Annotated in this window: 46 protein-coding genes and 1 tRNA gene (2 of these 47 only partly in view); 11 read left to right on the top strand and 36 right to left on the bottom strand. The window is 71.5% G+C overall.

Annotated elements, in window-relative coordinates; genetic code table 11:
* The 15 genes from OCJ37_RS15210 to prpB form a co-directional block, all read right to left on the bottom strand.
* Nucleotides 1–407: the beginning of a sigma-54-dependent transcriptional regulator gene (locus tag OCJ37_RS15210; RefSeq protein WP_263110568.1), read on the bottom strand. It extends 988 nt beyond the left edge of the window; only the first 407 of its 1,395 coding nucleotides appear in the window; its start codon is at nt 405–407; the stop codon falls past the left edge of the window.
* Between the two features lie 82 nt (nt 408–489).
* The gene (locus OCJ37_RS15215; protein ID WP_263110569.1) at nt 490–2,931 is read right to left on the bottom strand and encodes an ADOP family duplicated permease; all 2,442 of its coding nucleotides are present in this window, start codon (nt 2,929–2,931) and stop codon (nt 490–492) included.
* Nucleotides 2,928–3,698 (bottom strand): ABC transporter ATP-binding protein, encoded by a 771-nt coding sequence (locus OCJ37_RS15220; protein ID WP_263110570.1) that lies wholly within the window; start codon nt 3,696–3,698, stop codon nt 2,928–2,930. Before OCJ37_RS15220 ends, OCJ37_RS15215 begins: the two co-directional genes overlap by 4 nt.
* Nucleotides 3,699–3,717: 19 nt before the next feature.
* Nucleotides 3,718–4,962, bottom strand: coding sequence for an efflux RND transporter periplasmic adaptor subunit (locus OCJ37_RS15225; RefSeq protein WP_263110571.1), 1,245 nt, complete (start codon nt 4,960–4,962; stop codon nt 3,718–3,720).
* Nucleotides 4,963–5,315: 353 nt separating this feature from the next.
* Nucleotides 5,316–6,110, bottom strand: a complete 795-nt coding sequence (locus OCJ37_RS15230) for a DeoR/GlpR family DNA-binding transcription regulator (protein ID WP_263110572.1) — start codon at nt 6,108–6,110, stop codon at nt 5,316–5,318.
* On the bottom strand, nt 6,107–6,754 hold the full coding sequence (locus tag OCJ37_RS15235) for an HAD family hydrolase (protein ID WP_263110573.1): 648 nt from the start codon (nt 6,752–6,754) through the stop codon (nt 6,107–6,109). Before OCJ37_RS15235 ends, OCJ37_RS15230 begins: the two co-directional genes overlap by 4 nt.
* A gap of 22 nt (nt 6,755–6,776) precedes the next feature.
* Nucleotides 6,777–7,934 carry an MFS transporter gene (locus OCJ37_RS15240; protein WP_263113703.1) on the bottom strand — a complete coding sequence of 386 codons (1,158 nt, stop codon included), beginning with the start codon at nt 7,932–7,934 and terminating at the stop codon, nt 6,777–6,779.
* A 533-nt stretch (nt 7,935–8,467) separates the two neighbouring features.
* Complete coding sequence (locus OCJ37_RS15245; RefSeq protein WP_263110574.1) at nt 8,468–13,420, bottom strand: alpha-2-macroglobulin family protein; 4,953 nt, start codon at nt 13,418–13,420, stop codon at nt 8,468–8,470.
* A 716-nt stretch (nt 13,421–14,136) separates the two neighbouring features.
* A complete protein-coding gene (locus tag OCJ37_RS15250) occupies nt 14,137–15,150 on the bottom strand; it encodes a nucleoside hydrolase (RefSeq protein ID WP_263110575.1) in 1,014 nt (337 codons plus the stop codon).
* A gap of 75 nt (nt 15,151–15,225) precedes the next feature.
* A complete protein-coding gene (locus OCJ37_RS15255) occupies nt 15,226–17,445 on the bottom strand; it encodes a TonB-dependent receptor (RefSeq protein ID WP_263110576.1) in 2,220 nt (739 codons plus the stop codon).
* A 440-nt stretch (nt 17,446–17,885) separates the two neighbouring features.
* Nucleotides 17,886–19,076: a 2-methylaconitate cis-trans isomerase PrpF gene (gene prpF / locus OCJ37_RS15260; RefSeq protein WP_263110577.1), complete on the bottom strand. Its 1,191-nt coding sequence runs from the start codon at nt 19,074–19,076 to the stop codon at nt 17,886–17,888.
* Nucleotides 19,077–19,106: 30 nt separating this feature from the next.
* Nucleotides 19,107–19,568, bottom strand: a complete 462-nt coding sequence (locus OCJ37_RS15265; protein WP_263110578.1) for an SRPBCC family protein — start codon at nt 19,566–19,568, stop codon at nt 19,107–19,109.
* A gap of 103 nt (nt 19,569–19,671) precedes the next feature.
* The gene (acnD, locus tag OCJ37_RS15270) at nt 19,672–22,284 is read right to left on the bottom strand and encodes a Fe/S-dependent 2-methylisocitrate dehydratase AcnD (protein WP_263110579.1); all 2,613 of its coding nucleotides are present in this window, start codon (nt 22,282–22,284) and stop codon (nt 19,672–19,674) included.
* A 166-nt stretch (nt 22,285–22,450) separates the two neighbouring features.
* Nucleotides 22,451–23,617, bottom strand: coding sequence for a bifunctional 2-methylcitrate synthase/citrate synthase (gene prpC, locus OCJ37_RS15275; protein ID WP_263110580.1), 1,167 nt, complete (start codon nt 23,615–23,617; stop codon nt 22,451–22,453).
* Between the two features lie 46 nt (nt 23,618–23,663).
* On the bottom strand, nt 23,664–24,551 hold the full coding sequence (gene prpB / locus OCJ37_RS15280; protein WP_263110582.1) for a methylisocitrate lyase: 888 nt from the start codon (nt 24,549–24,551) through the stop codon (nt 23,664–23,666).
* Between the two features lie 120 nt (nt 24,552–24,671).
* Between prpB and OCJ37_RS15285 the strand changes: the two genes are divergently transcribed.
* From OCJ37_RS15285 to OCJ37_RS15305, 5 genes are all read left to right on the top strand, one after another.
* Nucleotides 24,672–25,907 carry a citrate synthase family protein gene (locus OCJ37_RS15285; RefSeq protein ID WP_263110583.1) on the top strand — a complete coding sequence of 412 codons (1,236 nt, stop codon included), beginning with the start codon at nt 24,672–24,674 and terminating at the stop codon, nt 25,905–25,907.
* Between the two features lie 122 nt (nt 25,908–26,029).
* Nucleotides 26,030–26,638, top strand: a complete 609-nt coding sequence (gene lexA, locus OCJ37_RS15290; RefSeq protein ID WP_263110584.1) for a transcriptional repressor LexA — start codon at nt 26,030–26,032, stop codon at nt 26,636–26,638.
* Nucleotides 26,638–27,264 (top strand): translesion DNA synthesis-associated protein ImuA, encoded by a 627-nt coding sequence (imuA, locus tag OCJ37_RS15295; RefSeq protein WP_263110585.1) that lies wholly within the window; start codon nt 26,638–26,640, stop codon nt 27,262–27,264. Before lexA ends, imuA begins: the two co-directional genes overlap by 1 nt.
* A gap of 10 nt (nt 27,265–27,274) precedes the next feature.
* Nucleotides 27,275–28,720, top strand: a complete 1,446-nt coding sequence (locus OCJ37_RS15300; RefSeq protein ID WP_263110586.1) for a Y-family DNA polymerase — start codon at nt 27,275–27,277, stop codon at nt 28,718–28,720.
* Nucleotides 28,717–31,905, top strand: coding sequence for an error-prone DNA polymerase (locus tag OCJ37_RS15305; protein WP_263110587.1), 3,189 nt, complete (start codon nt 28,717–28,719; stop codon nt 31,903–31,905). Before OCJ37_RS15300 ends, OCJ37_RS15305 begins: the two co-directional genes overlap by 4 nt.
* 107 nt (nt 31,906–32,012) lie before the next feature.
* On the opposite strand, the gene OCJ37_RS15310 is transcribed toward OCJ37_RS15305, so the two are convergent.
* Together OCJ37_RS15310 and OCJ37_RS15315 are read right to left on the bottom strand one after the other, a co-directional pair.
* Entirely contained in the window at nt 32,013–32,777 is a 765-nt protein-coding gene (locus OCJ37_RS15310) for a DNA-formamidopyrimidine glycosylase family protein (RefSeq protein WP_263110588.1), read from the bottom strand.
* Between the two features lie 162 nt (nt 32,778–32,939).
* Complete coding sequence (locus tag OCJ37_RS15315) at nt 32,940–33,755, bottom strand: SDR family NAD(P)-dependent oxidoreductase (protein ID WP_263110589.1); 816 nt, start codon at nt 33,753–33,755, stop codon at nt 32,940–32,942.
* Between the two features lie 153 nt (nt 33,756–33,908).
* On the opposite strand from OCJ37_RS15315, the gene OCJ37_RS15320 reads away from it, so the two are divergent.
* Nucleotides 33,909–34,223 (top strand): winged helix-turn-helix transcriptional regulator, encoded by a 315-nt coding sequence (locus OCJ37_RS15320; protein ID WP_263110590.1) that lies wholly within the window; start codon nt 33,909–33,911, stop codon nt 34,221–34,223.
* 225 nt (nt 34,224–34,448) lie between these two features.
* Here the strand turns inward: OCJ37_RS15320 and OCJ37_RS15325 are convergent.
* The 14 genes from OCJ37_RS15325 to OCJ37_RS15390 all read right to left on the bottom strand — a co-directional run bounded on the left by OCJ37_RS15325 (nt 34,449) and on the right by OCJ37_RS15390 (nt 46,163).
* Nucleotides 34,449–34,523 (bottom strand) — tRNA-Val (locus OCJ37_RS15325).
* A gap of 76 nt (nt 34,524–34,599) precedes the next feature.
* A complete protein-coding gene (locus tag OCJ37_RS15330; protein WP_263110591.1) occupies nt 34,600–34,953 on the bottom strand; it encodes a PilZ domain-containing protein in 354 nt (117 codons plus the stop codon).
* Entirely contained in the window at nt 34,950–35,927 is a 978-nt protein-coding gene (locus OCJ37_RS15335) for a DNA polymerase III subunit delta' (RefSeq protein ID WP_263110592.1), read from the bottom strand. Before OCJ37_RS15335 ends, OCJ37_RS15330 begins: the two co-directional genes overlap by 4 nt.
* Entirely contained in the window at nt 35,924–36,592 is a 669-nt protein-coding gene (gene tmk, locus OCJ37_RS15340) for a dTMP kinase (protein WP_263110594.1), read from the bottom strand. Before tmk ends, OCJ37_RS15335 begins: the two co-directional genes overlap by 4 nt.
* Complete coding sequence (gene mltG, locus OCJ37_RS15345; protein WP_263110595.1) at nt 36,589–37,650, bottom strand: endolytic transglycosylase MltG; 1,062 nt, start codon at nt 37,648–37,650, stop codon at nt 36,589–36,591. Before mltG ends, tmk begins: the two co-directional genes overlap by 4 nt.
* Before the next feature lie 75 nt (nt 37,651–37,725).
* The gene (locus tag OCJ37_RS15350; protein WP_263110596.1) at nt 37,726–39,075 is read right to left on the bottom strand and encodes an aminodeoxychorismate synthase component I; all 1,350 of its coding nucleotides are present in this window, start codon (nt 39,073–39,075) and stop codon (nt 37,726–37,728) included.
* Between the two features lie 419 nt (nt 39,076–39,494).
* Nucleotides 39,495–40,730 (bottom strand): beta-ketoacyl-ACP synthase II, encoded by a 1,236-nt coding sequence (gene fabF, locus OCJ37_RS15355; RefSeq protein ID WP_263110597.1) that lies wholly within the window; start codon nt 40,728–40,730, stop codon nt 39,495–39,497.
* 129 nt (nt 40,731–40,859) lie between these two features.
* The gene (gene acpP, locus OCJ37_RS15360; protein WP_046981398.1) at nt 40,860–41,099 is read right to left on the bottom strand and encodes an acyl carrier protein; all 240 of its coding nucleotides are present in this window, start codon (nt 41,097–41,099) and stop codon (nt 40,860–40,862) included.
* A gap of 153 nt (nt 41,100–41,252) precedes the next feature.
* Nucleotides 41,253–41,996, bottom strand: a complete 744-nt coding sequence (fabG, locus tag OCJ37_RS15365; RefSeq protein WP_263110598.1) for a 3-oxoacyl-ACP reductase FabG — start codon at nt 41,994–41,996, stop codon at nt 41,253–41,255.
* A gap of 88 nt (nt 41,997–42,084) precedes the next feature.
* Complete coding sequence (gene fabD / locus OCJ37_RS15370) at nt 42,085–43,029, bottom strand: ACP S-malonyltransferase (protein WP_263110599.1); 945 nt, start codon at nt 43,027–43,029, stop codon at nt 42,085–42,087.
* A 228-nt stretch (nt 43,030–43,257) separates the two neighbouring features.
* Complete coding sequence (locus OCJ37_RS15375) at nt 43,258–43,917, bottom strand: glutathione S-transferase family protein (protein ID WP_263110601.1); 660 nt, start codon at nt 43,915–43,917, stop codon at nt 43,258–43,260.
* 359 nt (nt 43,918–44,276) lie between these two features.
* Nucleotides 44,277–45,260, bottom strand: coding sequence for a beta-ketoacyl-ACP synthase III (locus OCJ37_RS15380; RefSeq protein ID WP_263110602.1), 984 nt, complete (start codon nt 45,258–45,260; stop codon nt 44,277–44,279).
* A gap of 96 nt (nt 45,261–45,356) precedes the next feature.
* The gene (gene rpmF / locus OCJ37_RS15385; RefSeq protein WP_009608206.1) at nt 45,357–45,551 is read right to left on the bottom strand and encodes a 50S ribosomal protein L32; all 195 of its coding nucleotides are present in this window, start codon (nt 45,549–45,551) and stop codon (nt 45,357–45,359) included.
* 102 nt (nt 45,552–45,653) lie between these two features.
* Nucleotides 45,654–46,163 carry a YceD family protein gene (locus OCJ37_RS15390; RefSeq protein WP_263113704.1) on the bottom strand — a complete coding sequence of 170 codons (510 nt, stop codon included), beginning with the start codon at nt 46,161–46,163 and terminating at the stop codon, nt 45,654–45,656.
* Nucleotides 46,164–46,320: 157 nt separating this feature from the next.
* Here OCJ37_RS15390 and OCJ37_RS15395 point away from each other — a divergent pair, with 157 nt between their 5' ends.
* On the top strand, nt 46,321–46,893 hold the full coding sequence (locus OCJ37_RS15395; RefSeq protein WP_263110604.1) for a Maf family nucleotide pyrophosphatase: 573 nt from the start codon (nt 46,321–46,323) through the stop codon (nt 46,891–46,893).
* Between the two features lie 16 nt (nt 46,894–46,909).
* On the opposite strand, the gene OCJ37_RS15400 is transcribed toward OCJ37_RS15395, so the two are convergent.
* From OCJ37_RS15400 to OCJ37_RS15410, 3 genes are read right to left on the bottom strand one after another with little or no spacing between them, the layout of a single operon-like run.
* Entirely contained in the window at nt 46,910–48,760 is a 1,851-nt protein-coding gene (locus OCJ37_RS15400; protein WP_263110605.1) for a glycosyltransferase 87 family protein, read from the bottom strand.
* On the bottom strand, nt 48,757–49,761 hold the full coding sequence (locus tag OCJ37_RS15405; protein ID WP_263110606.1) for a glycosyltransferase family 2 protein: 1,005 nt from the start codon (nt 49,759–49,761) through the stop codon (nt 48,757–48,759). The genes OCJ37_RS15400 and OCJ37_RS15405 overlap by 4 nt, the downstream gene beginning before the upstream one ends.
* 51 nt (nt 49,762–49,812) lie before the next feature.
* The gene (locus OCJ37_RS15410) at nt 49,813–51,660 is read right to left on the bottom strand and encodes a glycosyltransferase family 39 protein (RefSeq protein WP_263110607.1); all 1,848 of its coding nucleotides are present in this window, start codon (nt 51,658–51,660) and stop codon (nt 49,813–49,815) included.
* Nucleotides 51,661–51,697: 37 nt separating this feature from the next.
* Here OCJ37_RS15410 and OCJ37_RS15415 point away from each other — a divergent pair, with 37 nt between their 5' ends.
* From OCJ37_RS15415 to OCJ37_RS15430, 4 genes are read left to right on the top strand one after another with little or no spacing between them, the layout of a single operon-like run.
* Nucleotides 51,698–52,651, top strand: coding sequence for an AAA family ATPase (locus OCJ37_RS15415; RefSeq protein ID WP_263110608.1), 954 nt, complete (start codon nt 51,698–51,700; stop codon nt 52,649–52,651).
* 5 nt (nt 52,652–52,656) lie between these two features.
* The gene (locus OCJ37_RS15420) at nt 52,657–53,613 is read left to right on the top strand and encodes a DUF58 domain-containing protein (RefSeq protein ID WP_263110609.1); all 957 of its coding nucleotides are present in this window, start codon (nt 52,657–52,659) and stop codon (nt 53,611–53,613) included.
* Nucleotides 53,606–55,555: a transglutaminase TgpA family protein gene (locus tag OCJ37_RS15425; protein WP_263110610.1), complete on the top strand. Its 1,950-nt coding sequence runs from the start codon at nt 53,606–53,608 to the stop codon at nt 55,553–55,555. Before OCJ37_RS15420 ends, OCJ37_RS15425 begins: the two co-directional genes overlap by 8 nt.
* Complete coding sequence (locus OCJ37_RS15430) at nt 55,552–56,082, top strand: Slp family lipoprotein (RefSeq protein ID WP_263110611.1); 531 nt, start codon at nt 55,552–55,554, stop codon at nt 56,080–56,082. Before OCJ37_RS15425 ends, OCJ37_RS15430 begins: the two co-directional genes overlap by 4 nt.
* A gap of 120 nt (nt 56,083–56,202) precedes the next feature.
* Here the strand turns inward: OCJ37_RS15430 and OCJ37_RS15435 are convergent, their stop codons facing one another.
* Complete coding sequence (locus OCJ37_RS15435; RefSeq protein WP_263110612.1) at nt 56,203–56,550, bottom strand: histidine triad nucleotide-binding protein; 348 nt, start codon at nt 56,548–56,550, stop codon at nt 56,203–56,205.
* A 61-nt stretch (nt 56,551–56,611) separates the two neighbouring features.
* Nucleotides 56,612–56,911, bottom strand: partial view of a recombination mediator RecR gene (gene recR, locus OCJ37_RS15440; RefSeq protein WP_263110613.1) — the 3' portion only. 312 nt of this gene lie beyond the right edge of the window; only the last 300 of its 612 coding nucleotides appear in the window; its start codon lies off the right edge, out of view — the gene reads right to left on this strand; the stop codon is at nt 56,612–56,614.

Consider the following 56,911-nt stretch of genomic DNA (forward strand, 5'->3'; position numbering starts at 1 on the left):
CGGCTGCGGTCCAGCGCGATGCGGCTGTCCAGCACCGCCAGCACGCGCGCGTTCTGCCAGGGCTTTTCGATGAAATCCACCGCGCCGTCGCGCATCGCCGCCACCGCCAGCTCGATGCTGGCCCAGGCGGTCATCGCGATCACCGGCAGCCCCGGCCACTGCGCGGCGATCTGCGCGATCAGCGCCAGGCCCTCGGCGCCGGAGGTGGTGTCGCGGGCGTAGTTCATGTCCACCAGCACCGCGGCGAAGTCGTCGCCGCGCAGGCAGGCCAGCGCCAGCTCCGGCGACTCGGCGCCGACCATGCCGTAGCCGGCGCTCTTGAGCAGCATGCGCAAGGCCTCGCGCACGTCGGCCTGGTCGTCGACCACCAGGATGCGCGGCAAGGGCGGCGTGCGAGCGTCGTTCATGGCGCAGAGTCTAGCGGCTGGCCGTCGCCTGCATGCGCGACGCACGCCGCGGCCGCGCAGGCGCGCCGGTTCGCGGTCCCGGTCATTCGGCGCGCAACGCCTGCATCGGCGGCACCCGCGCCGCCCGCCGCGCCGGCGCCAGCGCCGCGAGCAGGCCGGCCGCGGCCAGTACCAGCAGCACCGCGCCGATCGCCAGCGGATCGGCCACCCGCACCTCGAACAGGAAGCGTTGCAGCACCCGCGACAGCGCCATCGCCACGCCCAGGCCCAGCAGCAGCCCTATCCCGATCTGCATGCCGGCCTCGCGCAATACCTGTTGCCGCAGCCGCGCCGGCGGCGCGCCGAGCGCGGCGCGCACGCCGAACTCGTGCTGGCGCGCGGCCACCGCCACCGCCATCACCGCGTACAGGCCGACCGCGGCCAGCAACAGCGCCAGCGCGGCGAACAGGCCGACCAGCAGCAAGTTGAGCTTCTGCTCGCCGGTGGTGGTGGCGACCACGGCGTTCATCGACTGCAGATCGGCGATCGGCTGCTGCGGCGCCACTTCGCCGATCGCCGCGCGCAGCGCGCGCTCGTCCACGCCCTTCGCGCCCGCATGCAGCCGCAGCGCATAGGTCAACGCGCCGAAGCTGCGCATGATCCGCCACATCGGCTCGCTCATCTGCGCCAGCGGCTGGTACACCGTCGGCTCCGGCGGCTCGGCCGGGCTGGTGTGGCGCACGTCGCCGACCACGCCGACCACCCGCATCGACAAACGGTGGTTGTCGCCGTCGTCGGGGACGGTCACGATCTTGCCGAGCGCCTGCCCGTGCAGATAGCGCTCCGCGAACGAGGCACTGACCAGGCACACATTCTCGGCGCCGGCCACGTCGCCGTCGGCGATGCCGCGGCCGGCCAGCAACGGAATACGGAACACCTCCAGGAACTGCGGCGTGACCACGCGGTACTGGCTATCGAGGGAGGGACCGCCGTCCACCTCCACGCTCCAGCTCAGCTGCGTCGCCGTCGGCGGATTGCTGGAGACGCCGACGCGTTCGATGCCCGGCACCTGTTGCAGCCGCGCGACGATGCGCCGGGCCTGCTCCACCGCGTCCTGCGCCGTGGCATAGCGCTCCTTCACCGGCGACAGGGTGAACACCATCGCGGAGCGGCTCTCGAAGCCCATCGGCACCTCCGCCAGTTTTTGCAGGGTGCGCGTGAACAGCGCCGCGCCGATCAGCAGCACCACGGCGATGGCCACCTGCGCGATCACCAGGGTGCGGCCGAGGCGGCCGGCCTGCAGGCTCCAGCCGCCACGGCCGCCGCCGGCCAGCTCCGTCACCAGGTTGCGGCGGCGGCCGCGGACGATGCCCAGCGCCGCGGCCAGCAGCGCCGTGGCGCCGCCGGCGAGCAGCGCGAACAGCGCGCTGGCGCCGCTCAGGTGCGCGGCCTCGCCGCGCATCCACAGCAGCGGCACCCAGCCGCCGAGCAGGCGCAGGCCGAGCCAGGCCAGGGCCAGCCCGGCCAGGCTGCCGAGCGCGCCGATCAGCACGCCTTCGGCCAGTGCCGGCAGGCTCAGCCGCGTCCACGGTGCGCCGAGCGCGGCGCGCACCGCGCTGTCGTGGCTGCGGCCCAGCGCGCGCAGCAGCATCAGGCTGGTCAGGTTGATCGCGGCGATCAGCAGCACGCAGGCCGCCGCGGCGAAGAACAGCCACAGCGTGTTGCCGCTGTAGGAACTGTACAGGCTGCCCTGCAGCGGCAACGCGTTCGGCGGGTCGCGCTGCAGCTGGTGCCACCAGTCGTCGGTCATGTACGGACTGCGGCGCAGCACGCCCTTGAGCACCTCCGCGGTCTGCGCGGAGGCGGCCGCCACACTGACGCCCGGACGCAAGCGCGCCACGATGATCTCGTTGGTGGACAGATTGGTCGCGGTCAGGTCCGGCTGCATGTTGCGGACCACGTCGAACGGCTCGGCCCAGGGAAAGTCCGCCGGCAACACGCCGACGATCTGCACCGGCTTGCCCTCCACCTGCAGCGTGCGGCCTACCGCCGCCGGATCGCCGCCGAAATAGCGCTGCCAGAAACGATGCGCGAGGATCACCGCCTGCGGTCCGCCGGGCCGATCCTCCTCGGCGTTGAAATTGCGCCCCGCCGCCATCGGCAGCCCCAACGTGCGCAGGAACCCCTCGTCGGCGCTGATCGCCGCGACCACTTCGCTGGTGTCGCCGCGGGCGATGTTGGCCGGCACCGGAAACCCGCGCAGGATGCCGATGGACTGCAGGGCGGACAGGCGCCGCAGCGGCGGGTAATAGCCGGGCGCGGCGATGTTGTGGCCGCCATCGACGGCCTTGCCCAGCGTGACCAGCTGCTGCGGCTGCGGGAACGGCAGCGGCTTCAGCAAGGCCTGGTCGAGCAGCGCGAACACCGCCGTGGTGGTGGCCACGCCCAGCGCCAGGGTCAGCACCGCCAGCAGCAGGTAGCCGGGCTTGCGCGCCAGCGCGCGCCAGGATTGCCGCGTCTCGGCCCAATAGATGGCGGCGCTCATCGCGCCTGCTCCGCGGCGCGCGCCGGCAGCGCCACGTCCTGCTCGTGGCGCAGCCGCTCGAAGGTGTCTTCGTCGACGATGCGCCCGTCGAGCATGTGCACGATGCGCTGCGCGCGCCGCGCGAACGCCGGATCGTGGGTGACCATGCACAAGGTGGTGCCGTTGTCGTGCAGCTGCTCGAGCAGCTGCATCACCGCCTCGCCGTTGCGCGTGTCGAGGTTGCCGGTGGGCTCGTCGGCGAGCAGGATCGAAGGATTGCCGGCCAGCGCGCGCGCCACCGCCACGCGCTGCTGCTGGCCGCCGGACAGCTGCCCCGGATAGTGCCGGTGGCGATGGTGCATGCCGACCAGTTCCAGCACCTCGCGCACGCGCTGGCGGATGCGGCCGCGCTCGGCGCCGTCGCGGTAGGTCAGCGGCAGCGCCACGTTCTCCTCCACGGTGAGGTCGGCGATCAGGTTGAAGGCCTGGAAGATGAAGCCGATCTCGGCGTTGCGGATGCGCGCGCGACCGACCGCGTCCAGTTCGGCGACGCTGCGGCCGTTGAGCCGGTACGTGCCGCCGCTGGGCGCGTCGAGCAGGCCGAGGATCGACAGCAGGGTCGACTTGCCGCAGCCGGACGGCCCGGTGATGGCGACGAAATCGCCATGCGCCACGTCCAGCGCGATCTCGGCCAGGGCATGGGTTTCCACCTCGTCGGTATGGAACACCTTGCCCAGCCCTTGCAGGCGGATCAGCGGCTCGGCGGGATGTGCGGGAACTGCGGTCATGTCGGTTTCTCCTGAGGCGCTAGCGTAAGCGCAGGGTGGCGTAGGCATTCCACTGGCTGGTGTCGGACAGCACGACCTGGTCGCCGGCGCGCAGGCCGGCGCGGACTTCGATGCGGTCGCTGGAGGCGGCGCCGAAGCGCACGCGGATGCGCTGCGCGCGCGCGCCGCCCTCGCGCAGCACGAACAGGTCGCCGGCGGTGTTGGGCGCGGCCAGCGCCGGGCGCGGGATGCTGACCACGTCGCGCAGCGTGCCGAGCACGATGCGGCCGTCCACCGACAGGTCCGGGCGCACGCCCAGCGGCAGCGGCGGCGCCAGCCGCACGTCGACCACCACGCTGCCGCTGCGCACCGCCGGATCGATCCGCGCCACCTGTCCGCCGACCACGCCGTTGTGCGTGTCCACCGCGACCGGCAGGCCGTCGATCACGTCCTTGGCCAGCACTTCGGGCACCTGCAGCCGCGCCAGCAGTTCGTCCGGGCGCGCGACCCGCGCCAGCTTGGCGCCGACCTCGACGCGCTGGCCCGGTTCCACGTCCACCTGCTGCAGGATGCCGGCGCTGCCGGCGCGCACCTGCAGCGAGGCCGCCTGTTGCGCGGCGACGGCCAGCGCGCTGGCGGCCTGCGCACGCCGCGCCTGCGCGGCGCGCAGCTGCGCGGCCATGTTCTGGCGGAAGGCGGCCACGCGCTTGGCCTCGATGGTGGCGCGGCCATGCTGCTGGGCCTCGGTGATCTGGCTCTGGGTCAGGTCGATCGCCGAGATCGCGCCGCCGTCGTGGCCGCGCTGGTAGGCCTGCGCCCTGACCTGCGCGATGCGCCAGTCCGAGTCGGCCTGCGCCTGCAGCGCCTGCTGGTCCAGCAGTTGCGAGGCCAGCGCGGCGCGCAGCGCGGCCACGTCGGCATCGGCGCCGGCCAGCGCGGCGCGGGCGCGGTCCAGGCCGGCGTCCAGTTCGGGATTGGCCAGTTGCAGGATCAGCGTGTCGGCCTGCACCCGCGCGCCGGCATCGACCAACTGCTGCTGCACGGTGGCGGTGGCGCCGGCGGTGATCCAGCGGATCTGCCGCGGCACCAGCACGCCGTTGGCGCGGATCTCGCGGCGCATCTCGCCGCGCGTGGCCGCATCGATCCACAGCTCGCTGCGCGCCACGCGCGGGGCGGCCCTGCCCAGGCCGAGCGTGGCCAGCAGCGCCAACAGCGCCACGGCGATGGCGAGCGCGACGACGAGACGGCGGCGATGGCGGGCGGCGGGCTGCTTGGCGATATCCATGCCATGACCGCAGCAGGCTGCGTGCCAATCGCGCTGCAGGAGAAATCCCATTGCATTCAACGCATTGCGGAAGTCACCGCGCGCGCGTGCCGTCCGTTTCCGGACAGCGCGGACCGGTTGTGGACGTCGCGCTGCTTTCAGCGGCGCGTACTCACCCGTACATCGCGGGCGCAGGCCGTTCCGTAACCTGCGGGTCTGCGCAGGCATCGGCACCGCGCGGCGCGCCTGGTGCAGGATCAGTCGACATAGGCACCGCCCCGTCCACGCTCAGCAGTTGAATCTCCGCGCGGCCAGCCGCGCGCGGCGACCGGCGATTGCGGCGCCGGCGCCGGCCCGAGTGGCCGCGCGACGCGCTAGCCGGCGGCCTCGGCAGGACCGGCGCGATGCACCTGCACCGCCTGCGCGGCGAAGGCCGCGAGCAGGCCGGCGGGCGCATCGTGCTCGACCACCAGGCGATCGATCGCCTCCACGCCCACCACCTGGTGCGCGGCCAGCGCGCCCAGCTTGTCGCTGGTCACCACGGCGATGGTCTCGGCGCTGGCCTCGACCATGGCGCGCTTGAACAGGCTTTCCTCGCCGTCCACGCCCCACAGGCCGCGCTCCGGGTCGATCGCGCAGGCGCCGGGGAAGCACAGGTCGGCGCGCAGCTGGCGCAGTTGCTGCAGCGCCTGCGCGCCCACCGCCGCGCCGATGCGCGGATCGACGCGGCCGCCGATCAGCAGGATCTCGAAACCTTCGCGCGGCATCAGCAGCTGGGCGATGTCCGGCGCGTTGGTGACCACGGTCAGGCCCTGCCGCGGCGGCAGGGCGGCGGCGATGGCGCTGTTGGTGGAACCGGCGTCGATCAGCAGCACCTGCCCGGGCCGCACCAGTTCCACAGCAGCTTGGGCCAGGGCACGCTTGCGCTCGGCGTGTTCCTCGCGCCGCTGCGGCAGCGGCGCGACGCTGGGCGTGGGCGGCAGCGCGCCGCCGTAGACGCGGCGGCACAGGCCCTGCGCGGCGAGCTCGCGCAGGTCGCGGCGGATCGAGTCCTCGGACACCGCGAACGCGGCGGCCAGTTCGGTGGCCACGACCCGGCCGTGTTCGCGCAGGCGTTGCAGGATCGCCTGCTGGCGTTCCTGCGGCAGCGCGTCGGCGGCCGCGGTCATGCGTCCTGCCCGGCGCCGCGCAGTGGCAGGCCCAGCGCGCGCAGCTCGGCGCGCAGCGTGGCCGCGTCGCGGAACTGCAGCGCGTGCAGGCCCTGCGCGGCGGCGGCGCGCACGTTGCGCGGCGCATCGTCGACGAACACCGCGCGCGCCGGATCGATCGCGTAGCGCGACAGCAGCAGCGCGAAGATCGCCGGGTCCGGCTTCACCAGCCGCTCCTGCCCGGACACCAGGATGCCGGCGAAGCGCTGCAGGAACGCGTAGCGCCGCAGCGCGACCGGGAAGGTCTCCTGCGACCAGTTGGTCAGCGCGTACAGGCGCACGCCCTGCGCGTGCAGCTCCTCCAGGATGTCCACGCTGGCCTGCAGCGGGCCGCCGAGCGTCTCCTCCCAGCGCAGGTGGTAGGCGGCGATCAGCTCGGCCTGCGCCGGATGCGCCGCGCTCAGTTCGGCGACCGCCTCGCGCCACGGGCGCCCGGCGTCCTGGCGCTCGTTCCATTGCGGCGAGCACACCTCGGCGAGGAAGCGCTCCATCGCGGCGTGGTCGTCGAACAGGTGCCGGTACAGATGGCGCGGGTTCCAGTCGATCAGCACGCCGCCGAGATCGAAAATCACCGTGTCCGGTGCGTGCGCGGGAGGGGATGGCATGGTCTGGCGCTCCTTGGTCGGGTCAGTGTCGCAGCAGCCGCGAACCCGTCGCCACCAGCAGCAGCAGCCCGGCCACCGCCAGCAAGGCGGTCGGCAGGCTGCTGGCGTGGGCCAGGAAGCCGATCAGCGCCGGGCCGGCGAGCAGGCCGGTGTAGCCGAGCGTGGTCAGCGCCGCGATCGCCACCGCCGGCGAGGTGCCGGGCAGGCGCCCGGCCGCGCCGAACAGGATCGGCACCAGGTTCGACACGCCCAGGCCGACCAGCGCATAGCCGAGCAGGCCGCTGGCGAGGCCGGGCAGCTGCGTGGCCAGCAGCAGGCCGCCGGCGGCCAGCGAGGCGCCGGCCGCCAGCATCGCCGGCTGGCCGATGCGCGCGACCACGCGGTCGCCGCCGAAGCGGCCGGCCGCCATCGCCACCGAGAACAGCGCGTAGCCGACGCCGGCGTAGCGCGTGTTCACGCCGTGGAAATCGCGCAGCAGCACCGCGCTCCAGTCGAGCATCGCGCCCTCGGCGAGCAGGCAGATGAAGCACAGCGCGGCCAGCGCCAGCACCACCCCGCGCGGCAGGCGCAGCGGGGTGCGCTGCGCCGGATCGTGGGCGACGACCACCAGCAGGCCGGAGCGTTGCCACAGCAGCAGCGCCAGCAGCAGCACCGACACTGCCAGCGTGGCCGCCAGCAGCGGCGCGCCGAGGGCGAGCAGCGCGCTCATCGCCGCCGCGCCGGTCAGCCCGCCGACGCTGAACACGCCGTGGAAGCTGGACATCACCGGCCGCCCGGCGCGCTTCTCGGTCTCCACGCCGTGCGCGTTCATCGCCACGTCCAGCGCGCCGAGCGCGGCACCGAAGTACAGCAGCGCGGCGACCACGCTCGGCAGGTTCGGCGCCAGCGCCACCAGCGGCAGACCCAGGCACAGCGCCAGCCCGGAGACGACCATCACCGCGCGGCTGCCGAAGCGGTGGCTGAGCACGCCCGACAGCGGCATCGCCAGGATCGAGCCGCCGCCGAAGGCCAGCAGCACCAGGCCCAACGCGGCGTCGTCCAGCGCGAAGCGCGCTTTCACGTACGGCACCATCGGCGCCCACGCGGCCATCGCGATGCCCGACAGCAGGAACACCCAGCGGGTGGCGTGGATCGCCGGGCGGGCGGATGCATCGGGAAAGGAACGCGGATCGCCGTCCATTGAGGTGCGCAGGTGGCCTGACATGCGTCAACCTTAAAACAATGCGCTTAAACGTGCAATAACATGCACAAACATGCAGATCGGCGCATCGGTATGCCGCACGCCGCCTGTGCCGCTGGATGAACCTGCGCCAGCCGGCGGACATGCCTGGGCGTCCTCAGCCTTCGTCGGTTCGGCGCCTGGCGCCTGCCCCCGGCGCGGCGGCAGCAGCAGCATTGCAGCAAGATGGCGCCCGCCGCAGCGCTCGGCCTGCCGGCGGCCGCGGCGATATCGCGGACCTGCGACGCGAGTGACCGCACACAGCCACGCAATGCCGCGCCGCGGATGCGCAGAACGCGAGAAATTCCAGAGGAGCCGATGCGGCCGCGCGCCGGCAGAAGCCGCGGCGCGACCTGGCGCCGATCGCGATCGCGAACGCGGCGCGGACGCCCGTCACCGTGCCGGACCAGACGGCGACCTTGAAGGCTGCAGCGCCTACCCCGCAGAACCAGGAGCGCGCCCGCACCGATGCGGGCGCATTCCAGCAGCCGGTGTTACGGCTGCACCACGTTGATCGTGCCCGGATTGCTGCGCCCCACCCCGCGCAGGTCGGGACGGTACATGTCCTCGACCAGCGGCGGCGGCACGGTGTAGGTGCCCGGGGTCACCGCGCGCACCAGGTAGAACACCTGCGCCTTGTCGCCCGAGGACAGGCTCAGCGCGGCCACGTAGCGGTCGTCGCGGAACTCCTCGTGCTTGACCTCGGCGGCCTCGGAGCGGTCGCTGATCTCGATGCCGTCCACCACCACCTCGGACCACTGCTTGGCGTCGCCCAGGTTGAAGTTCTCGATCTCCAGGCCGGCCGGCAGCAGGTCGGTCAGCAAGGCGTCGGGCATGTTCACGTTGGAGGTGATGGTGACGCGCACGATCAGCGCCTCGCCTTCCTTCAGCGGCCGCGGCGTCCACGGCTTGCCGTCGGTGCCGTACCACTCGCGTTCCACCTTCAGCGTGCTTTCGTCCACCGCCGGCGCGGTGCGCGGGACGCCGGCGATTTCCAGGCTGGCGTACAGCGGCGCCTCGCCCTGCGGCACGAAGCTGACCCCGCGCGCCAGCTCGGCCTCGCCGAACTGGCGGCCGAACGCCTTGGCCGCGCCGATCGCCTCGCTGCCGTCGCCGATCGTCAGCTGCCCGGACACCAGCTTGCTCTGGTTGGCCAGCAGCGCCTTGCCCATCCGCGCCAGCGCCACCTGCTCCTGGGTGCTCAGCCACAGCCAGCCGCCGTGGCGGCGCGCGTCGATCTCGCGGCCCAGCGCCACCGCCCGTGCGTCGTACTCGGGCTTGGCCAGGCCGCGCTCGTGCAGCAGCGCGATCATCAGCGCGTCGTCGCGGATCACGCTGCCGTAGTCGCCGAAATAGCGCGGGCGGTCGGCGCTGTCCTTGGCGAAGCCGGCCGCGATCGCCGCTTCGCCGCGCTTCTTGTCGCCCTGCAGCGACAGCGCCACGCCCAGGTGCACCAGCGACAGGCCGGTCAGCGCCTTGCCGCGGTCGTTGTCGTACAGCGCGCGCAGCGTGCCCAGCGGGGCGCGGTTGACGCGGGCCAGCACGTAGCCGGACCAGGCCTGGTTGGCGAACTTCAGGTTCTCGCGGCGGTCCTGGCCGTAGAAGTTGTTGCCGCCGGACAGCAGGTCCTCGCTGAGCCGGTTGAGCGCCTTCTGCAGCACGGTGTCAGGCACCGCGAAACCGGCGTCCTTGGCGTCGAGCAGGAACTCGGCGATGTACGGGGTCAGGCCCGGATTGACGTAGACGTCGTCGCCCCACATCGAGAAATGGCCGCTGGAGATCTGCATCGACGCCAATCGGCCGAACGCGCCTTCCATGCGCTCGCGGCGGGTCGCCGCGTCCAGGCCCGTGGCGCCGAGCAGCCTGGCGGTGGCGTCGTCGAGCAGCAGCGCGGCGTAGCCCTTGCTGGTGGTCTGCTCGGCGCAACCGTACGGGTAGTTCAGCGCGCCCTGCAGCGCGCTGGCGAACGGGATCGGCGGCAATGCGCTGACCAGCATGCGCGCGTTGACCGAGCCGGCCATCAGCCCCTCGGCATCGGCCATGCCCAGCGTCACCGGCGCCAGCGGATCCAGCACGCGGGTCTGCGCGCGCAGCACCGACGGCCACGCCGCGCGCACCGGCAGGTCGTAGCGGCGGTCGACGCTGAAACCGTTGCCGTCCACCCGCACCCGCACCTTGGCCACGGTATAGCCTTCCTGCGCCACCAGCGGGAAGCTCAGCGTGGCCTTGCCGTCCTTGCCGAGCTTGGCGCTGCGCGCGTTCTCGGCGATCGCCAGCGGGCCCTCGCCGTCCACCCGCACCTTGAACTCGCCCGGCTGGCCGGTGAAGTTCTGCACGTCCAGGGTGACCGTGCTGCGGTCGCCCGGCGCCATCACCCGCGGCATGCTCGCCTCGGCCACGATCGGCGCGCGCACCAGCGTCTCCACGTCGCGGTTGCCGTAGCGCTCGTCCGAATACACCAGCGCCGACACGCGCAGCGTGCCGTTGAAGTCCGGCACCGGCAGCTGCACCCGCGCGTTGCCCTTGGCGTCGAGCTTCACCGAGCCGGAGAACAGATCCACGGTCTGCACCCGCGCGGTCGGCCGCTTGGCCTGCGGCAACGCCGCCAGCGCCATGTCGCCGCCGAAGCGCAGCTTGCCGCTGCCGCCCTCGAAGCTCTCGATCACGCGGCCGTAGATGTCGTACGCATCCACGCCCAGGCGCCGCTGCGCGAAGAACTGCGCGTTGGCGTCGGGCACCGGGAAGCGGGTGATGTTGAGGATGCCCACGTCGACCGCGGAGATGGTCACGTGCGCCTGCTTGCCGGCCAGTTCCGGCACGCTCACCGTCACCGGCAGCGGCTGCTCCGGGCGCATCTGCTTGGGCGCGACCAGGCCCACCGCCACGCGCCGGGTCTTGCGCTCCATCGGCACGAAGGCCACGCCGACCGCGCGCGCCGGGGTGATCTTGCTCGGCGCCGACCCGCCGCGGAACACCAGCGCGGTGACGTAGACGTCGTGGCGCTCCCAGTCCTTGGTCACCGGGATCTCGAACGTGCTGCCCGGCTTCACGTCGACGTCCTGCACATACAGCATCCTGTCGCTCTCGACCATCAGCACGCCGGGACCGGCATGCGGCGGGGTCAGGGTGACCTTGAGCGTGTCGCCGGCCTTGTAGCCGGTCTTGTCCAGCGCCAGCTTGACCTTGTCCGGGCGCGCGTCCAGGCCGCGGTTCTCGTCGTTCCAGCTCCAGCCGGCGCGGAACGGATAGCGCGTGGTCAGGCCGGTGGACGGATCGAACACGTCCACGCGGTACTCGCCCCACTCCACCGGGAAATCGAACTTGGCCGCGCCGCTGCCGGCATCGACGGCGATGGTCTGCTTGTTCTCGAAGCGGCGGGTGAAGTCGTAGTCCCAGCGGTTGTCGGTGAACGCCCAGTGGTAGTCGCGCAGCTCGCGCACCAGGGTTACCTTCAGCCCCTTGGCCGGCTGCGGCTTGCCCTGCGCGTCCACCCGCATCAGCTCGAAGCGCGCATTGGCGTTGGCGTCGGCGCCATCGGCGTCGTCGAACAGCGGGCGCACCCCGACCAGCGCCGGCGCCGGCCACAGCACGCGCTTGAGCGTGCGGGTGACGGTACGGCCGCCGGTCTCGTAGACGCTGGCGGAAACCAGCGCGGCGATGGTGCTGGTCGGCTTGGCTTCGTCCGGCAGCGCGATGTCCTCGGCGATCTTGCCGTCGGCGCCGAACTCGGTATCGATCACGTCCTTGGCTTCGCGCGGCAGCTGCAGCGTCGAGTCGCCGAAGAAATAGCCCGGCAGCGATTCCACCGGATGCTGCTCGACCGCTACCGCCAACTTGGCGGTGAAGCGGTTGCCGTCGGCCGGCGCGCCGTACAGGTAGGCGGCAGTGGCCTGCAGCTTGAACGGCTCGCCCGGCTTGAGCGTCTTCTGCGCGCTGTCCAGGTCCAGCTTCATGCGCTCGGGCAGGAACTCCTCGATGCGCAGGGTCATGCCCTGCACCGCCTCCTTGCTGGCCGGGTCGGTGCGGAACTCCACCTGCCAGCGCCCGGTCGGGGCATCGGCGGGGATGAGCTGCTCGAAGCTGAAATAGCCCTGCTCGCCCGGCAGCAGCCGGGTCTCGCGGAAGATCTTGCCGTCGGGCTGCTTCAGCCGCAGGAACACCGGTTGACCGCCGGCCGGCTGCGCGCCCTTGCCGGTGGCTGCCACCGGCTTGCCGTCGTTGTCGCGCAGCAGCGCCGACACGCGCACCGTCTCGCCGGGACGGTACAGGTCGCGGCCGGACCAGGCGAACACGTCGAACCAGGCGTTCTCGCGCCCGGCCACGGCGAACTCGCTCAGGTCCAGCGCCGGCTGGTTGAACGGCAGCATCGACAGGTCGGTGCCGCTGCGCGCCACCAGCACCTGGCCGGCGTCGAGCGTGTAGTTCAGCAGCGCGTTGCCGTTGGCGTCGGTCTCGCCCTTCAGGAACAGCTCGCCCTGGGCGTCGAGGATGCGCAGTTCCACCTTCTTCAGCGGCTCGCCGCTCTGCAGCGAGGCGGTGTGCACGAACAGCTTGTCCTTGTAGGCGCGCGTGTGCAGGCCGATGTCGCTGACGGTGAAGAAGGCGGTGTCGTATTCGTTCTCGAACCGGCCCGGGCGCTTCATCACCGCGAAGTACAGGCCCGGCTCCTGCAGCTCCTTGATTTCCTGGATCGGCAGGTAGGTCAGCGCGCGCTCGTTCTTGTCGCCGCCGAGCACGAAGCGGTTGACGTAGACCGACTCGGCCAGCTGCGAGATCGGGGTGTGCTCGCCGTACTCGCTGTCCATCTCCCAGCTGCCGCGGCGGCCGCCGCGCTGGTACTGGGCGAAGAACGTCGGCAGCGCGCCTTCCTTGACCCGCATGAACTCCACGTCCACTTCCGGCACGTTGAGCGAGACCACCGGCAGGCCGCGGCTCTCACGCGCCGGCAGCACGCTGCCCTGCGAGGCGAAGCCGACCGCCGGCTCCAGTTCGCCGGTGTAGACCTTCTGCTTGAGCGGCTTGCCCAGGCGGCTGCCGTCGGCGGCGAGCAGGTCGGCGGAGATCACCACGGTGTAGTCCTTGGCCGCCTCCACGTACGGATAGCGCAGGGTCTTGCCGTCGTCGGACAGCGACCAGGCGCTGTCGTCGGTGCCGACCTTCTCCTCGAAACGCAGCAGCTTGTCGAAGTCCTGGGTGCCGACCAGCGGCCGCGAGAACTCCAGCGCCAGCGACAGGCCGTCGCTCTTCTGGTCGGGATAGGCGCGGACCAGGCCAAAGCCCTTCATCGCTTCCTTCTGGCCCTTGACCGGTTCGCCGCTGGCGTCGGGCAACTGCCCGGATTCGTTGCGCTTGCAGCCGCCCAGCGCCAGCGCCAGGCCCAGCAGCAGGAAGGTGCCCAACAGCCCCGCGCGCAGGAAGTGCCGCTGCCGCTTCGAATCCGTCTGCATACGTTCGCTCCGTGAAAGTGGCGCGAGTATAGAACGCGGACGCGACGGCCGGAGGGTCGGCGTGGAGATTGCAGCGCGGCGTTTGCGCGTGCCCGGCCCGGGGAGAGGAAGCGAAGGGGAAAGCACCCGCCGGCACCTCCGAGAGCCCTCCCTGTGGGAGCGACTTCAGTCGCGACGCACGCCGCGGCGCATCGGCTGGACCAGGATGCAGTCGGGACTGAAGTCCCTCCCACAGTGCACCCGGCGAGCTGGCTGCAAGTGCGTGTAGGAGCGGCTTCAGCCGCGACGAGCGAAGCCTGGAATCGCGACGGTTTCGGCACTCGGTCGGGCTGAAGCCCCTCCTACGATGCACCCAGGCGGTTGGCCGCGAATCCTGTAGGAGCGGCTTCAGCCGCGACGAGCGAAACCTGGAATCGCGACGGTTTCGGCACTCGGTCGGGGCTGAAGCCCCTCCTACGATGCACCCAGGCGGTTGGCCGCGAGTCCTGAGGAGCCGGCCGCCGCGAGTCTCCTGTGGGAGCGACTTCAGTCGCGACGATCGGCGCCGGGAACCGCAACGCATCGGCTACCTGCCGGGGCCGAAGCCCTCCTGCAGTGCATCCAGGCGGTTGGCCGCGAATCCTGTAGGAGCGGCTTCAGCCGCGACGAGCGAAGCGGGAAATCTCGTTCGCTTCGGATCCGGTCGGGCCGAAGCCTTCCGCGGTTTACCGCCGGCCTCAGCGCAGCAGGCGCTGCATGTACAGCGCGATCAGCCGTGGCCGGTCCAGTGCCAGGCAGACCTGGGCGTTGGCGGCGCCGGTTGCGGCGCGGCGGCCGTCCGCCGCGCCGCCGGGCGGCAGTTCCCGCGTATAGCCCTGGTCGTCGACGGCGATGCGCAGCGGCACGGTCGGGCACAGGCTGGGGTCGAGCAGCTGCGCCACCGGCACCACATCGAACAGGGTCGGGGTGGCGCTGGCCCAGGGCTGGTCGGTGTCGCGCCACTGGTAGTACAGCTGCGCCAGCGCATCGGTCAGCGGGTCGCCGTGGGCGAACAGCGCTACCCGCTCCGGCTCTTCCAGGGTCACCTGGGTCGCGTCCAGCGGCAGCATCACGATCGGCACGCCGGCGCCGAACACGCGCTGCGCGGCGGCGATGTCGGAGACGATGTTGTACTCGGGCGCCGGCGCGCTCGGCGGGCGGTAGCGCGACTTGCCGTAGCCGGCGCGCACCGAGCCGCCCATCAGCACCACCTGCCTGAGCTGGGCGAAGCCCTGCGGGTCGCGCGCGAGCGCGCGCGCCGCGTCGGTCAGCGGGCCGAGCACCAGCAGCGTGACCTGGCCGGGATGGCGCCGCGCCTGCGCCAGGATCAAGTCGGCCGCATCCGGCGCCTTGCGCGGCGGCGTGCCCTTCGCCGCCCAGCGCGCCTGGCTGAAGGGAATGCCGCTGGCGGTCCTGTGGCCGATCGCCAGCGGGATGTCGCCGCGTCCGGCCTGCTGCAACAGCCGCTGCAGCAGCTGCGCGCGCAGCCCGGTGTCGCCCCAGGCCGAGCCGATGCCGAGCACCTGCAGTTCCGGGCTGCGCAGCAGCAGCGCCAGCGCGAACGCATCGTCGATGTCGTCGCCGATGTCGGTGGACACGACCACCTTCTGCGCCGCGACCGGCCCCATGGCCGCGTCCGCCGCATTGCCGGCTGCCGCGATCGGCGCCAGCGCCAGCAGCGCCAGCGCCGCCCACCCTTTCAGATTGCGCATGCGCGCCTCCGCAAAAAAGAAACCGCCGGCATGATAGCCGGCGGTCCGTGGTTCACCGCAGTGCCGACGCGCCGATCAGAAATTGGCGCGGAACTGCGCGCCGACGATGCGCGGATCGTTGATGAAGCCGGTGAGGTTGTTGAAGTCGATCGCACCGGTGGCGCGGATCTGGTTGGTGCAGTTGCGGCAGAACACCGACACCTCGTACGCGCCGGCGCCCCAGTTGTAGCCGATCTTGGCGCCGCCCTCGAACAGCGGCTGGCCGACGAACTCGCGCGAGTCGTACAGGAAGAAGTTGATCTCGCTGCGGTAGGACCAGTCGGTGTAGAAGAAGAACTCGGCGTCGTCGCCGACCGGGATGCCGTAGCGCAGCGTGGCGTTGCCCATCCACTTGGCCGCCTGCGGCAGCACGTTGCCGTCGATGATGGCATTGCCGGCGGCGTTGAGCGGATCGGTCACGGTGCAGGTGCGGCACACGCCGACCGACAGGGTCGGATCCTCGATGCGGGTCCAGTTGTAGGCGCCGCCCAGGGTGAAGCGCAGGTTCTGGGTCAGCAACGCTTCGAAGTCGAACTCGGCGCCGCGCGCCTTGGAGGTGTCGGCGTTGAGCAGGCGCACGTCGTTGGAGGTACCGCCGACCGCGGTCAGCTGCTGGTTCTTCACCCGGAAGTCGTAGACGTCGAAGCTGATGCGCGCGCGCTTGTCGAACAGGTCGGACTTGATGCCGATCTCGTAGGAATCCACGGTCTCCGGCGCGGCCACGGTCAGCGGCGCGGTCGCCGACGGCACGCCGAAGCTGGCGCCGCGGAAACCGCGCGCGGCACGGGCGTAGACGTTGACGTCGTCGTTGATGGCGAAGGTCGCGCTGAGGTCGCCGGTGACCTTGGAGTTGTCGGTGCTGCCGGTGGACGGCTCGAGCAGGGTGACGCGGTCCAGCGCCAGCACGTCGAAGGTCTTCTTGTCGTAGGTGTAGCGGATGCCGGCGCGCAGGTTCAGGCGATCGGTCGCGGCGTAGTTCAGCGAGCCGAACGCCGCCCACGAGGTGTTGCGCTGGCGGGTCAGCTGGTAGCTGCTCAGATCGCCGCCGCCGAAGGTGTCGTAGGTGTAGTTCTCGCCTTCCACCGAATCGTGGAAGTAGTACAGGCCGGCCTGCCAGTTGAGCGGGCCTTCGTACTGCGATTCGGCGCGCAGCTCCTGCGAGTACTGGTCCAGGTTCTTGATGCCGCCGGCGGTTTCCACCGGGAACGCGATCACGCCCGGGCCGGACGGCGGCGCGAACACCGCGCCGTAGCCGCCGTCGATGTCGCCGCGGCTGTAGTACTTGCCGATGCCCTCGTAGCCGGTGATCGAGTGCAGCACGATGTCGCCCAGGTCCCAGGTCAGGTTGACGCTGCCGCCGTAGGTCTGCAGTTCCTGGGTGTTGGCGCCGTCGATGGAGACCTTGTCCGGATCGAAGCCGGCGACCAGCTGGTTGCTGCCCGGCCGGAAGATGTTGGCGCGGAACAGCCGTGCGGTGCCGTCGAGGTGGCGCGCATGCGCGTTGAACAGCGCGCTGAAGTCCTCGCCGGGCTGGAACAGGAGCTGCACGCGCACCGCCGAGTCGGTGTAGCCCTCGAACGAACGGTCGTCGACGGTGTTGTCGACCCAGTCGTCGCGGCGCTGGCCCAGCGCCGACACGCGCGCGGCCCACTTGTCGCCCATCGCCACGCTCAGGCCGGTTTCCATGGTCATGGTGCCGTAGGTGCCGTAGGACAGGCTGGCGTAGCCGTCGTTGGCGCCGATGGTCGGCTTGACCGAGTTGAACTTGACCACGCCGGCCGGCGTGTTGCGCCCGAACAGCGTGCCCTGCGGGCCGCGCAGCACTTCCAGGCCCTCCAGGTCGAAGATCGGGAAGCCCTTCAGGAACGCGTTCTCGGCCACCACGTCGTCGTAGATCAGCGACACCGGCTGTGAGGCGTAGGTGTTGAAGTCAGTGTTGCCGTAGCCGCGGATGTAGAAGCGCGGGAACACGCGGCCGTTGGAGGACTCGACGTTGAGGCTGGGCGCCTTGCCGGCCAGCACGCGCACGTCCGAACCGCTGGTGGCGATCGCGTCCAGGTATTCCGGGCGCAGCACGCTGGCCGACACCGGCACGTCCTTGGAATCCTCCGAGCGCCGCTCGGCAGTGACCTTGACCGCATCCAGGCGGGCGATCCCGTCGGTGCCGTCGGCCTGTTGGGCGGCGGCGGAGAACGAGAGGGCGGAAACGACGGCTACGGCAAGTGCGCTGGCGCGCAGCGACCAACTGGCGGACATGGGAACTCCGGACGTGGAAGGGGCGAGAACGGGGTGCGCGCCGCCGGCAACCGATGTCGCGCCGCAGCATAATTAACACAAAATACACATGCTTTGCATGGGCCGGTCACTTGAACACGTTAAGGCGGCGACCGCGCAGTACGCCGACCGCGGCGGCGCCCAAGCCGCGACGCGGGCGCGGCACGCCGTCGACCACACCTGCTGCGTGCCTGTGCCCTGCCGATGCCCCGCTCCCGGCCCGCGCTTCGGCTCCCAGTCCTCCGGTGCCACTGCCCTTTCGGCCGGATGGCATCGCGCTGCTGCGCAACGCCCCCTGTAGGAGCGGCTTCAGCCGCGACCGCTCTACACGCGAAGCCCGGTCGCGGCTGAAGCCGCTCCTACAAGGTCCAGACTGGATCTTCGGCGCCACGGCGGTGCGGCCGGGCTGTCAGCGCTGCCGCTCAGCAGGTGTCGCCCGGCACCCGCACCCAGCCTTCCATCAATACCCGCGCACTGCGGCTCATGATCGCCCTGGTCACGGTCCACTGGCCGTCCACCTGCGTGGCTTCGGCGCCGACCCGCAAGGTGCCCGACGGGTGGCCGAAGCGCACCGCCTGGCGCGCGCCGCCGCCGGCCGCGCGGTTCACCAGCGTGCCCGGGATCGCCGCGGCGGTGCCGATCGCGACCGCGGCGGTGCCCATCATCGCGTGGTGCAGCTTGCCCATCGACATCGCCCGCACCAGCAGGTCGATGTCGGCGGCAGCCACCGGCTTGCCGCTGGAAGCGAGGTAGTCGGCCGGCGGCGCGACGAAGGCGACCTTGGGCGTGTGCTGGCGCGTGGCCGCCTCTTCCAGCGTCGCGATCAGGCCCATGCGCAGCGCGCCGTGCGCGCGGATGGTCTCGAACCTGGCCAGCGCCTGCGCATCGCCGTTGATCGCGTCCTGCAGTTCGGTGCCGCGGTAGCCCAGCGCCTGCGCGTCGAGGAAGATGGTCGGGATGCCGGCATTGATCAGGGTCGCCTCGAAGGTGCCGACGCCCGGCACCTCGAGCGCATCGACCAGGTTGCCGGTGGGGAACATCGCTCCGTCCGCGCCGTCCTCGTCGGCGGCCGGATCCAGGAACTCGAGCTGGATCTCGGCCGCGGGGAAGGTCACCCCGTCCAGTTCGAAATCGCCGCCTTCCTGCACCGCGCCGGCGGCCATCGGCACCTGCGCGAGGATGGTCTTGCCGATGTTGGCCTGCCAGATCCGCACCGTGGCCAGGCCGTCGTGCGGAATGCGCGCGGGGTCGATCATGCCGGCAGCGATCGCGAACGGCCCCACCGCCGCCGAGAGGTTGCCGCAGTTGCCGCTCCAGTCCACGAACGGGCGGTCGATCGCGACCTGGCCGAACAGGTAGTCCACGTCGTGGCCGGGACGCGTGCCCGGCGCCACGATCACCGCCTTGCTGGTGCTGGACGTGGCCCCGCCCATGCCATCGATCTGCTTGGCGTAGGGATCGGGGCTGCCGATCACCCGCAGCAGCAGCGCATCGCGCGCCGCGCCGGGCACCTGCGCGGCCGCGGGCAGGTCCTGCAGGCGGAAGAACACGCCTTTCGACGTGCCGCCGCGCATGTAGGTGGCGGGAATGCGGAGCTGGGGAAGCTGGGACATGGGCGTTCCGATCGGGGTGGATGAAGCGGCTCAGGGGGCGTCGGGAATCTCGGCCTCGACCAGCTGCGCCAGCAGGGTCAGCGACTCCTGCCAGCCGAGGTAGCAGAACTCGACCGGGATCTGTGCGGGGATGCCGTCCTGCACGATGTCCAGCTCGGTGCCGCAGGCCACCGCGCGCAGCTTGACCGTCACCTTCATCTCGCCCGGCAGGTCCGGGTTGTCGAACGTGTCGGTGTGGCGGATCAGCTCGCCCGGCACCAGTTCCAGGTAGGTGCCGCCGAAGGACTGGCTGGAACCGGTGCCCAGGTTGGTGAAGGACATCCGGTAGCTGCCGCCCACGCGCGCATCCAGCGCATGCACGGTGGCGACGAAGCCGTGCGGCGGCAGCCATTTGGCCAGCGCCGCCGGTTCCAGGAAGGCGCGGTAGATGCGCTCGGCCGGCGCGCGCAGGACGCGGTGCAGGCGGACGGTGCCGGGATTGCCATTGCTCATGGTGATGTCCTCAGCGGTGATGGCGCGCGCAGGATGGCACGCGCTCATGACACCGACGAATGGGGCGGGCCGATTTCGACACTGCCAAAAAATCCTGCCCGGATCAGGCGGCGGACGCCTCCAGGAAATCCTGCGCGAAGCGCTGCAGCACGCCGCCGGCTTCGTAGATCGCCAGTTCCTCGGCGGTGTCCAGGCGGCAGATGACCGGCACGTCCAGGCGCTCGCCGGTCTTGCGGGTGATGGACAGGGTCAGCGTCGCGCCCGGGGTGCGCGCGCCGAGCACGTCGAACAGCTCGCTGCCGTCGATGCCCAGGGTGGTGCGCGTGGTGCCGGGCTGGAACTCCAGCGGCAGCACGCCCATGCCGACCAGGTTGGTGCGGTGGATGCGCTCGAAGCCCTCGGCCACGATCGCCTCGACCCCGGCCAGGCGCACGCCCTTGGCCGCCCAGTCGCGCGAGGAGCCCTGCCCGTAGTCGGCGCCGGCGACGATCAGCAGCGGCTGCTTGCGCGCCATGTAGGTCTCGATCGCTTCCCACATCCGCATCACCTGCCCTTCCGGCTCCAGCCGGGTCAGCGAGCCGCGCTGGACCTGGCCATCGACCACGGCCATCTCGTTGAGCAGTTGCGGGTTGGCGAAGGTGGCGCGCTGCGCGGTGAGGTGGTCGCCGCGGTGGGTGGCGTAGGAATTGAAGTCCTCTTCCGGCACGCCCATCCGCGCCAGGTATTCGCCCGCGGCGCTGTCGGCCAGGATCGCGTTGGATGGGGACAGGTGGTCGGTGGTGATGTTGTCGCCGAGCACCGCCAGCGCGCGCATGCCGCGCAGCGTGCGCGCGCCGGCCAGCGCGCCTTCCCAGTACGGCGGGCGGCGGATGTAGGTGCTGCGCTCGCGCCACGCGTACAGCGGCGCCACCTGCGCACCGGCCTGCGCGCTGCGCGCGAACATCGGCGCGTAGACCTGGCGGAACTGCTCGGGCTTGACGCTGGCGGCGACGATCGCGTCGATCTCTTCGTCGCTGGGCCACAGGTCCTTCAGGGTCACCGGCTGGCCGTCGCGATCCACGCCGAGCACGTCCTTCTCGATGTCGAAGCGGATGGTGCCGGCGATCGCGTACGCCACCACCAGCGGCGGCGAGGCCAGGAACGCCTGCTTGGCGTAGGGATGGATGCGCCCGTCGAAATTGCGGTTGCCCGACAGTACCGCGGTGGCGTACAGGTCGCGCTCGATCACCTCGCGCTGGATCGCCGGGTCCAGCGCGCCGCTCATGCCGTTGCAGGTGGTGCAGGCGAAGCCGACGATGCCGAAGCCGAGCCGCTCCAGCTCCGGCAACAGCCCGGAATCTTCCAGGTACAGTTGCACCGCCTTGGAGCCCGGCGCCAGCGAGGTCTTGACCCACGGCTTGCGGGCAAGCCCGCGCGCGTTGGCGTTGCGTGCCAGCAGGCCGGCGGCGATCACGTTGCGCGGGTTGCTGGTGTTGGTGCAGCTGGTGATCGCGGCGATGATCACCGCGCCGTCGGGCATCAGCCCCTGCGCCTGTTCGGCCTGGCCGGCTTGCAGCTTAGATGCGTCGGCGATGCCGCGCGCGGCCAGGTCGGACGTGGCCACGCGCTTGTGCGGATTCGACGGCCCGGCCATGTTGCGCACCACGCCGGACAGGTCGAAACGCAGCACGCGTTCGTACTGCGCCCGGGCCAGGTCGTCGGCCCACAACCCGGCGGCCTTGGCGTAGGTTTCCACCAGCGCCACCTGCGCGTCGTCGCGGCCGGTCAGCTTCAGGTAGTCGATGGTCTGCCGGTCGATCGCGAACATCGCCGCGGTGGCGCCGAACTCGGGGGTCATGTTGGAGATCGTGGCGCGGTCGCCCAGGGTCAGCGCGGCGGCGCCTTCGCCGTGGAATTCCAGGTAGGCGCCGACCACTTTCTGCGCGCGCAGGAATTCGGTCAGCGCCAGCACCACGTCGGTGGCGGTGATGCCCGGCTGCGGCCGCCCGCCCAGTTCCACGCCGACGATGTCCGGCAGGCGCATCCACGATGCGCGCCCGAGCATCACGCTCTCCGCCTCCAGCCCGCCGACGCCGATCGCCAGCACGCCCAACGCGTCCACATGCGGGGTGTGGCTGTCGGTGCCCACACAGGTATCCGGGAACGCCACGCCGTCACGCACCTGCACCACCGGCGACATCTTCTCCAGGTTGATCTGGTGCATGATCCCGTTGCCCGGCGGGATCACGTCGACGTTCTCGAACGCGCGCTTGGTCCAGTCGATGAAGTGGAAGCGGTCTTCGTTGCGGCGGTCTTCCACCGCGCGGTTCTTGGCGAACGCGGCGCGGTCGAAGCCGCCGTATTCCACCGCCAGCGAATGGTCCACGATCAACTGGGTCGGCACCACCGGATTGACCTGCGCCGGATCCCCGCCCTGCTCGGCGATCGCATCGCGCAGCCCGGCCAGGTCCACCAGCGCGGTTTGGCCGAGGATGTCGTGGCACACCACCCGCGCCGGGAACCAGGGGAAATCCAGGTCGCGGCGGCGCTCGATCAGCTGCGTGAGCGAGGCGTCCAGCGTGGCCGGATCGCAGCGCCGCACCAGGTTCTCGGCGAACACCCGCGAGGTGTACGGCAGCGTGGCATAGGCGTCCGGACGGATCGCATCGACCGCGGCGCGCGCGTCGAAGAAATCCAGCGAGGTGCCCGGCAGGGGTTTGCGGTAGTGGCTGTTCATGGCTGGCTACGAAGTGGGAAGAAAGCGAAGGCGCCCCTTCTCCCATCGGGAGGGGGGCCCCGAAGGGGCGGATGAGGGTCCGGGCGAAGCCTGGTGCAACCAAACGCGACGAGGCTGCGCCCGCACCCTCACCCCCAACTCCTCCCCCCGCAGGGAGAGGGAGCGATCAGCTGCGGCGGTCGATCGGCACGAACGCCTGGTCTTCCGGCCCGGTGTAGTTCGCGCTGGGGCGGATGATCTTGCCGTCGATGCGCTGCTCGATGATGTGCGCGCTCCAGCCGGCGGTGCGCGCGATCACGAACAACGGGGTGAACATCGCCGTCGGCACGCCCATCATGTGGTAGCTGACCGCGCTGAACCAGTCCAGGTTCGGGAACATCTTCTTGATCTCCCACATCACCGTCTCCAGGCGCTCGGCGATGTCGTACATCTTGCGGCTGCCCTGCGCGTCGGACAGTTCGCGCGCCACGTCCTTGATCACCTGGTTGCGCGGATCGGACACCGTGTACACCGGGTGGCCGAAGCCGATGATCACTTCCTTGCGCTCGACCCGCGCGCGGATGTCCGCTTCCGCCTCGTCCGGCGTGTCGTAGCGCTTCTGCACCTCGAACGCGACCTCGTTGGCGCCGCCGTGCTTGGGCCCGCGCAGCGCGCCGATGCCGCCGGCGATGGCGCTGTACATGTCGCTGCCGGTGCCGGCGATGACCCGGCAGGCGAAGGTGGAGGCGTTGAACTCGTGCTCGGCGTACAGGATCAGGCTGGTGTGCATCGCCTGCACCCATTCCTCGTGCGGCTTGAAACCGTGCAGCAGGTGCAGGAAATGCCCGCCGATCGAATCGTCGTCGGTCTCCACCTCGATGCGCTTGCCGTTGTGGCTGTAGTGGTACCAGTACAGCAGCATCGACCCCAGCGACGCCATCAGCTTGTCGGCGATGTCGCGCGCGCCGGGATGGTTGTGGTCGTCCTTCTCCGGCTGCACGCAGCCCAGCACCGACACGCCGGTGCGCATCACGTCCATCGGATGCGCCGACGGCGGCAGCTGTTCCAGCGCCGCCTTGACCGCGGCCGGCACCCCGCGCAGCGAGCGCAGCTTGGCCTTGTAGCCGCGCAGCTCGCTGTTGCTGGGTAGCTTGCCGTGCACCAGCAGGTAGGCGATCTCCTCGAACTGGCTGCTGCGCGCCAGGTCCAGGATGTCGTAGCCGCGGTAGTGCAGGTCGTTGCCGCTGCGGCCGACCGTGCACAGCGCGGTGTTGCCGGCGGCGGTGCCGGACAGGGCCACCGATTTCTTCGGCTTGAAGGCCGGTGCGGACTGGCTGGCGGTGGTGTCGTTCATGCGTGGTCTCCCAGGTAGCGCGGTCGTGTCATCGGGGCGGCGCAGATCATGCGCCCTTACCGGCGAACAGCGCGTCCAGCCGCTGCTCGAAGGCGTGGTAGCCGATACGTTCGTACAGTTCCTCGCGGGTCTGCATCGTCGCCAGCACGCCCTGCTGGTGGCCGTCGCGGCGGATCGCGGTGTACACCGCCTCGGCGGCCTTGTTGGCGGCGCGGAACGCCGACAGCGGGAACAGCTGGATCGCCACCCCGGCCGAGGCCAGTTCGTCGCGGGTGAACAGCGGGGTCTTGCCGAATTCGGTGATGTTGGCCAGCACCGGCACCTTCACCGCGTCGACGAAGCGGCGGTAGGTGTCCAGGTCGTAGGCGGCCTCGGCGAAGATGCCGTCGGCGCCGGCCTCCACGCAGGCGATGGCGCGCTCGATCGCCGCGTCCACGCCGTCCACCTGGATCGCGTCGGTGCGCGCGATCAGGAAGAAGTCGGCATCGGTCTTGGCATCGGCCGCGGCCTTGACCCGGTCGGCCATCTCGCCCTGGCTCACGATCTCCTTGCCGGGGCGGTGGCCGCAGCGCTTGGCGCCGACCTGGTCCTCGATGTGGCAGGCGGCCGCCCCGGCCTTGATCAGCGACTTGATGGTGCGCTCGATGTTGAACGCGCTGGGGCCGAAGCCGGTGTCGATGTCCACCAGCAGCGGCAGAGCGCATACGTCGGTGATGCGGCGCACGTCGATCAGCACGTCGTCCAGGGTGTTGATGCCCAGGTCCGGCAGGCCCAGCGAGCCGGCGGCGACGCCGCCGCCGGACAGGTAGATGGCCTGGTAGCCGGCGCGCTGCGCCAGCAGCGCATGGTTGGCGTTGATCGCGCCGATCACCTGCAGCGGCGACTCGGCGGCCAGCGCGGCGCGGAAACGGGCGCCGGCGGAAACGTGCGACATGGCGAACTCCTGAGCGAGGGCGGCGGCCCGCACGGGCCGTTCCGCGATGGGCGCCAATCTGTCACCATCGCCCCAGCCGATCAATCTTGATTCAATGAATCAACCTATCAGCGGATCCACATGTCCCCTGCCGCCGACCGCAACCTGATCTCCGCCGCCGAGGCCTGCGCCCTGCTCGGCATCAGCAGCGCCACGCTGTACGCCTATGTGAGCCGCGGCCTGCTCAGTTCGCGCGCCGGCGCCGACCACCGCAGCCGCGCCTACCTGCGCGCGGAGGTGGAACGGCTGGCGCAGCGCAAGCGCGTCGGCCGCGGCGCGGCGCGCGGCGCGGCGCAGAGCCTGGACCGCGGCCTGCCGGTGCTGGAGACGCGCATCTCGCTGATCCGCCCCGACAGCCCCTACTACCGCGGGCGCTCGGCGGTGGCCGCGGTGCGCGAGGGCGCCGGCCTGGAGGACATCGCGCGGCTGCTGTGGGAGTGCATGGACGAAGACCCGTTCGCCAGCGCCCCCGCCGCGCCCTGGCCGGCGCGCGTGGCGCCGCTGGCCGGCGACGCCACGCTGCCGCCGCTGGAGCGCGCCATGGCCTGCATCCCGCTGCTGGCGCTGGAGCTGCGCCAGCCGCTCAACGCCGCGCCGGCGGTGCGCCGCGAGATCGCCGCCACCTTGCTGCGGCAGAACGCCGCGCTGCTGGTCGGCACCCAGCCGGACGTGCAGCCGGTGCATCGCCTGATCGCCGACCACTGGCGCCCGGGCGATGCCGACTTCGCCGAACTGGTGCGTGCCATCCTGGTGCTGTGCGCCGACCACGAACTCAACGTCTCGGCCTTCGCCGCGCGCGTGGTCGCCTCCACCGGCGCGCCGCTGCACGCCACCGTCAGCGCCGGCCTGGCCGCGCTGTCCGGCCCGCGCCACGGCGGCGCCACCGCCCGCGCCCATGCCCTGCTGCGCGACGCGCAGGAGGCCGCCGACCCGGCGGCCTTCATCGCCGAACGCTGGCAGCGCGGCGACGACCTGCCCGGCTTCCACCACGCCCTCTACCCGGACGGCGACCCGCGCGCGGCCGAAGTGCTGCGCCTGCTGCGCGAACGCTGCGGCCACCATCCCCAGATGCGGCACGTGGAAACGGTGCTGGCCGCAGCCCAGGACTGCAGCGGCCAGGCGCCCAACATCGACGGCATGCTCGCGGCGCTCTGCCTCATCCACGACCTGCCCGCCGCCCACGCCCTGGTGCTGTTCGCCGCCGCCCGCCTGTCCGGCTGGCTGGCCCACGCGCTGGAGCAGCAGGCGCTGGGCAAGCTGATCCGCCCGCGGGCGCGCTATGCCGGGGTGATGCCCGAGGGCGCGGCGCCGGGCTGAGCGCGACAGCTTGCGCGGCAGGCGCCGCATCGCAACCCGCGCCCCTGCACCGCAGAGAAGGGCTGACCGGATTCAGTGAGCCGCGTCGCCAAATTGTCTGCGACGGTGTACAAATGTACACCATGGATACCCTCTCCCCACAACGCGCCGCCATCCTCGCCTACGTCCACGACTGCGCCGAGCAGGCCGGGCGGCCGCCGTCCCTGGCCGAGATCGCCGAGCGCTTCGGCTTCGCCTCGCGCAATGCGGCGCGCAAGCACGTGCAGGCGCTGGTCGAGGCCGGGCTGCTCGAGCATGTGCCGCAGCAGGCGCGCAGCCTGCGACCGGCGCAGGCGCAACCGCGCGGCGGGCTGATGCGGCTGCCGGTGCTGGGCCGGGTCGCCGCCGGCGCGCCGATCGGCGCCGACATCGGCCTGGACCAGCAGCTGCGCCTGGACCGCGCGCTGTTCGCGCTGCGCCCGGACTACCTGCTGCGCGTGCAGGGCGATTCGATGATCGACGACGGCATCCTCGACGGCGACCTGGTCGGGGTGCGGCGCAGCGCCGAGGCGCGCAACGGCCAGATCGTGGTGGCGCGGCTGGACGGGGAGCTCACCATCAAGCGCTACCGCCACGATGGCGCGCGCATCCAGTTGCTGCCGCGCAATCCGGCCTATGCGCCGATCGTGGTGCAGCCGGGGCAGGACTTCGCCATCGAAGGGCAGTACTGCGGCCTGATCCGGCAAGGCTGATGGGCGCCGTCGTCGCCCTCGACCGCCTGCTCGCCGAACGCCGGGTCTGGCGCGGCCAGCCGGCCGCACTGCCGCCCAGCGCGCAGCCCACCGGCCATGCCGCGCTCGACGCGGCGCTGCCGGCGCGCGGCTGGCCGGAAATGGCGCTGACCGAACTGCTGCACGCCGCCGACGGCATCGGCGAACTGCAGCTGCTGTGGCCGACGCTGGCGCGGCTGTCGCAGGGCGGCGGCCGCATCGTGCTGGTCGATCCGCCCTACCTGCCCTACCCCGGCGCCTGGGAACAGGCCGGGGTGGCGCTGCCACAGTTGCAGATCGTGCGCGCCGGCCCCGATGCGGCCTGGGCCGCCGAGCAATGCCTGCGTTCGGGCAGCTGTGCGGCAGTGCTGTGCTGGCCGGCGCAGGCCGGCGACAAGACCCTGCGCCGGCTGCAGGTGGCGGCCGAGAGCGGGCGCGCGCTGGGCTTCGCCTACCGCCCGCTGAAAGCCTCGGCCAACCCGTCGCCGGCCGCGCTGCGCATCGCCATCGATGCCGCGCCGGCGCAGTTGCGCGTGCTCAAGTGCCGCGGCGGCCTGCCGCCGGCGCGGCCGATCGCGCTGGCCGCGCCCAGCCCGGCATCGGCTTGAGCGCGCACGCATGCGCTGGGCCTGCATCCTGCTGCCGCAACTGGCGCTCGACACGGTGCTGCGGCGCTGGCCGACGCCGGAGGAGCCGCTGGCGCTGCTCAGCGGTCCGCCGCAGCGGCGCACGCTGAAGGCGGTCAACGCCGCCGCGCGCGCGCGCGGCCTGCAGCCCGGGCAGTCGCTGGCCACCGCGCAGGCACTGTGCGACCGCTTCGCCACCGCGCTGCACGATCCCGAGGAAAGCCGCCGCTGCCAGCAGTTCCTGGCGGCGTGGGCGTACCGTTTCAGTTCGCTGGTCAGCACCGATTACCCGGGGGCGCTGCTGCTGGAGATCGAGGCCAGCCTGGGCCTGTTCGGGCCGTGGCCGCGCTTCGAGGCGCGCCTGCGCGAGGAGCTGACCGCGCTGGGGTTCCGCCACCGCATCGTGGTCGCGCCGCATCCGCTGGCCGCGCGCGTGCTGGCCAACGCGCACGACGGCATCGCCCTGCTCGACAACGCCGCGCTGCAGTGCGCGCTGGGCCAGTTGCCGATCGCCCGCGCCGGGCTGCAGCCGGGCCTGGCCGAGGCCTTCGCGCGGATGGGCCTGCGCAGGCTGCAGCAGCTGTTCGCGCTGCCGCGCACGGCGCTGGCGCGGCGCTATCCGCCGGCGCTGCTGCAGCACCTGGACGCCTTGCGCGGGCAGGCGCCGCTGCCGCTGCAGTACTACCTGCCGCCGGACCGCTTCGACGCGCGGCTGGAGCTGGGCTATGCAGTGGAATCCAGCCAGGCGCTGCTGTTCCCGCTGCGCCGCCTGACCGCTGATCTGGCCGCGTTCCTGGCCGGGCGCGACGGCGGCGTGCAGCGCTTCCAGCTGCACCTGGAGCACGAAGGCCTGGCCGACAGCGTGGTACCGGTCGGGCTGCTCGCCGCCGAGCGCGAGGCGGCGATGCTGTTCGAGCTGGCGCGCGGGCGCCTGCAGCACGCCAGCGTGCCGGCGCCGGTGCAGGCCATGCGCCTGTGCGCCGACGAACTGCCGCCGTTCGTGCCCGCCGCGCGCGAACTGTTCGACGACCGCACGCAACAGGCGCTGCCCTGGGAGCAGTTGCGCGAACGCCTGCGCGCGCGCCTGGGCGACGACGCGGTGCACGGCCTGCGCGCGCATGCCGACCATCGCCCCGAACAGGCGTGGCGCGCCGAATCGGGCAAGCCGGCGCCGGCCGGCAAACCGCCCAAGGCGAACACGGCGATCGCCGGCACCGCATTGCCGCGCCCCGGCTGGCTGCTGACCCGGCCGATCCCGCTGCGCGAGCGCGACCCCGAACGCCTGGCCGGCCCGGAACGCATCGAAAGCGGCTGGTGGGACGACGCCGACGTGCGCCGCGACTACTACGTCGTGCGCACCCGCCAGGGCCAGCGCGCCTGGGTGTTCGCGCCGGCCGACGCGCCGGACGCCCTGATGCTGCACGGCTGGTTCGCATGAGCCATACCCCGCCACGCCCACGGCTGCGCGCCGTGCCTGCGCCGGCCGCGCCATCTGCATCGGCGCACGAGGCCACGCCCACTTCCACGCGCACGGTATTGCCCGACTACGCCGAACTGCACTGCCTGTCCAACTTCAGCTTCCAGCGCGGCGCCTCGCATGCGTGGGAACTGTTCCAGCGCGCCGCGCGCCACGGCTACCGCGCGCTGGCGATCACCGACGAATGCACCCTGGCCGGCATCGTGCGCGCCTGGCAGGCGGCCAGGGACACCGGGCTGGCGTTGATCGTCGGCAGCGAGATCCAGCTCGAGCACGGCCCCAAGCTGGTGCTGCTGGCCGAGACCCTGCACGGCTACCAGCAGCTGTGCCGGCTGATCACCCTGGCCCGCCGCCGCGCCGACAAGGGCGCGTACCGCGCGCTGCGCGAGGATTTCGACGGCGACCTGGACGGCCTGCTGTGCCTGTGGCTGCCGCGCGGCCATCGCGAAGACGACACCGACGGCGCCTGGCTGCAGGCGCGCTTCCCGCAGCGCCTGTGGCTGGCGGTGGAACTGCTGCGTGGCCCCGACGACGGCGCCCTGCTGCACGCACGCCTGCAGCTGGCGCAGCGCCTGCAGCTGCCCGCCGTGGCCTGCGGCGACGTGCACATGCACGCACGCGGCCGCCGCGCCTTGCAGGACACGCTGACCGCGATCCGCCAACGCCTGCCGCTGAGCGAGGCCGGCGCGCACCTGTTCGCCAACGGCGAGCGCCACCTGCGCCCGCGCGCCACGCTGGCCACGCTGTATCCGCAGGCGCTGCTGGCCGAATCGGTGCGCATCGCGCAGCGCTGCACGTTCGACCTCGGCCAACTGCAGTACCAGTATCCGCACGAACTGGTGCCGCGCGGGCAGACCCCGACGCAATGGCTGCGCACGCTCACCGAGCAAGGCGCCGCTACACGCTGGCCGAAAGGGGTCCCGGAAAAGGCCCGGCGCCTGATCGAACACGAACTCGGCGTGATCCAGCGCCTGGGCTACGAGTCCTACTTCCTCACCGTCTACGACCTGGTGCGCTTCGCCAGGTCGCGCCACATCCTGTGCCAGGGCCGCGGCTCGGCGGCGAACTCGGCGGTCTGCTACGCATTGGGCATCACCGCGATCGACCCGGACCGCATCGGCATGCTGTTCGAGCGCTTCATCTCCGAAGAGCGCAAGGAACGGCCCGACATCGACATCGATTTCGAACACGACCGCCGCGAGGAAGTGATCCAGTACATCTTCGGCCACTACGGCCGCGAGCGCGCGGCGCTGGCCGCGGTGGCGATCACCTACCACGCACGCAGCGCGGTGCGCGACGTGGCGCGCGCGCTGGGCCTGCCCAGCGATACCGTCGATGCGCTGTCGGCCGCCCTCGGCCAGCGCGACCCCGTCGAATCGCAGCAGGAACTGCTGCGCGAACGCGGCTTCGATCCGGACACGCCGCTGATGCGCCGGCTGCTGGTGCTGACCGGCGAGTTGATCGGGTTTCCCCGCCACCTGTCGCAGCACCCGGGTGGCTTCGTGATCTCCGAGCATCCGCTGCACACGCTGGTGCCGGTGGAGAACGCCACGATGGCCGAGCGCACCGTGATCCAGTGGGACAAGGACGACCTGGAACTGGTCGGACTGATGAAGGTCGACGTGCTCGCGCTGGGCATGCTCAGCGCGTTGCGGCGCACGCTGGACCTGCTGCGTGCGCACCGGGGCCAGAATCTGTCGCTGGCCACCATTCCCGCCGAAGACCCGGACACCTACGCGATGATCCAGCGCGCCGACACCATCGGCGTGTTCCAGATCGAATCGCGCGCGCAGATGGCGATGCTGCCGCGGCTGCAACCGCGCGAGTTCTACGACCTGGTGATCCAGGTGGCGATCGTGCGCCCCGGCCCGATCCAGGGCGGCATGGTGCATCCCTACCTGCGCCGCCGCAACAAGGAGGAAGAAGCCGACGACCTGCCGCCGCAGCTGTTCGAAGTCTTCAAGCGCACCCTCGGCGTGCCCTTGTTCCAGGAACAGGTGATGCAACTGGCGATCGTCGCCGCCGACTACGAACCCGGCGAAGCCGACCAGTTGCGCCGCTCGATGGCCGCTTGGAAGCGCCACGGCGGACTGGAACCGCATCGGCAGAAGCTGACCGAGGGCATGCTCAAGAACGGCTACAGCGCCGAGTTCGCCGCGCGCATCTTCGAGCAGATCAAGGGCTTCGGCAGCTACGGCTTCCCCGAGAGCCACGCCGCCAGCTTCGCCCTGCTCACCTACGCCAGCTGCTGGCTCAAATGCCACGAACCGGCCGCATTCACCTGCGCGCTGATCAACAGCTGGCCGATGGGTTTCTACAGCCCCGACCAGCTGCTGCAGGACGCGCGCCGCCACGGCCTGCAGGTGCGACCGGTCGACGTGCGCTACAGCGACTGGGACTGCGGCCTGGAACCGTGCAGCGACGATCCGAAGGCGCAGCCGGCGATCCGCCTGGGCCTGCGCCTGGTCCGCGGCCTGGCCGAAGAGGCCGCGCTGCGCATGCAGCAGGCGCGCGCGCAGGCGCCGTTCCGCGACCTGGCCGACCTGTGCCATCGCGCCGCGCTCGACGGCAAGGCGCGCGACAGCCTGGCCGACGCCGGCGCGCTGAAGCCGCTGGCCGGGCACCGCCATCGCGCACGCTGGGCGGTGGCCGGCGTCGAAGCGCAGCGGCCCTTGTTCGAAGCATTGCAGGCCACGCCGGAACGGCAGGTGGCGCTGCCGCTGCCCAGCCTCGGCGAGGACATCCGCGCCGACTACGCCACGATCGGCACCACCCTGGGCAAGCACCCGCTGTCGCTGCTGCGCCGGCAACTGGCCGCGCGCCGCTACCGCCATTCCGGCGAACTGCGCGCCCTGCCCCACGCCAGCGCGGTCGCCGTCGCCGGCCTGGTGACCATGCGCCAGCGCCCGCAGACCGCCAGCGGCGTCACCTTCGTCACCCTCGAGGACGAGCACGGCCTGGTCAACGTGGTGGTCTGGCGGCGCCTGGCCGACCGCCAGCGCCAAGCGCTGATCGAATCCAAGCTACTGGCGGTGCGCGGCCGCCTGGAAACCGCCGACGGCGTACGCCACCTGATCGCCGGCCACCTCGAAGACCTGACCCCGCTGTTGCTGGGGCTGGACATCCGCAGCCGCGATTTCCACTGAGAGACAAGCGCCCCACTCGTCGCAACGCACTGCGTTCTGGGGTTCCAGCGGCGGACACTGCCGCCGCATATGCGTCCGCGTTCGAACGTACCGGCCGAAACTGCTCTCTACGAGGCTCCAACATCGTCAGCATCCAGCGCATAGCGCCGCTGGCAATGCTCGCAGAAGAACGCACGCCGCTGCGCCTTGCCGAGCTGCTTGCGGTAGGTCAGCAGATGGCCGTCGCGCGGACAGGTGGTCTTGGTATGCACCTGGTAGTGCTTCTTCAGCACGTAGGCCTTCTTCCAGTGGTAGAAATCGAAGCTGTACTCGCGCGCCTGCGTCACCAGTTCGGCCAGCTTGCGCGGCGGCAACGCCCCGACCTCGCTCTCCGGATGCACGCGGATGCGGAACAGCACTTCGTTCTTGATGATGTTGCCGACGCCGGCGAACACGTCCTGGTCCAGCAACGCATCGGCGGCCAGCGTGCGCGGCCGCAGGCGCAGCTTGCGCCGCGCCTGCGCCGCGTCCCACTCCGGGTTCATCACGTCCCCGCGCCAGTCGTAGGCCTCGTCCAGCGCACCTTCGATGAACTTGACCGAACACGCGTAGAAATTGAGCTCCTCGCCCTTGGCGAAACCCAGGCTCAACCGCGGCGGCGCCTCCTTGCGCGCATTGATCCGATAGCTGCCGAACAGCAGGAAATGGATGCGCACGCTGAACCCATCGAACTCGATCAGGAAGTGCTTGCCCCAACTGCGCAGCGACAGGATCTTGCGATTTTGCATCCGCGCCAGCTCCTGCTTGCTGTTGCCGGATACCCGCAGCACCTTGCGGCCCGCGAACGCGGCCGCCTCTTCTTTCAGGATGACGATCGAAGGACCTTCAGGCATGGCCTCAGTATCGGCACGACCCGTGAGCCGGTCGTGAGCGTCTGCCGACGATACGATCAGCATCGGGAAATGAAGAGCACAACGGCGCAAGGTCGCCTCTTCGCTCGGCCGGGACAGCGTCGCGCCCGGCCGCCAACGACGTTCGCTTTTCGGCGGCAGCGGCTAAAGGCCGGGCAGCATTCCGCCATCGACGCGCAGGTTGATGCCGGTGATGTACGACGCGCCGTTGCCAGCGAGGAAAGCGACTGCGTCCGCAATTTCTTTCAGGCCGCCGACGCGGCCGACTGGCACCTGAGCGAAAAGCGGCAGGACCGCGCGTTCGATCTCCTGCCACGAGGCGCCCTCGCCCGCCAGCCCGCGCTCCTTCGCGACTTCGCGGAAGCGTTGATCGAGCGCGTCGCTATGGATGGTCCCGGGCGACACCGCGTTGACCGTGACGCCATCGGCTGCCACGGCCTTGGCCATTGAGACGGTCATGGCGTTCATCGCCGCCTTGCTTGCCGCGTAATCAGGACCGGATGGCGGCGGCATCAGGGCGGCCATGCTGGAGATGTTGATCACCCGCCCCCAACCGGCCCTGCGCATAGCGGGCAACAGTCGCGTGGTGATCCGAAGGGCTGCAAGCACGTTGCGATCGTAGGCCGATGCCCAGGATGCAGGCTGTGTGCTCGCCCAATCCTCCTTGGCACCGCCAGATCCGCCGGCATTGTTCACCAGAATCTGGATGTGGCCGGCCAGGTCCTGTGCTTCCTGGACCAGGCGCTGCACCTCGTCATCGTGCGTCAGATCGCCCACGACCATGTACGCGCGTCCGCCCGCGGCGTTGATCTCCAGCGCGACGCGTTCCGCCTGATCCCTGTCGCGACCGTGCACGACAACCGTAGCCGCTTCCTTCGCCAATGCCCGCGCAATCGCTTCGCCGATGCCCTTGCTGCTTCCGGTAACGAGCGCCGTCTTTCCAGCCAGTTGCAAATCCATCGCCGCACACCCAACTTGCAATCGTCGAACACATGGTCGAGCCACGAAATGAATGGCACAAGTACGCACTTTCAAGTGCCTGCACCGAGAGAAGAGCGTGCCGCCTGCCTTGGGCCGGATGGATCTGTCGCCCATGTCACACGCGTGGTGCGGATGATCCAGGGACGCTGGAAGCTTGCCATCCTGTTCCGGCTTTACGCCGATCCGTCCAGGCGCACCACCCATCTCAAGCGCGACCTTCCGGGCATCTCGCAGAAAATGCTCACGCAACATCTCCGCGAACTGGAAAAGGATCGGCTCATCGACAGGGTCGACTTCGGCGAAAAGCCTCCGCGTGTGGAGTACCGCCTCTCCGAAGCCGGCAAACACCTGCTGCCAGTCCTGCTGTCGACTCGGGCGTTTTCACAGACGCACCTCCCTGCTCTTGCGTCCGGTATTCCAGCGAACGCAGAGGGCGAAGCGTTCTAGAGGGCGGCAGCGGCCGGCAGCCGCTTCGCCGCCGCCGGCCAGAAGCGGACGCCGGCGACAACAACCCGCGGCGGGGCCTGGGCGATTCATCGACTGGATGGCTGCAGAGGCGTTTGCGCGCTCCCGAACGCCCGCGGGCCAACTCGCCACGTCGTCCTTACTGCGCTCGCCACAGCAGCGCGCAACAAAAAAGCCCCTGGAACCGGGGCTTTTTGCTTTACGTCGTGGTGGGCGGTGCAGGGTTCGAACCTGCGACCCTTGCCGTGTGAAGGCAATGCTCTACCGCTGAGCTAACCGCCCGTGTCGCGAGCCGCACATTATAGGGCTGCCGCGGCTGGCGTCAACGGTCCCGCGCGAGCCGTGCCCGCGCGGCGGCTCACATGGTCTGGGTGGGCTTGTCGGCGTTGAGGGTGCCGGCCAGCTGGGTCTCGATCCTGTTGCGGATGGTCTCGCCTTCGTTGTTGTCCGGCAGCTGCACGCCGATGCCGGCGGTGCGGTTGCCCTGCGCGCCCATCGGGGTCACCCAGATCACCTTGCCGGCCACCGGCAGGCGTTCGCTGGAATCGGGCAGGGTCAGCAGCAGGAACACTTCGTCGCCCAGGAAATAGCGCTTGGGCGTGGGCACGAAGATGCCGCCGTTCTTCACGAACGGCATGTACGCGCTGTACAGCGCCGCCTTGTCCTTCACCGCCAGCGACAGGATGCCCTGGCGTCCGCTCATCGCACTCATCGTTGTGTCCCTCTCCGGGCCGGGCGATCGCCATCGCGCCAGGCCAGCAACAGTTCCGCGATGGCCAGGTCGCCACGGACGGTGGTGCGCAGCAGGTCGCGGGTGCGGTTGGCTGCGTCGAACCAGGCGGCCAGCTTGTGCAATCGCGCCGGGTCGGTCAAGCCGGCCTGCGAGGCCTGCGCCAGCGCCAGGTCGGCGGCGTGGCCCAGGCGCTGCTCGGCCAGGCCGTCGCCGCTCCAGCGCTGCGCGGCGTCGAGGGTACCCAGCTTGCCGGCGGCGACCTGTTCCAGGTCGGCGGCCACCTGCCGGCGCAGCTTCAGGCCGTCCTCGCGCAGCCACTGCGCGGCCAACCCGGGGTGGCCGCGCGCGGCGTCCAGCGCTTCGCGCGCGGTCTTCTCCGGGAAGTCCTGGGCCAGCAGCCAGGCGATCGCCTCGTCGGCCGGCGGCAGCTTGAACTCCAGGCGCTGGCAACGGCTGCGGATGGTCGCCGGCAGCCGCGCCGGCTGCGCGCTGATCAGCCACAGGTAGCGGCCGGGCTGCGGTTCTTCCAGGGTCTTGAGCAGCGCGTTGCAGGCGGCGCGGTTGATCGCGTCGGCCGGGTCCACCACCACCACCTGGGCGACGCCGTACTGCGGGGTCAGCGACAGCTTCTGCGAGATCTCGCGCACCTGCTCGATGACGATCTCGGTGCGCAGCTTGTCGCCGGTGCGGTTGGGAATGAACGAGATCAGCTGCAGGTCCGGGTGGGTGCCGGCGGCGATCAGCTGCGCGCTGCGCAGGTTCGCCGCCGGTTCGCCCTGGCCCAGCACGTGCGCGGCCAGCTTCAGCGCCACCGCGCGCTTGCCCAGGCCGTCCGGGCCGCAGATCAGCAGGCCGTGGCCGAGCCGGCCGGCGTCCAGTGCGGCCACGGTCTGCTCGTAGGCGCGCTGCTGCCAGGGCGCGAACGGCAGCGTGTCGGTCGAAACGGGGCTCACGGCGCGCGCTCCTGCTGTACCCAGGCCGCCAGCGCCGCGGCCACGTCGTGGGCCACCGCCTGCGGCGGCTGGCTGGCGTCGATGGTGCGGAAGCGCTGCGGATCCTGCGCGGCGCGCTGGCGGAAGCCGGCACGCACGCGCTGGAAGAAATCGTCCTGCTCGCTCTCGATCCGGTCCGGCCACAGGTCGCGGCCGCTGGTGCGGGCGCGGCCGATGCGCACGTCCAGGTCCAGCAGCAGGGTCAGGCCGGGCTGCAGGCCGACCGCGCGCCGTTCCAGGTCGGCGATCCAGGCGCGGTCCAGGCCGCGGCCCTCGCCCTGGTAGGCGTAGCTGGAATCGGTGAAGCGGTCGCTGACCACGAAGGCGCCGCGCTGCAGCGCCGGACGGATCACCTGGCGCACGTGCTGGGCGCGCGCGGCGAACACCAGCAACAGCTCGGTCTCGGCGGCCAGCGGTTCGGCCGGCGCCTGCGCCGGCGCGTTGCCGAGCAGCAGTTCGCGGATGCGTTCGGCCAGCGGCGTGCCGCCGGGCTCGCGGGTCAGCACCACCTCGTGGCCCTGCGCGTGCAGCCAGTCGCGGATCGCGTTGATCGCGGTGGTCTTGCCGGCGCCCTCGCCGCCTTCCAGGCTGACGAAGCGGTGGTGGCGCAGCACGGCCTCGCTCATGGCGTCACCGCCGCGCCGTCGCGCGCCTGGCGCAGCCGCTGCAGATAGCGCGCCACCGCCGCGGTGTGTTCGGCATAGCTGGCGGAAAACACGTGCGCGCCGCTGCCGTCGCCGACCGCGACGAAGTACAGGCTGTCGCCGGGCGCCGGATTGGTCGCCGCGCGCAGCGCGTCGCGCCCGGGCATGGCGATCGGGGTCGGGGTCAGGCCGGCGCGGGTGTAGGTGTTGTACGGCGTGTCGGTCTCCAGGTCGCGCTTGCGGATGTTGCCGTCGTAGGCGCTGCCGATGCCGTAGATCACGGTCGGGTCGGTCTGCAGCTTCATGCCCTGCTGCAGGCGGCGCACGAATACGCCGGCGATCTGCGGCCGCTCGGCGGCCAGGCCGGTTTCCTTCTCCACGATCGAGGCCAGGATCAGCGCCTGCTCCGGCGATTGCAGCGGCAGGTCGGTGGCGCGCGCGGCCCAGGCCTCGGCCAGCGCCTTGTCCATCGCCGCATGCGCGCGCTGCAGCACGTCCAGGTCGCTGTCCTCGCGCTGGTACAGGTAGGTCTCCGGCAGGAAGCGGCCTTCCGGGTGCTGGGCGGGCTGGCCGAGCCGGGCCATCAGTTCGCTGTCGCTGAGCCCGGTGGTGACGTGGCGCAGCGGCGTGGCCGCGTTCAGCGCCGCGCGCAGCTGGCGGATGTTCCAACCTTCGACGATGGTGAAACGGTAGTGGATCACCTGGCCCTTGCGCATGCGCAGCAGCAGCTCGCGCGGGCTCAGCGCCGGCTGCAGCGCGTATTCGCCGACCTTGAGCTTGCCGGCGGCATCGAGCTGGCGCGCCAGCAGCTGCCATTGCAGGTTGCTGCCCTGTGCGACCCCGGCCGCGCGCAGCTTGCGCAGCATGCCGTTGAACGAATCCCCGCGCGCCACCTCCACGCTGGGCTGCGCGGCCTGCAGCGGCTGGTCGGCGAAGGCGCGATAGCCCTGCCACCACCACGCGCCGGCCGCGGCGGCCAGCAGCGCCAGCACCAGCAATGCCGCCAGCAGGGTCAGACACCCGCGTTTAGCCCAAGCCACGACCACCTCGAAGCGAATTCAACGGGGTGCAGGATACCGCGCGGCCGGCACCGGCCGGTATCGCGTGCGTGCCGCTCACGGTTCCAGCGCGCGCAGCAGGCCGCGCGCCTTGGCCCGGGTCTCGTCGAGTTCGCGCTCGGGCTGCGAGTCGACCACGATGCCGGCGCCGGTGCGGAACTGCGCCTGCGCGCCGTCCACCTCGGCGGTGCGGATCAGGATGTTCAGGTCCATGTCGCCGTCGCGGTTGAGCCAGCCGAACGCGCCGGTGTAGGCGCCGCGCGGAGTCTGTTCCAGCTCGGCGATGATCTGCATGCAGCGCACCTTGGGGCAGCCGGTGATGGTGCCGCCGGGGAAGGTGGCGCGGATCACCTCGCCGGGGCTGACCCCATCGCGCAGCCGCCCGCGCACGTTGCTGACGATGTGGTGCACGTGGGCGTAGCTCTCCACCGTCATCAGTTCGTCGACCTCGACGCTGCCCGGCGCGCAGACCCGGCCCAGGTCGTTGCGCTCCAGGTCGATCAGCATCACGTGCTCGGCGCGTTCCTTGGGGTGCCCGACCAGCTCGCGGATGCGCGCGGCCTCGTCGTCGCCGGGCGCGCGCGGGCGGGTGCCGGCGATCGGCCGGGTCTCGACCACGTCGCCGCGCACCGACACCAGCCGTTCCGGCGAGGAACTGACCACCGCGCGGCCATGGCCGACGAACAGGCCGGCGAACGGCGCCGGGTTGGCGCGGCGCAGCTGCGCGTACAGCGCGGCCGGGTCCAGATCGGCGGCGAAGCGCGCCGTCCAGCGCCGCGACAGGTTGACCTGGAACACGTCGCCGGCGCGCAGGTAGTCGAGGATGCGGCGCACGCCGTCGACGAAGCGCTGCGGCGGGTCTTCCTCGATCGCCAGCGGTGGGGTCCAGGCCGGCAACGCTGCGGCGGCGGGCAGCGCCTGCAGATCGGCGAGCGCCTGGTCCAGCAGCCCGGCGTACGCGGTTTCCGCCAGCGCCACGCATTCGCCGCTGGCGTGGTCGCGCAGCAGCGCGGCCGGGCAGCGCAAGGCCAGCGCGACCGGCGTCGCCGCCTGCCCTTGCGGCAACTGCAGCACCGGTTCGACCTGCGCGGCCAGTTCGTAGTCCAGCAGCAGCGCCCAGCCGCCGCGGAACGGCCAGCGCGGTTCCTCGCGCGCGCAGCGTGCGGCCTGCCAGTGAGCGTCCAGCGCCGCCAGGAAATCGCCGGCGACCGCGGCGCCGTGCAGGTCGCGGGTCGCCCCGTCGCGCTCCAGGCGCAGGCCCTCGCCGCTGGCGACCAGCAGCAGGTCCCAGCGTCCCTGCGCAGTGCCCGAGGCGGCCGATTCCAGCAGCAGCGGGTAGCGCTGCGGCGCCAGGCGGTGCAGCGCCAGCAGATCGGTGTCGGCCGGCAGGGGAACGGTACGCAGCATCGGAGACCCGCTGGAAGATGGAGATGACGCGGACGCAGGCGGCGGCGCCCTGCTCCATGCGAACGATCGGCGCCTACAACCCGCTACCTCGCGAAGCGCCTGGCACGAGCGTGCTGCAGCATGCGATAGAACGAACCGGCGCCGCCACCGCAGCAACCTGCCGGGCGACACGACGCCCCATCCGGCACCACCGCGACTGCAATTGACCTCGCGACGCGCGCCGCCAGAGCGCTGGCGCGTGCGGACCACGCCTCAGCGCTGCAGGCGCGTCATCGCGCGTAACGGACAACGCGCGACCCCAGAAGCATACGCACCACCAGGCGGCTTGCGCAGGCCGACAAACGAACGAAGCGCGGATCGCGAGAGGAACTGGGACGGCTCCAGCTCTTGCCAATCCCGAATCCCCACTCCCGGCTCAATCACATCCGCTTGAACACCAGCGTCCCGTTGGTCCCGCCGAAGCCGAATCCATTGGACATCGCCACGTCGATCTTCTTCTCGCGCGCCACGTTCGGCACGTAGTCCAGGTCGCAGCCTTCGCCCGGCTCTTCCAGGTTGATCGTCGGCGGAATGATGCCGGTGTGGATCGCCATCACCGAGAAGATCGCCTCGGCGCCGCCGGCCGCGCCGAGCAGGTGCCCGGTCATCGACTTGGTCGAGCTGACCATGGTCTTGTAGGCGTGGTCGCCGAGCGCGCGCTTCATCGCCAGGGTCTCGGCCAAGTCGCCCAGCGGCGTGGAGGTGCCGTGCGCGTTGAGGTAGTCGATCTGCTCGGGGTTGAGCTTGGCGTCCTTCATCGCCGCGACCATGCTGCGCGCGGCGCCTTCGCCGTCCTCGCTCGGGGCGGTCATGTGGAACGCGTCGGAGCTGGCGCCGAAGCCGACCAGTTCGGCGTAGATGCGCGCGCCACGGGCCTTGGCGTGCTCGTACTCTTCCAGCACCAGCACGCCGGCGCCGTCGCCGAGCACGAAGCCGTCGCGGCCCTTGTCCCACGGCCGCGAGGCGGCGGCGGGATCGTCGTTGCGGGTGGACATCGCCTTCATCGAGCAGAAGCCGCCGACCGAGGTCGGCGAGGAGCCGCGCTCGGCGCCGCCGGCCAGCATCACGTCGGCATCGCCGTGCTGGATCATGCGCAGCGCGGTGCCGATCGAATGGTTGGAGGTGGCGCAGGCCGAGACCGCCGAGAAGGTCGGGCCCTTCAGGCCCTTGAGCAGGCTCACCTGCCCGGGGAGCATGTTGATGATGGTGCTGGGCACGTAGAACGGCGAGATCTTGCGCGCGCCGCCCTCGTGGAATTTGATGGTCTGCTCCTCGATGCCGAGCAGGCCGCCGATGCCCGAGCCGAGGATCGCGCCGATGCGTTCGGCGTTGCTGTCGTCGATCACCAGGCCCGAATCGTCCAGCGCCATCAGCGAGGCGCCGACGCCGTAGTGGATGAACGAATCCATCTTCTTGGCGTCCTTGGAGGACATGTACTTGGTCGGATCGAAATCCTTGATCTCGCCGGCGATCCTGGTGGTGAACTGCGACGCATCGATCTGGGTGATCGGGCCGATGCCGGAACGCCCGTTGACGATTCCTTCCCAACTGCTGGCCAGGTCATTGCCCAACGGCGATACCAGGCCCATGCCGGTTACGACGACGCGACGGCTCATTGCGAAATCTCCTCACCGCGGTGCGCGCGGCGTTGACGCTGTAAAAACACAGGGCCGCATGCGCGGCCCCATGGGATTGTCACGCGGACCGGACCCACGCAGGCGCCGATCGCGATCGAGAACGGAGCATCAGCTCTTGACGTGCGCCTTGACGTAGTCGATGGCCTGCTGCACCGAGGTGATCTTCTCGGCTTCTTCGTCCGGAATCTCGCACTCGAACTCTTCTTCCAGCGCCATCACCAGCTCGACGGTGTCCAGCGAGTCGGCACCGAGGTCATCGACGAACGATGCGCTGTTGGTGACTTCTTCTTCCTTGACGCCGAGTTGTTCGACGACGATTTTCTTGACGCGTTCTTCGATGGTGCTCATTGGGATATCGCTCCAGATGGAGTAGTGGTGGTTCGAAACGCCATCGGGCTGCGATGGCCGCGTTGGATAGTGTAGTGGAAACCGCCCGGCCCTTGCATCGCTGCATAAACGCCGCTCGATCAGCCACTTAGGCGCGTTCCCTGCGCCGCAGGCTTACGGCATGTACATTCCGCCGTTCACATGCAGAGTCTCTCCGGTGATGTAGCCGGCCCCGGGGCCGACCAGGAACGCCACCGCGTTGGCGATGTCGGCCGGCTGCCCGAGCTGGCCGAGCGCGATCTGTTCCAGCAACGCGCTGCGTTGCGCTTCGGGCAGCGCCTTGGTCATGTCGGTGTCGATGAAGCCCGGCGCGACCACGTTGACGGTGATGCCGCGCGAGCCGATTTCCTTGGCCATCGACTTGGAGAAGGCGATGATCCCGGCCTTGGCCGCGGCGTAGTTGGCCTGGCCCGGGTTGCCGGTCACGCCGACCACCGAGGCGATGTTGACGATGCGGCCCTTGCGCGCCTTCATCATGCCGCGCAGCACCGCCTTGGAGGTGCGGAACACGCTGGTCAGGTTGGTGTCGATGATCGCCTGCCAGTCCTCTTCCTTCATCCGCATCAGCAGGTTGTCGCGGGTGATGCCGGCGTTGTTGACCAGGATCGAGACCGCGCCGAATTCCTTGCCGATCGCCTCGATCAGCGCGTCGACCGCGGCCGGGTCGGTCACGTCCAGCGCGCGGCCGTGGCCGCCGCCGGCGGCCATCCGCTCGCCGATCGCCTGCGCGCCGGAGGCGGAGGTCGCGGTGCCGATGACGGTGGCGCCCTGCGCGGCCAGCGTGTCGGCGATGGCCGCGCCGATGCCGCGGCTGGCGCCGGTGACGAGGGCGATCTCGCCCTGCAATGGCTTGCTCATCTGCTGTTCCTTGGGGGACGGACGGCGCGCCAGGCGCCGAGGGAGAGGAGGCCGCCGCGGGCGGACCCGCCCGCGCGCGGCAGCGGGATCAGGCGGCCCAGGTCTCGAGCGCGGTGGCGAAGTCGGCCGGGGTGGCCAGGGCGCGCCCGTCCAGCGACTTGTCGATGCGCTTGACCAGCCCGGTCAGCACCTTGCCGGGGCCGCATTCGGCGACCCGGGTGGCGCCGCGCGCGGCCAGCGCCTGCACGCAGCCGGTCCAGCGCACCGGCAGGTACAGCTGCTCGACCAGCGCCTGGCGGATCGCATCGACGCCGTCGTGCACCCGGGCGTCGACGTTCTGCACCACCGGCAGTTGCGGCGCGTGCCAGGCCAGGCCGCGCATCGCCTCGGCCAGGCGGTTGGCCGCTTCGCGCATCAGCGGCGTGTGCGAGGGCACGCTGACCGCCAGCTTCACCGTCTTGCGCACGCCGCGCTCGGCCAGCAGCGCCAGCGCGCGCTCGACCGCGGCCGCGTCGCCGCCGATCACCACCTGGCCGGGCGAGTTGTAGTTCGCCGGGACCACCACCTGGCTGCCGGCGGCCTGCGCGCAGACCTCCTCGACCAGCGCGTCCTCGGCGCCGATCACCGCGGCCATCGCGCCGACCCCGGCCGGGGCCGCGTCCTGCATCAGCTGGCCGCGCAGGCGCACCAGGTGCGCGCCGTCGTGCAGCGACAGCGCGCCGGCCGCGACCAGCGCGCTGTACTCGCCCAGGCTGTGCCCGGCCAGCTGCGCCGGACGCGCGCCGCCCTGGGCCAGCCACAGCCGCCACAGCGCCACGCTGGCCGCCAGCAGCGCCGGCTGGGTGTATTCGGTGCGGTTGAGCATTTCCTCGGGGCCGCCCTGGCTCAGCGCCCACAGGTCCACGCCGGCGCCGTCGGAGGCTTCGACGAAGCTGTCGCGCAGCTGCGGATGCAGTTCGGACAGTTCGGCCAGCATGCCCAGCGATTGCGAACCCTGGCCGGGGAAAACGAAGGCTAGTGTGGAATCGGTCACGCGGATCCGCCCTGCAAAAATCGAGCGGCGATGATACGGGCGAAACCGGCCGTACGTCTGTACCCGGGCGTATGTGCGTGTTCCGCCCGCCGCTGCGGCCGCGTCCGCCGCGGATCCCGGCCGCCGGTGCCGAACCGGCCGAGCGGCCGCGCTGCGGCATGCCGCTCGACGCAACGCACAGGCGCGCGGGCCGCGCCCCGAGGCGCCCGACCCGCCGCCGTTGGGCGCTCAATCGCGGTCGGGCGCGCCGAGCGGAAAGAACGCCCGATACGGCCGCGCCTCGTCCACCGCGCGGGCGAACGACGGCCGCGCCAGCAGCCGCTGGCGGTAGGCGAGGACGTTCGCGAACGCCGCGTCGATGGGATGCGTCCAGTCCGCATAGAACAGGAACGGCGCCGCGGCGCAATCGGCCAGGCTGAAAGCGTCGCCCGCCGCCCAGCGGCGGCCGGCCATCGCCGTCTCCAGCCAGGCATAGGCGGTGTCGAGCATGGCGCGGGCGTCGGCCACCCCGCGCGGGTCGCGCTCGCCTTCGGCCCGCAGGCGGTCGAAGACGATCTTCTGCTGCGGCGTGGAGACGTAGTTGTCGAAGAAGCGGTCCATGAAACGGACCTCCAGCGCCGCGCGCGGATCGGACGGCAGCAGGCGCGCGGGCCCCGGATGGTGCACGGCCAGATGCTCGATGATGATCGTCGACTCGGCGACCGTGCGGTCGCCGTCCACCAGCAGCGGGAAGCGGCCGAAGGGCCAGCGCGCGGCCAGTTCGGCCATCGGCTGCGGGTCGTCGGGGGACAGCAGCCGGTACTGGAACGGCGTGCCGTTCTCGTACAGCGCGACCAGGACCTTCTGGCAGTAGGACGAGAACGGATGGGCGTAGAGCTGCAAGGGCATCGTCGGTCACCTCGGACAGGACAGGAGCGCAGGCGCATAAGCCTGCTTGTCCTACGACGCGCGTCGGCGACGCAAATCGACAGCCGGGAAGACGTTGGCGGATCTCTGGATCGCGGCCAGCCGATGTCTGCCTGCCGATATACGGTGGCACGTCAATCCGCGGGCGCTTGATTCGCGATGCGGCGGCATGCGCGGGCAGCGCGCGCATGTACCTGCGTCGACCGCGCGCGTTCGCCATTAACGGGGATGCGGCGCGTTCGCCGCTTCATGCTGGGATGGGAGTGAGGCGGCACGCGGCACGCCGCGCGCGCCTGCACCGCACGGCCCGGCCTGCAGGCCGGTGCCGCCGGACCGAAGACTCAGTAGCGCAGCAGCGCCGAGCCCCAGGTGAAACCGCCGCCGAAGGCTTCCAGCAGCAGCAGCTGGCCGCGCTGCACGCGGCCCGACCGCACCGCCACGTCCAGCGCCATCGGCACCGAGGCCGACGAGGTGTTGCCGTGGATGTCCACCGTCACCACCACCTGGTCCATCGACAGATCCAGGCGCTTGGCGGTGGCTTCGATGATGCGCAGGTTGGCCTGGTGCGGGATCAGCCAGTCCAGGTCGTGCTTGTCCAGGCCGTTGGCGTCCAGGGTCTCGTCGACCACGGCGTCCAGCGCCTTGACCGCGTACTTGAACACCTCGCTGCCCTTCATCTGGATGCCGCCGGCCGACGCATCGCCGGTGCCGTCGCCGAGCCCGGTGGAGATGCCGACCGGATTCCACAGCAGTTCCTTCTTGCTGCCGTCGGCGTGCAGATGGGTGCTGAGGATGCCGGTGTCGGCGTCGGCGCGCAGGACCACCGCGCCGGCGCCGTCGCCGAACAGCACGCAGGTGGTGCGCTCGGTCCAGTCGACGATGCGGCTGAGGGTCTCGGTGCCGATCACCAGCACGGTCTTGGCGTCGCCGCAGCGGATGAACTTGTCGGCCACGCTGAGCGCGTAGACGAAGCCCGAACAGGCGGCATTGACGTCCAGCGCGGCGCAACCGACCGCGCCCAGCCGCGCCTGGATCAGGCAGGCGGTGGACGGGAAGATCAGGTCCGGGGTGGTGGTGCCGACCACGATCATGTCCAGCGCGGCGACATCGATGCCGGCCGCCTCGATCGCCTTCAGCGCGGCTTCGTAGCCCAGGTCGCCGGCGGTCTGGCCCGGCGCGGCGATGTGCCGCTCGCGGATGCCGGTCCGGGTGCGGATCCATTCGTCGCTGGTATCGACCATGTGCGACAGATCGTCGTTGGTCAACACTTTTTCAGGCAAATAGCTGCCGGTGCCCGCGATCCTGGAGTAGATCCGCTTGCTCATGCTGGTTCCTGTTGCCTGTTACGCAGGCCGCCCGCCATGGCGCGGCCTGTGAAGATGGGTGACTCCGTCCGCCGCTGCGCGATGGACGGGCACGGATCAATCTTCTTCGACCTGCGAGGTCTTGGTCGCGATCACCTTCTTGCCGCGGTAGTAGCCGTCGGCGGTGATGTGGTGGCGCAGGTGGATCTCGCCGCTGGTCGGATCGGTCGACAGCTGCTTGGCGCTGAGGGCGTCGTGCGAACGGCGCTGGCCGCGGCGGGACGGGGTGACACGGGATTTCTGCACAGCCATGGGATTGCTCCAAACTCGGTTCGTTTACATCTGTCGTCATTACGTCGCGCAGGACGCGCGCGTCCGGCAACAACCTCAGGCAGCGGGCCGGCGGGCCGACCGCTACTGTTTCTTCAGCGCCGCCAACGCCGCGAACGGGTTGGCCTTGCTCACCTCTTCCTCGGTCGCCGGCCAGTCCTGTTCGACTGCCTCGCTTCCGGGCGCCACCGGCACCAGCGGCACCGCCAGCACCAACTCGTCCTCGACCAGATCGGCGGGCCGCAGCATGCCGTCGTCCGGCACCAGCAAGGCCTCGTAATCCGGCGGCAGCGCGGCCTCTTCGTCCTCGCTGCGGATCAATCCCAGCCGCTGCACGCTCGACACCGGCAGCAGGAAGCGCTGCAGGCTGCGCTGACAGATCAGCGGCAGCGCGGTTTCGAGCGTCAGTTCGACGTAGGACACTTGCAGTACAGCGTCGCGGCCGAATTCCATCGTGTAGCGGCATTCGCCTTCGGTATCGGCCAGGCTGCCTTGCAGACGGGTCATCGCCGAGAGCGGCAGGCGGTCTTCGAAGACCCTGCGCGCTGCGACCATCCGCCAGGCATCCAACAGTTCGGGCACGTTCGCGGACATAAGCCGCAGAATGTTAAGGACTGGCGGGGGCGCTGTCAAACCCGTCCCTGCATCCTGCCGTCCTCCCCATTCTGCGCGCCCGGCGCCCGGCTTGCCCGGCCGAACCCGCCGCCGCAGACTGCCGGCCCCGGCCTCCCCGCCGCCCTGCCGTCCGCCGATGCCGCGCCTGATCCTGGCCTCCACCTCCGTCTATCGCCGCGAGCTGCTGCAGCGCCTGCGCCTGCCCTTCGACAGCGCCCGCCCGCAGGTCGAGGAGACCCCGCTGCCGGGCGAGGCGCCGCTGGCGCTGGCGCAGCGCCTGGCGTTGGCCAAGGCCGCCGCGGTGGCGGCCGGCGCGGCCGATGCCTGGGTGATCGGCTCGGACCAGGTCGCCGAGCTGGACGGCCAGCCGCTGGGCAAGCCCGGCCATGCCGCCGCGGCACAGGCGCAGCTGGCGGCGATGTCCGGGCGCAGCGTGCGCTTCCATACCGCGGTGTGCCTGCTGCACGGCGCGCGCGCGCTGCAGGCCTGCGACCTGACCGAGGTGCGCTTTCGCGACCTGCAGGCCGAGGAGATCGCCCGCTACGTCGCCGCCGAACAGCCGCTGGACTGCGCCGGCAGCTTCAAGTGCGAGGGCCTGGGCATCAGCCTGTTCAGCGCGATCCACAGCCGGGACCCGACCGCCCTGGTCGGGCTGCCGCTGATCGCGTTGGCCGGGCTGCTGCGCGAGGCCGGCTACGTACTGCCCTAGGGCCCGCCGGCGCGCATCAGCGCCGGCCGACCCGGCACCACTGGTACGGGAACCGCGCCTGCCCGACCCACGCGTCGTGGACCGCGCACGTCCCCGGCTGCAGCATCAGGCCGTAGCGCGCCAGTTGCTGGTCGGCCAGCGCCAGCGCCTGGCGGTCGCCGGCGGCGATGTCGATGGCCCGTTCCGGCAGCATGGTCCACCGGCAACGCCCGGCATGCTCGGCCAGCGCCGCGCGTACCGGCTTGCGCGCCAGCCGCCGCATCAGCCGGCACTCCGGTCCCCGGTCCAGGCCCAGCCGCGCGGCCAGCGCATTGAGCCGCAGCAGCCGCTCGGCATTGCGGTCCACCGTCGCCGGCAGCAGCGCATAGCCCTGGCCGCGTTCGGCCAGCATCGCCCGCACGCGCGCCGCGTAGGCCGGCGATTCGGGGAAATTGGACGCCACCGACGCATACGCCGCCTGCGCCGGCAGGAACGGGATCCGCCACGACTGCGGCGCGTCGCCGACCAGCAGCACCAGGCTGCGCGCCGGCTGCGGCAGGGCCGGCGCCTGCACCCGGAACGCCGTACGCGCCCAGCGTTCGTGGCCCCAGTCGCCGCAGCCGGCCAGCGCGACCAGCGCGCAGGCGATCAGGGTCCATCGTGCCGCCGGCGCCGCGATGCGGGCCGGCAGCAGCCGCCGCAGCCCGACCCACAGCACCAGCGGCGCCAGCAGCTCCGGCACCACCAGGTAGCGCTGGATGCTGAACACCGATTGCCAGGCCAGGTAGGCGACCACGAAGAACACCAGCAGCGCGCGCCACGCCGGCGCGGCCACGTCGCTGGCCGCCGCGGGCCGGCGCGGCCGGCGCAGCGCGGCCAGCAGCAGCGCCGCCAGCCCCAGCAGGTACAGCAGCGGCCAGACGATCTGCCGCAGGGCGACCTCGCTGACCCGGTTCGGCGCGAACGAGAAGTGCAGCGGCCAGCTCAGCCACTGCAGCCAGCCCTTCGGCAGCCAGCGCGTATCGCTGAGCGCCACCGGCTGTGCCAGCGGCGCCAGGAAATGGCTGTTGAACTGCGGGAACAGCGGGTTGCCGAAGGTCTTCCACACGCCCAGCAGCCATGGCCCGGCCAGGATCGCGAAGCCGAGCACGGTGGCCGCGGTCAGCACCGCGGCGCCGCCGACGCGCTGCCGCGCGCGGCCGCCGGCGACCAGCGCCGCCACGCCCAGGGCCAGCGCGTACAGCGCATTGGTCAGCTTGCAGGCCACCGCCAGGCCCAGCAACGCGCCGGCCAGCGCCCACCACGCGATCGCCACGCCCTGCCCGGCCGCCCGTTGCCGGCGCTGCGCGTGCAGCGCGGCCAGCAGCGCACCCAGCACCGGCAGCGCGCTGGTGTTGTCGGCCATGGTGCCGGCGAACTCGGACAGGAACGCGGCGCTGCACATGCCGGCCAGGGCCAGCCACGGCGCCAGCCGCGCGCGGTCCAGGCGCGGGTCCAGCACTTCCCAGACGATCCCGGCCAGCAGCAGGAACGCCAGCGCATGCAGCGCGCCCATCGCGAACCCGGCCAGCGGCGCCGGCAGGCCGGTCATCAGCGCGTAGTGCAGCACGTCCAGCAGCGGATTGAAGTAGCTCTGCAACTGCGACGGCGCCAGGTCCACGCCGAGCCGGCCGTGCAATGCGGCATAGCCGTTGTACAGGTGGTAGTTGCGCAGGTCCCAGTTGGCGTCCTGGCCCAGCAGCAGCGCCAGCAGGCCGCCGAGCAGCGCGGCGGCGACGCCCGCGGCGATCACGTTGCCGCGGCTGTGGAAGGCGAAGCGGCGGTGCAGCGCGCGCAGCAGGCGCTGGCGGCGGTTCGGGCGCGGCGATGCCGCGATGGCCGCGCTCATGGCGTGTCGGCAAGCGCTGCCGCGGCGTGCGCCGGCGACGGCGACGGCGGCAACGGCAGCGCGGGGACCGCCAGATAGGCCAGGCGCTTGGCCTCGACCCGGCCGCGGGTGACCGTGTCCAGGATCAGCCCGCAGGCCAGCAGCAAGAAGCCGAGCAGCACCAGCGCCGAACACAGGATCGCGGTCGGGAAGCGCGGCACCAGGCCGGTGTGCAGGTAGGTGAGCACCAGCGGCACCGCCAGGCCCAGCGCCAGCAGCACGCAGGCGCCGAAGCCCAGCGAGAAGAACAGCAGCGGCCGCTCGGCCTTGAACAGGCGCAGGATGGTCAGCAGGATCCGGGTGCCGTCGTGCCAGGTGCGCAGCTTGCTCTGCGAGCCCTGCGGCCGCGCGCCGTAGGCGGTGGCCACTTCCGCCACCGGCATGCGCAGCTGCAGCGCGTGCACCGCCAGTTCGGTCTCGGTCTCGAAGCCGGCGGCGTGCGCCGGAAACGACTTCACGTAGCGGCGCGAGAACACCCGGTAGCCGGACAGCATGTCGTCGAAGCTGCGCCCGAACAGGAAGCCCACGCAGCGGGTCAGCAGCACGTTGCCGACGCGGTGTCCGGCGCGATAGGCGGCGGCCTCGTCGCTGCGCCGCGCGCCGACCACCATGTCCAGCCCGTCGCGCAGCAGCCGCGCAACCAGCGCCGGCGCCATCGCCGCGTCGTAGGTCGCATCGCCGTCGACCAGCACGTACACGTCGGCCTCGACGTCGGCGAACAGGCGCCGCACCACGTTGCCCTTGCCCTGCAGCGCGACCTGCCGCACCTGCGCGCCGGCCGCGCGCGCGCGCTCGATGGTGGCGTCGCTGGAGTTGTTGTCGAACACGTGGATGCTGGCGGACGGCAGCTGCGCGGCGAAATCGGCGACCACCCGGCCGATCGTGGCCGCTTCGTTGTGGCAGGGAACCAGCACCGCGATCCGCGGCATGGCCGCGTCGTGGGCGGAGGAAAGGCTGGGCATGGGCGGCGTGCGGTCCTGCGCGACGGGCGTGGAAAGGCGCGCCATGCTATCTCAGCGGCGGCGCAGTTCGATCGGCTGCTCCCACCAATCCTCGACGCTGCCGTCGCGGCCGTGCAGGCGCAGGCCGAGCCAATGCGTGCCCGGCGCCAACGCGCTGGCGTCCAGTTCGGCGCGGAAGCCGACCCGCGGATGGCCCGGATCGGTGGAGATCTTCCAGAACGCGGTGATGTCGTAGGGCTCGCCGTAGCGCGCCTGCGCGGCGACCTTGCCGTCGAGCAGCACCTCCACCCGGGCGATGCCCACGCCGTCCTTGAACGCCCAGCCGGACACCTCGAAATGGCGCGCCAGCGTGGCGCCCACGGCGGGCGTGTCGAACCAGGCCATCGCCGGCGTCGTGCACGGGCCGGCCAGGCGCTGCGCCGGCAGCGCGAACAGCAGGAAGCGCTGGCTGCCGTGGTCGCTGGACACCACCTGCGGCGGCGGCAGCGGGCCGACCAGGTCGCACACCGCGTGGTAGCGCTGCAGCAGCAGCCGGTACTTCATGTCGCTGGGCGAGAGCACCAGCAGCCGCGGCCCGTCGCGGCGGCCGTCGCTGAGCAGGCCCCACTGGCGCAGCTGCGCGCTGCGCCCGTGCTTGTCGTTCAACGGATGCGGCAGCACCTGGATGTCGGCATCGCCCAGTTCGAAACCGAGTTCGGCGCCGACCTTGAAGTTGTCGGCCAGCACCTGGGTGCCGGCCGGCATCGTCGCCAGTTCGCGGCGCACCGCCGAGGCCAGCGGCTGCCAGCCGGCGAAGTTGCGCGGGTAGTACTTGTCGCCGGCGGCATGTTCGCGCACCGAGGGTACCGACACCGCCAGGTAGTAGCCGAACGCGCCGACCAGGCCGATCCCGGTCAGCAGCCAGGTCGCGCGGCGCAGCCGCTTCGGCCAGCCGTTGAGGATCACCGGCGCGGCGATCAGCAGCGCCAGGTAGCCCGGCAGCGGCCAATGGAAACTGATGCGCTCGGCATCGGTGAAGAAACCGAAGAGGAAGATGCCCAGCGTGGACACCCCACCGAGCAGACCGAAGTAGCGCCACTGCACGCGCGCGCCGCCGCTGCCGCCGCCGCGCGTGGCCACCAGCGCCACCTTCCACATCGCCACCGCCAGCAGCGGGGTGACCAGCAGGCCCTGGATCAGCACGAAGGCGATGCCGGCGGGCTGGAAGCTCCACGGATGCCGGTCGATCAGCTGGAACCTGACCCCGGCCTCGCCGTTGTCGGCATTCCAGGCCAGCAACGGCAGCCAGGCGACGATGCCCATCGCCAGCGCCACCCACACCTGCGGATCGCGCAGCATGCGCCGGCCCTGCGGGATCAGCAGCAGCGCGATCGCGCCGACTCCGATCACCCCGGCGAAGCGGTAGTGGCTCAGCGCGCCCAGGGTCAGGCCCAGCGCCAGTTCCACCGCGCTCATCGCCTCGACCTGGCGCAGCAGCCGCGCGCTGGCGTCCATGCACAGGATCGTCGCCAGCGCCATCGGCACGTCCGGCAGGGCCAGGATGCCGAGCGTGCCCGACAGCGGCATCAGCAGGGTCAGGCTGCCGGCGCGCCAGCCGGCGACCGCGCCGAACCAGCGCGTGGCGATGCGCGCGATCAGCCACGGCATCAGCGCCGACATCAGCAGGAACGGCGCGCGCAGCGCCAGCAGGTGGTCGCCGCCGAGGGCCACGCCCAGCCGCGCCAGCCAGGCGGTCAGCCCGGGCAGGTCCGAGTAGGCCGCGGCCAGGTGCTGGCCTTCCTGCCAGTAGAACGCCTCGTCGACGAACAACGGCAGGCGCGCGGCCGCCAGCAGCTTGGCCGCGGTGACCAGCGTCCACAACACCAGGAAGGTGCTGCGTGCACGTTGTTCGCCTTGCATTGCCTTTAGACTCCCCTAAACCCGTTGCGAGAATGCGATGCCTACTCCGCCCCGCTTGCCGGAAATGCTAACCGATACGCTGCGCGAGGCGCTCGCGCAGGCCCAGCAGCAGGTCAATGCGCTGGTCCTGGGCAAGCCGCAGCAGGTACGCATGGCCTTTGTCGCGCTGTTGTCCGGCGGACATCTGCTGATCGAGGACCTGCCCGGACTGGGCAAGACCACCCTGGCGCATGCGCTGGCCGCAAGCCTGGGGCTGAGCTTCCAGCGCGTGCAGTTCACCTCCGACCTGCTGCCGGCCGACGTGCTCGGCGTGTCGGTGTACGACGCGCAGTCGCGCCAGTTCCAGTTCCATCCCGGCCCGGTGTTCACCCACGTGCTGCTCGCCGACGAGATCAACCGCGCGCCGCCGCGCACGCAGAGCGCGCTGCTGGAAGCGATGGCCGAACAGCAGGTGACGCTGGACGGCACCACCCATCCGCTGCCTGCGCCGTTCTTCGTCATCGCCACGCAGAATCCGGTGGACCTGTCGGGCACCTTCCCGTTGCCCGATTCGCAGCTGGACCGGTTCCTGCTGCGGCTGGCGCTGGGCTATCCCAACGCCGAGTCCGAACGCGCGCTGCTCAGCGGCAGCGACCGCCGCGACCTGATCGCGCAGGCGCGGCCGCTGCTCGGCGATGCCGACATGGCCACGCTGCGCCACGCCGTGGACCAGGTCCACGCCAGCGACGCGCTGGTCGGCTACGTGCAGGCGCTGCTGGCGCGCAGCCGCCAGCATCCGGGCGTGCGCGTGGGCCTGTCGCCGCGCGCCGGCATCGCGCTGCTGCGCGCGGCCAAGGCGCACGCGCTGCTGCTCGGCCGCGCGCATGCGCTGCCGGAGGACGTGCAGGCGCTGTTCGTGGCGGTGGCCGAACACCGGCTGGTGGCCGAACAGGAATCGGCCTCCGGGCCGGCGCTGGCCAAGGCGATCCTGCACAGCGTGGCGGTGGACTGACGCCGGTGCGCGCCCGGCTGCGCGAGTGGCGGCAGGCGCTGGCACGGCTGGCGCGGCCGCGCGATCCCGAGCCGCTGCCGGTGCGGCTGGACCGGCGCCGGATCTACATCCTGCCCACCGCGTTCGGCGGCTTCCTGGCGCTGCTGCTCGGCGCGATGCTGCTCGGCGCGCTGAACTACAACAACAACCCCGCCCTGCTGCTGGCGATGCTGCTGGGCGCGGCCGCGATGGCCAGCGCGATCGCGGCCCACCTGCAGCTGTCGGGCCTGCGCCTGGACGCGCTGTCGGCCGAGCCGGTCGCGGCCGGCACGCCGCTGCGGCTGCGCCTGGCGCTGGCGGCCGGCGACGCCCGATCCCGGCGCGGCCTGCGCGTGGCCCATGGCGGCCGCCACACCTACCTGGACCTGCACGGCGGCGGCGTCACCGAAGCCGACCTCGACCTGCCCACCGAACGCCGCGGCTGGCTGGACCTGCAGCGCATCCACGTGTCCACCACCCAGCCGCTGGGCCTGCTGCGCGCCTGGGCCTGGTACTGGCCCGACACGCCGCTGTTGGTCTACCCGCAACCGGAACGCGACGGGCCGCCATTGCCCTCCGGCGACGGCACCCCGACCCAGACCCGCCTGCATGCGCTGGGCGAGGAACTGCACCAACTGCGCCCGTACCGCGCCGGCGATGCGCCGCGCGCGATCTCCTGGAAGCACTCCGCGCGCCGCGACACCCTGCTGGTGCGCGAGTACGAACGCCCGATCGGCGTGGACGTGGTGCTGGACTGGCGCACGCTGCCGACGCTGCCCTACGAACGCCGCATCGCGCGGCTGGCGCGCTGGGTCGACGAGGCCGAACGCGACGGCCGCCGCTATCGCCTGCTGCTGCCGGGACAGCCGCCGCTGGGCCCGGGCCGCGGCCCGCAGCACCGGCACCAGTGCCTGCGCGCGTTGGCGCTGCTGCCGCATGGCTGAGCCGCGCTCGCCCGCGCTGAGCAGGGCCAGCCGCCACTGGGCGCTCGGCGCCGGCCTGCTGGCGCTGCTGCCGCTGCTGCTGCAATTGCCAGCGACGCTGGCGCTGGTGTTCGCGCTGGCCGCGCTGCTGGTCGGCGCCAGTTCGGCATGGCGGCCGCTGCCGGCGGCGCTGCGCCTGCTGCTGGTGGCGGCGATGCTGGCGGCGATCTACTGGCAGGTCGGCATGCGCTTCGGCCGCGACACCGGCTGCGCGATGCTCGCGGCGATGCTGGCGATCAAGCCGTCGGAACTGAAGACGCTGCGCGACGCGCGCAGCCTGCTCGGCTTCGCCCTGTTCGCGCCGTTCGCCGCGTTCCTGCTGGACCAGGGCCCGGCGACGATGGCGCTGGCGCTGGCCGCGGTGATCGCCGCGCTGCTGTGCATGCAGCGCCTGGCCGACCAGGAAGGACACAGCGGCGGCCCCCCGCTGCGCGGCCAGCTGCGCGGCGTCGGCCGCTTGCTGGCGCTGGGCCTGCCGCTGGCGCTGGCCGCGTTCTGGCTGTTCCCGCGGCTGGGCTCGCCGCTGTGGGGCGTGCCCGAACGCGCCCTGGCGCGGCCCGGCCTGGCGGACACGATGAGCCCCGGCCAGTGGCTGGACCTGATGGCCGACGACACCCCGGCGCTGCGCGTGCAGTTCTTCGGCCGCGTGCCGCCGCCGGCGCAGCGCTACTGGCGCGGGCCGGTGCTGTGGGATTTCGACGGCGGCACCTGGCGCGCGCAGCGCGGCAACGAGTACCTGCCGGCCCCGCCGGTGCAGCACGGCGCGGCCGCCTGGGACTACCAGATCGAAGTCGAGCCGACCGACCGCCGCCAGCTGGTCGCGCTGGACCTGCCGCTGCAGGCGCCCGACGGCACCCGCGTCTCCGCCGACTACGTGCTGCACAGCGAGCGCCCGCTCAGCGCGCTGAGCCGCTGGCGGCTGCGCTCGGCGCCGCCGCTGCGCTTCGAGACCGCGCTGGCGCCGGCCCAGCGCCAGCGCGCGCTGGCGCTGCCGCCGGGCTACAACCCGCGCACCCTGGCCCTGGCCCGGCAGTGGCGGCAAGAGGCTGGCGCCGACGATGCGGCGATCGTGGCGCGCGCGCTGCAGTGGATCCGCCGCGACTTCGCCTACACCCTGGAAACGCCGCTGTCCGGCCGCGACGGCGTGGACGAGTTCCTGTTCCAGTACAAGGCCGGCTTCTGCCAGCACTTCAGCTCCGCCTTCGTGGTGCTGATGCGCGGCGCCGGCATCCCCGCGCGCGTGGTCACCGGCTATGCCGGCGGCTCCCGCAATCCGTTCGGCGACTACTGGGTGGTGCGGCGCATGGACGCCCACGCCTGGGCCGAGGTGTGGCTGCCGCAGCGCGGCTGGGTGCGCGTGGACCCGACCGCCGCGGTCGCCCCGGAACGCATCTACGACACCCTGGAAGACCGCCTCGGCAGCGGCGCCGGCGCACAGGGCGGCAGCGCCGACTGGCGGCTGCGCGACGTCGGCGACTGGCTGCGGCGCGGCTGGAACGACCTGGTGCTGTCCTTCGACGCCAACCGCCAGCAGCGGCTGCTGAGCGGCCTGGGCATCGCCAAGCTGGAGCCGGCGCAGCTGGTCGCGCTGTTCGCCGGCTTCGCCGCGCTGGTGCTGGGCTGGATGGCCTGGCTGCTGGCCCGCGGCGAACGCGAGCGGGACCCGCTGCTGCGCGCCTGGCGGCGGCTGGGCCGGCGCTACGCGCGGCTCGGCCTGGGCCGCGAACCGCACGAACCGGCGCTGGCGTGGGCGGCGCGTGTACAGCAGGTGATGGAGGCAAACGCGTTGCTTTCGCTCAGCCAACGTTTCGCCGATTCGCGCTACGCTGGCGCGGATTCGGACAGCGCTTCATTGTTGCGCGACCTGCGCAGGCACCGTCCGCATACCGGAGCATCTCGATGAAGATCCGACTGCTGTTCCCCCTCATGGCCGTTCTCGCCCTGGGCGCCTGCGCGACCGCGCCCAAGCCGTTGCAAGGCCAGTTCGCCACCGTCACCCCGCGCGATTCGGTCACCGGCCAGCAGGTCGGCGCCGCGGTGCGCTGGGGCGGCAAGATCATCCAGACCAAGCCCGGCCAGGGCGCCACCTGCTTCCAGATGCTGGGACGGCCGTTGAGCGCCAGCGGCCGCCCGGACAGCGACTCGGCCGACGCCAGCGACGGCCGCTTCGTCGCCTGCCGCGCCGGCTTCTACGACCCGGCGGTGTTCGAGCCCGGCCGCGAGGTGACCTTCATCGGCCACGTCTCCGGCTACGAGAGCACCCGCATCGGCGAGTACGACTACCGCCTGCCGAAGATCGACGCCGACGTGGTCTACCTGTGGCCGGTGGTGCGCCAGGTCGAGGTGGTGCCCGCCTACCCCTATGGCCCCTGGGGCCCGTGGGATCCGTGGGGCCCGCGCTGGGGCTGGGGCGGCCGCGGCTGGTGGTAAGCCCGCGGGGCCGCACGCCTTGTGCGATGATGGAGAAGAAAACGCCGCTGAAAAGCGGCGTTTTCCGTTTGGCCGGCAGTGCCGCGGCAGATCGCCCGCGGCGGCGGCCCAGGCCGACGATCAGGGCGTGCCGAACCGGCCCAGCGGCGCCCCGGCCAGCAGGTGCAGGTGCAGATGGAACACGGTCTGCCCGGCATGCTCGCGGCAGTTCATCACCACCCGGTAACCGTCCTGCGCCAGGCCCTGTTCGCGCGCGTACGCCGCCGCGGCCAGCACCAGCCTGCCGACCAGCGTCGCCTGCTCCGGCGCCAGGTCGTCGAGGGTGGGGATCTCCACCTGCTTGGGAATGAACAGCACATGCACCGGCGCCTGCGGCGCGATGTCCTTGAAGCCGAGCACCGCCTCGTCCTCGTAGACGATGCTGGCGGGGATTTCGCGACGGATGATCTTGCCGAAGATGGTGTCCATGGGGCCGGTACGCAGAGCGGAAAGAGGCAGCCGTTATAGCCGATTCGGCGCGCGCAGGCCGTTACTCGCCCGCGCCGCCCTGCGGTACCTCGTTGCGGCTGCCGAACGCATGCGACAGCGTGCCGCGGTCGACGTACTCCAGTTCCCCGCCCAGCGGCAGGCCCTGCGCCAGCCGGCTCGGGCGCACCCCGTGGCGGCGCGCCAGCTGCGCCAGGTAGTGCGCGGTGGCCTCGCCCTCGACGGTGGAATTGGTGGCGATGATCAGCTCGGCGATCTCGCCCTGCGCCAGGCGCGCGCCGAGCCGGTCCAGACCCAGCTCGCGCGGGCCAACCCCGTCCAGCGGCGACAGCCGGCCCTGCAG

The organism is Xanthomonas sp. AM6 (genome assembly GCF_025665335.1).
GTDB lineage: Bacteria > Pseudomonadota > Gammaproteobacteria > Xanthomonadales > Xanthomonadaceae > Xanthomonas_A.

Coding starts and splice junctions, on each gene's coding strand:
- OCJ37_RS15215 (WP_263110569.1), bottom strand. CDS start 2,931: ATGAGCGCCGCCATCTATTGGGCCGAGACGCGGCAATCCTGGCGCGCG.
- OCJ37_RS15220 (WP_263110570.1), bottom strand. CDS start 3,698: ATGACCGCAGTTCCCGCACATCCCGCCGAGCCGCTGATCCGCCTGCAA.
- OCJ37_RS15225 (WP_263110571.1), bottom strand. CDS start 4,962: ATGGATATCGCCAAGCAGCCCGCCGCCCGCCATCGCCGCCGTCTCGTC.
- OCJ37_RS15230 (WP_263110572.1), bottom strand. CDS start 6,110: ATGACCGCGGCCGCCGACGCGCTGCCGCAGGAACGCCAGCAGGCGATC.
- OCJ37_RS15235 (WP_263110573.1), bottom strand. CDS start 6,754: ATGCCATCCCCTCCCGCGCACGCACCGGACACGGTGATTTTCGATCTC.
- OCJ37_RS15240 (WP_263113703.1), bottom strand. CDS start 7,934: ATGGACGGCGATCCGCGTTCCTTTCCCGATGCATCCGCCCGCCCGGCG.
- OCJ37_RS15245 (WP_263110574.1), bottom strand. CDS start 13,420: ATGCAGACGGATTCGAAGCGGCAGCGGCACTTCCTGCGCGCGGGGCTG.
- OCJ37_RS15250 (WP_263110575.1), bottom strand. CDS start 15,150: ATGCGCAATCTGAAAGGGTGGGCGGCGCTGGCGCTGCTGGCGCTGGCG.
- OCJ37_RS15255 (WP_263110576.1), bottom strand. CDS start 17,445: ATGTCCGCCAGTTGGTCGCTGCGCGCCAGCGCACTTGCCGTAGCCGTC.
- prpF (WP_263110577.1), bottom strand. CDS start 19,076: ATGTCCCAGCTTCCCCAGCTCCGCATTCCCGCCACCTACATGCGCGGC.
- OCJ37_RS15265 (WP_263110578.1), bottom strand. CDS start 19,568: ATGAGCAATGGCAATCCCGGCACCGTCCGCCTGCACCGCGTCCTGCGC.
- acnD (WP_263110579.1), bottom strand. CDS start 22,284: ATGAACAGCCACTACCGCAAACCCCTGCCGGGCACCTCGCTGGATTTC.
- prpC (WP_263110580.1), bottom strand. CDS start 23,617: ATGAACGACACCACCGCCAGCCAGTCCGCACCGGCCTTCAAGCCGAAG.
- prpB (WP_263110582.1), bottom strand. CDS start 24,551: ATGTCGCACGTTTCCGCCGGCGCCCGTTTCCGCGCCGCGCTGGCCGCC.
- OCJ37_RS15285 (WP_263110583.1), top strand. CDS start 24,672: ATGTCCCCTGCCGCCGACCGCAACCTGATCTCCGCCGCCGAGGCCTGC.
- lexA (WP_263110584.1), top strand. CDS start 26,030: ATGGATACCCTCTCCCCACAACGCGCCGCCATCCTCGCCTACGTCCAC.
- imuA (WP_263110585.1), top strand. CDS start 26,638: ATGGGCGCCGTCGTCGCCCTCGACCGCCTGCTCGCCGAACGCCGGGTC.
- OCJ37_RS15300 (WP_263110586.1), top strand. CDS start 27,275: ATGCGCTGGGCCTGCATCCTGCTGCCGCAACTGGCGCTCGACACGGTG.
- OCJ37_RS15305 (WP_263110587.1), top strand. CDS start 28,717: ATGAGCCATACCCCGCCACGCCCACGGCTGCGCGCCGTGCCTGCGCCG.
- OCJ37_RS15310 (WP_263110588.1), bottom strand. CDS start 32,777: ATGCCTGAAGGTCCTTCGATCGTCATCCTGAAAGAAGAGGCGGCCGCG.
- OCJ37_RS15315 (WP_263110589.1), bottom strand. CDS start 33,755: ATGGATTTGCAACTGGCTGGAAAGACGGCGCTCGTTACCGGAAGCAGC.
- OCJ37_RS15320 (WP_263110590.1), top strand. CDS start 33,909: ATGATCCAGGGACGCTGGAAGCTTGCCATCCTGTTCCGGCTTTACGCC.
- OCJ37_RS15330 (WP_263110591.1), bottom strand. CDS start 34,953: ATGAGTGCGATGAGCGGACGCCAGGGCATCCTGTCGCTGGCGGTGAAG.
- tmk (WP_263110594.1), bottom strand. CDS start 36,592: ATGAGCGAGGCCGTGCTGCGCCACCACCGCTTCGTCAGCCTGGAAGGC.
- OCJ37_RS15350 (WP_263110596.1), bottom strand. CDS start 39,075: ATGCTGCGTACCGTTCCCCTGCCGGCCGACACCGATCTGCTGGCGCTG.
- fabF (WP_263110597.1), bottom strand. CDS start 40,730: ATGAGCCGTCGCGTCGTCGTAACCGGCATGGGCCTGGTATCGCCGTTG.
- acpP (WP_046981398.1), bottom strand. CDS start 41,099: ATGAGCACCATCGAAGAACGCGTCAAGAAAATCGTCGTCGAACAACTC.
- fabG (WP_263110598.1), bottom strand. CDS start 41,996: ATGAGCAAGCCATTGCAGGGCGAGATCGCCCTCGTCACCGGCGCCAGC.
- OCJ37_RS15375 (WP_263110601.1), bottom strand. CDS start 43,917: ATGCCCTTGCAGCTCTACGCCCATCCGTTCTCGTCCTACTGCCAGAAG.
- OCJ37_RS15380 (WP_263110602.1), bottom strand. CDS start 45,260: ATGAGCAAGCGGATCTACTCCAGGATCGCGGGCACCGGCAGCTATTTG.
- rpmF (WP_009608206.1), bottom strand. CDS start 45,551: ATGGCTGTGCAGAAATCCCGTGTCACCCCGTCCCGCCGCGGCCAGCGC.
- OCJ37_RS15390 (WP_263113704.1), bottom strand. CDS start 46,163: ATGTCCGCGAACGTGCCCGAACTGTTGGATGCCTGGCGGATGGTCGCA.
- OCJ37_RS15395 (WP_263110604.1), top strand. CDS start 46,321: ATGCCGCGCCTGATCCTGGCCTCCACCTCCGTCTATCGCCGCGAGCTG.
- OCJ37_RS15400 (WP_263110605.1), bottom strand. CDS start 48,760: ATGAGCGCGGCCATCGCGGCATCGCCGCGCCCGAACCGCCGCCAGCGC.
- OCJ37_RS15405 (WP_263110606.1), bottom strand. CDS start 49,761: ATGCCCAGCCTTTCCTCCGCCCACGACGCGGCCATGCCGCGGATCGCG.
- OCJ37_RS15410 (WP_263110607.1), bottom strand. CDS start 51,660: ATGCAAGGCGAACAACGTGCACGCAGCACCTTCCTGGTGTTGTGGACG.
- OCJ37_RS15415 (WP_263110608.1), top strand. CDS start 51,698: ATGCCTACTCCGCCCCGCTTGCCGGAAATGCTAACCGATACGCTGCGC.
- OCJ37_RS15425 (WP_263110610.1), top strand. CDS start 53,606: ATGGCTGAGCCGCGCTCGCCCGCGCTGAGCAGGGCCAGCCGCCACTGG.
- OCJ37_RS15430 (WP_263110611.1), top strand. CDS start 55,552: ATGAAGATCCGACTGCTGTTCCCCCTCATGGCCGTTCTCGCCCTGGGC.
- OCJ37_RS15435 (WP_263110612.1), bottom strand. CDS start 56,550: ATGGACACCATCTTCGGCAAGATCATCCGTCGCGAAATCCCCGCCAGC.